Raw genomic sequence first — 57,671 nt, 5'->3', positions numbered from 1 at the left:
GAACCCATTCCTTGGTTTCCGTGCTTTGCGTATCTCTATCTCTGAAACTGGCGATGCTATGTTCCGTACACAAATCCGCGCTCTCTTGCGTGCTTCTGTACATGGACAATTGCGCATCATGTTCCCAATGGTAGCCCTTCTGACAGAATTCCGCAAAGCTAAAGCGGTTTATGACGAAGAGAAAGCTAAGCTGCAAGCTGAAGGCGTTGCAGTAGCAGACAATATCCAAGTGGGTATCATGATTGAAATCCCAGCAGCAGCTATGCTGGCGGATCAATTTGCCAAGGAAGTAGATTTCTTCTCAATTGGTACCAACGACTTGATCCAATACACTATGGCAGCTGACCGGATGAATGAGCAAGTCTCTTACCTCTATCAACCTTACAACCCATCTATCCTTCGCTTGATTAACAATGTTATCAAGGCAGCTCATGCTGAAGGCAAGTGGGCAGGTATGTGTGGAGAAATGGCCGGTGACCAAACAGCGGTGCCATTGCTCGTAGGTATGGGCTTGGATGAATTCTCTATGAGTGCGACTTCAGTTCTTCGGACTCGTAGCCTCATGAAGAAGCTGGATACGAAGAAGATGGAAGAACTGGCTCAGCGTGCACTGACTGAATGTGCAACAATGGAAGAAGTTCTTGAACTTGAAAAAGAATATCTAGACTTCGATTAATCTGAAAAATTAAGATCAGGGAGATTTTCCTGGTCTTTTTTAGTTTTCTTCAAGGGAATAGTGAAGTTTGTGAAGAAAGTTGAAATCAAAGAAAACAGAAAATAAGCAGATCTAATATGAACAAACTTAGATAATCTATCTTAATTGTGAAAAAATTCTTTAAATTTATAACTTTTGGTTGAAATTTTCAGAAAATTTGGTAAAATAATATTTAATAACATTTTGGAGGGGACAAGTGACACAATATAAAAACTATATAAATGGAGAGTGGAAAGTTTCTGAAAATGAAATTACCATCTCATCTCCTATCAACAATGAGATTTTAGGAACTGTGCCTGCCATGACTCAGGCAGAGGTTGACTATGCGATGGAGAGCGCTCGTGCGGCTTTGCCAGCTTGGCGAGCTCTTTCAGCAGTTGAGCGTGCAGCTTATTTGCATAAGGTTGCGGATATTTTGGAGCGCGATCAGGAGAAGATTGGCGAAATTCTTGCAAAAGAAGTTGCCAAGGGGATCAAAGCGGCAGTCGGAGAGGTAGTCCGGACAGCAGACTTGATTCGCTATGCGGCTGAAGAGGGCATTCGTATTCACGGTCAGGTTATGGAAGGCGGCGGCTTTGAAGCTGCCAGCAAGAAAAAATTGGCTGTGGTTCGTCGTGAGCCTGTAGGAGTTGTACTAGCCATTGCGCCATTTAACTACCCAGTCAACTTGTCTGGTTCTAAGATTGCTCCTGCCCTTATCGGCGGAAACGTCGTGATGTTTAAGCCACCTACTCAAGGTTCAATCTCTGGTCTGCTCTTGGCTCAGGCTTTTGCTGAGGCTGGTCTGCCTGCTGGTGTTTTCAATACCATCACTGGTCGCGGTTCAGAAATCGGGGATTACATCATTGAGCATAAGGAAGTAAACTACATTAACTTTACTGGCTCTACTCCAATCGGTGAACGCATCGGTAAGTTGGCTGGTATGCGTCCAATTATGCTAGAATTGGGTGGTAAGGATGCTGCAGTTGTACTGGAAGATGCTGACTTGGAGCATGCAGCTAAGCAAATTGTTGGCGGGGCATACAGTTATTCCGGTCAGCGCTGTACGGCTATTAAACGTGTCATTGTCATGGAGAGCGTAGCAGATAAATTAGCGGCGCTGATTAAGGCAGAGGTAGAGAAACTGACGGTTGGTGATCCCTTTGATAATGCGGATATCACACCAGTCATTGATAATGCATCAGCAGATTTCATCTGGGGCTTGATTGAAGATGCTCAAGAAAAAGGAGCGTCAGCCTTGACAGAAATCAAACGTGAAGCAAATCTCATCTGGCCTGCCTTGTTTGACCATGTGACACTGGATATGAAATTAGCTTGGGAAGAGCCATTTGGTCCTGTTCTTCCGATTATTCGTGTGACTTCCGTTGAAGAGGCTATTCAGATCTGTAACCAGTCAGAGTTTGGTCTTCAATCTTCAGTCTTTACAAATGATTTCCCTAAAGCATTTGAAATTGCTGAGAAACTGGAAGTGGGTACTGTACACATCAATAATAAGACCCAACGTGGTCCAGATAACTTCCCATTCCTTGGTGTTAAGGGATCTGGAGCAGGAGTGCAAGGGATTCGTTACAGTATCGAAGCGATGACACAAGTGAAATCCATCGTGTTTGATGTGAAATAATGAGAAAGGCGGCTTTGTGCGGTCTTTTTTCTTACCTTGATGAACTTGTAAATCTAATAAGATTACATCATGATTTTAAAAGAATTAATCATTTATATGTTTAATTGCTTATTATTTTAAAATGTAAATTTACATATTGGTCTATATCTTTATGAAAATTTTCATCTTTTTCTTGTTTTGGATAGCTCCTATATTTAGTGAAAAAGGAATTAAAACATATCGAGAGACACAAAATGCAGTGTTTTCTCTCTCATTTATTACTAATTTCAGCTAATGTTCGGTTTTAGTAATTTTCCGTAAGGATATTTGAAATTTACTTGAAAAAGAGATAAAAATAATGTAGAATAGTATTATAGAAAACGCTTACAAATAGAAAGGTGATTGCATGGATAAGAACGAAGCATTAAGAACCTTTACAACAGGTGAAAACTTTCATTTACAGCATTATCTAGGGGCGCATCAGGATGAAGTGGACGGCAAGTCTGGCTATTCTTTCCGAGTTTGGGCGCCTAATGCTCAGAGTGTCCATTTGATTGGAGATTTCACCAATTGGTATGAAGAGCAGATCCCTATGGTCCGAAATGAAGCGGGCGTTTGGGAAGTCTTCACAGAACTGCCTAAGGAAGGAGATATTTACAAGTACAATATCAAGCGTAGCAGTGGTCAGGAAATTTTGAAAATTGATCCGTTGGCTATCTATCTGGAAGAGCGTCCGGGCACGGGAGCAGTCATTCGCACTATTCCTGAAAAGAAGTGGAAAGATGGTCTTTGGCTGGCACGCCGGAAGCGCTGGGGCTTCTTCTCTCGGCCGGTCAATATCTATGAAGTGCATGCCGGATCTTGGAAACGTAATGAAGACGGCAGTCCTTATAGCTTTGCCCAGTTAAAAGAAGACTTGATTCCTTATCTGGTGGAGATGAACTACACACATGTGGAATTCATGCCGCTTATGGCTCATCCGCTAGGACTTAGCTGGGGCTATCAGCTTATGGGCTACTTCGCCTTCGAGCACACCTATGGGACGCCTGAGCAATTTCAGGACTTTGTCGAAGAATGTCACTTGAACAATATTGGTGTCATTGTGGACTGGGTACCAGGTCACTTTACTATTAATGATGATGCTCTGGCCTACTATGACGGGACACCGACTTTCGAGTATCAGGATCACGATCGGGCTCATAACTATGGCTGGGGTGCTCTCAACTTTGATTTAGGTAAAAATCAAGTTCAGTCTTTCTTGATTTCCAGCATTAAATTCTGGATTGATTTTTACCATCTGGATGGGATTCGGGTTGATGCTGTCAGCAATATGCTCTATCTAGACTATGACAGCGGTCCATGGCAGCCAAATAAAGATGGAGGCAATCGCAACTATGAAGGCTATTACTTCCTGCAGCGCCTCAATACGGTTATCAAATTAGCTCATCCTGATGTCATGATGATTGCAGAGGAAAGCTCCTCAGAAACCAAGATTACTGGCATGAGAGAGCTGGGTGGCCTTGGATTTGACTACAAGTGGAATATGGGCTGGATGAATGATATCCTTCGCTTCTACGAGGAAGATCCGATTTATCGTAAGTACGATTTTAATCTAGTGACCTTCAGCTTTATGTACGTATTCTCTGAAAACTTCCTCCTGCCATTCTCGCATGATGAAGTAGTTCACGGCAAGAAGAGTCTTATGCACAAGATGTGGGGTGACCGTTACAATCAATTCGCAGGGCTCCGCAACTTGCTGACCTATCAGATCTGTCATCCGGGCAAGAAATTACTCTTTATGGGTTCAGAGTTCGGTCAGTTCCTAGAATGGAAGTCGGAAGAGCAGCTAGAATGGTCTAATCTGGATGATCAGATGAACAAGAAGATGCAGGGCTTCACTGCTGCACTTAATGCCTTCTATAAAGACAATCGTCCGCTTTGGGAAATTGATCTGAGCTATGATGGTATCGAAATCATTGATGCAGATAATACTGATCAAAGTGTCCTCTCTTTCATCCGTAAGACAGAAAAAGGAGATATGTTAGTTTGTGTATTCAATATGGCGCCGGTAGAGCGGAAGAACTTTACCATTGGTGTTCCAGTGGAAGCCATTTATGAAGAGGTATGGAACACTGAATTAGAAGAATGGGGAGGTGTTTGGAAGGAATATAACGAAACAGTTCAGTCTCAAGAAGGACTTTGGAAAGATTATCCACAGACCTTGACCTTTACACTGCCGGCTCTTGGAGCCAGTATCTGGAAGATCAAGCGTCGGATTGCTCGCAAAAATGTTAAAAAAGATTCCACAAAGGAGTAGTAGTCTATGAAGAATGAAATGCTAGCTTTGATTCTTGCCGGTGGGCAAGGAACTCGTCTTGGAAAGCTCACACAGAGTATCGCAAAACCAGCGGTACAGTTTGGCGGCCGCTATCGTATTATTGACTTCGCCTTGTCTAATTGTGCCAACTCCGGTATTCACAATGTCGGTGTCATTACTCAATACCAGCCATTAGCTCTGAACAGTCATATCGGAAATGGTTCTAGCTGGGGGCTCGATGGTATTAACTCAGGCGTGTCCATTCTTCAGCCTTATTCTGCGAGCGAAGGAAATCGTTGGTTTGAAGGTACCAGCCATGCGATTTATCAAAATATCGACTATATCGACAGCATCAATCCTGAGTATGTCCTGATTTTGTCTGGGGACCATATCTATAAGATGGACTATGATGACATGCTTCAGTCTCACAAGGACAACAATGCCAGCTTGACAGTTGCCGTTCTGGATGTGCCTCTCAAAGAAGCTAGCCGTTTTGGTATCATGAATACAGATGCTAATAATCGGATTGTTGAATTTGAAGAAAAACCAGAAAATCCTAAGTCCACCAAGGCTTCTATGGGGATTTATATCTTTGACTGGCAGCGTCTGCGCAATATGCTGGTAGCTGCTGAGAAGAGCAATGTGGATATGTCTGACTTTGGTAAGAATGTTATCCCTAACTACCTTGAATCTGGCGAAAGCGTTTATGCTTATGATTTTGAAGGCTATTGGAAAGACGTTGGTACAGTAGAGTCTCTCTGGGAAGCCAACATGGAATACATCAGCCCAGAAAATGCTCTAGACAGCCGCAATCGTCGCTGGAAGATTTATTCTCGCAACTTGATTTCTCCGCCAAACTTCATCAGTGAAAATTCCCATGTAGAAGATTCGCTGGTCGTTGATGGCTGTTTCGTTGACGGTACAGTAAAACACTCTATTCTTTCTACTGGTGCTCAGGTCAAAAAGGGCGCAGTCATTGAAGACTCTGTCATCATGAGTGGAGCTGTTATTGGCAAAGACGCTAAGATCAAGCGGGCCATTATCGGCGAAGGTGCTATCATCTCTGATGGTGTAGAGATTGATGGTACAGAGGAAGTATATGTTGTCGGATACAACGAGAAAGTGGGGGTACCAAAAGATGAAGATTGATAAATACTCAGCAATTTTAGGAAACACAGTCGGCTTCCATGATATGTCAACTCTGACAAATCATCGTCCAGTAGCCAGTTTGCCATTCGGTGGGAAATACCGCTTGATTGACTTCCCGCTTTCAAGTCTTGCCAATGCTGGTATCCGCAGTGTCTTTGGTATCTTCCAGCAGGACAATATTAGCTCTGTCTTTGACCATATTCGTTCTGGTCGTGAGTGGGGTCTGTCTACCTTGCTCAGCCACTATTACTTGGGAATCTACAATACCCGTGTAGAAAGTTCTACAGTCGGTGAGGAATACTATGATCAGCTATTGACCTACCTGAAACGTTCTGGTTCCAACCAAACTGTTGCACTTAACTGTGATATCTTGGTTAATATTGACCTCAATCAAGTTTTCCATTTGCACAATACAACAGAACAGCCGATTACAGTTGTCTACAAGAAATTGCACAAGGAAAATATTTCGGATGTGAATGCTGTCCTAGATATTGACGAAACTGACCATGTCAGAGGGCATAAACTCTTTGATGGCCGAGAAGATGCTGAGCTCTTTAATATGTCTACAGACATCTTTGTGGTGGATACTCCATGGCTGATTGAAAAGTTGGAAGAAGAAGCTAAGAAAGAGCATCCGCAAAAACTGCGCTATGTCTTGCGTGATTTAGCAACTCAGGAAGGGGCATTTGCCTACGAATATACAGGCTATCTGGCGAATATCTATTCTGTAGAGACCTACTACAGATCCAATATCGATATGCTTGAAAGTAAGAAATTCTACTCTCTCTTCAGTCCGAACCAAAAGATTTACACCAAGGTTAAGAACGAAGAGCCAACTTACTATGCTGAGTCTTCAAAAGTATCTCGCTCCCAGTTTGCGTCAGGAAGTATTGTGGAAGGTGAGGTCATCAATTCTGTGATTTCACGGAATACCAAGATTAAGACTGGAAGCAGTGTCAAACACAGTGTTCTCTTCCCTCGAGTGAAAGTTGGAGAAAATGCAACTGTCGAGTACGCGATTGTGGACAAGGGTGTTGAAATTGGCGAAGGAGTGGTGATTCGCGGAACTGCAGAAGATCCAATCGTAGTCAAGAAGAGCCAAAAAGTTACAGAGGACATAATTCGATGAAGATTTTATTTGCAGCAGCAGAAGGAGCCCCATTTTCTAAGACAGGTGGTTTGGGAGACGTTATCGGCGCTCTCCCCAAATCTCTGGTCAAGGCTGGCCATGAAGTTGGTGTCATTCTGCCATACTATGACATGACCCATGCCAAATTTGGCGATAAGGTGGAAGACCTTTTCTACTTTGAAGTCAGTGTTGGCTGGCGTCGCCAATACGTTGGGGTCAAGCGACTGGTCTTGAACGGTGTGTCCTTCTATTTTATTGACAATCAGCATTATTTCTTCCGCGGCCATGTTTACGGGGATTTTGATGATGGTGAGCGGTTTGCTTACTTCCAGTTAGCAGCGGTTGAGCTGATGGAGCGGATTGATTTTATTCCGGATGTTTTGCATGTTCACGATTATCATACAGCTATGATTCCTTTCTTGGTTAAGGAAAAATACCATTGGATTCAAGCATATCAGAATATCAAGACTGTCTTGACCATCCATAATCTGGAGTTCCAAGGTCAATTCCCGGACAGCATGCTTTGGGAACTATTTGGAGTGGGCTATGAGCGCTATGCAGACGGAACCCTGCGTTGGAATGACTGTCTCAACTGGATGAAGTCTGGTATTCTCTATGCGGATCGAGTGACGACTGTATCACCAAGCTATGCAGGTGAAATCCGTACACCAGAATTTGGTTGCAATTTGGATCAAATCCTGCGGATGGAGTCCGGTAAGCTGGTCGGAATTGTCAACGGTATTGATACGGATATCTATAATCCAGAAACGGATCCGCTCTTAGCTCATCACTTTGACAAATCAGACTTATCTGGTAAACTAGAAAATAAGCGAGCTTTGCAAGAGCGAGTTGGTCTGCCTGTGCGTGATGATGTGCCGGTTGTTGGGATTGTTTCCCGCCTGACACGTCAGAAAGGCTTTGATCTGGTAGTGGAAGAGTTGCACAATCTCCTCCAGGAAGATGTGCAGATTATCCTCTTGGGAACAGGCGATCCAGCTTTTGAGCAGGCTTTCGCTTGGTTTGGTCATGCCTATCCTAATAAGCTTTCAGCCAACATCCTCTTTGATGTGACCTTGGCTCAGGAGATTTACGCTGCCAGCGATATTTTCCTCATGCCAAGCCGTTTCGAGCCTTGTGGCCTGTCACAAATGATGGCTATGCGCTATGGAACCTTGCCTTTGGTGCATGAAGTGGGCGGTCTGCGTGATACCGTAGAGCCTTACAATGTCTATACAGGACAGGGAACTGGCTTTAGCTTCAATAACTTTTCTGGCTACTGGCTGACTTGGACCTTCAAGGAAGCACTCAAGCTTTATGCCGATGACAAGGAAGCTTGGAAATCTCTGCAAGAGCAGGCCATGGAGAGAGACTTCTCTTGGGATACAGCCAGCAAGGCATACAGTGATTTATATCAATCACTCCTATAACATTTACTTTGGAATCAGTATAAGCAAATCCTCTCTTGTCCATGGGACAAGGGAGGATTTCCGTGAGAATTACATTTTTATATATTATCATACTGTTTTGGAGCCCTGTTTTCAGCTTTTGGCTGAAGCGAATGCTTCCCATCTTGATTGAAAAAAAGTATTCCTGCGTTTAAAAACTGTTTCCCGCTATTAAGAAAGGGAGATAACCATCCACTATGGAACTGACAAAAGAACGTTTTATTCGAGATTTTAAGGATATTCTACATGAAAGACAGCTGATTAAGGTTGCTGATGCGACTTCAGTGGAGCTTTTTCAGGCTCTGGCCAGCACTGTCCGTAAGTATATCACGCCCCTGTGGCTGGAGCGCCGTAATCAGTTGATTGAGCAGCAGCAAAAGACAGCTTATTACTTTTCTATCGAGTTTCTTCCAGGACGCATGCTGGAAACCAATCTGCTCAACCTGGGTATCCTCGATACGGTTAAGGAAGGCTTTGCCGAGTTGGGCGTTGACTTTGAGGATGTTAAGAATGCTGAGTATGATATGGCCTTGGGCAATGGCGGTCTGGGCCGCTTGGCGGCTGCCTTCATGGACTCGCTGGCAACCACTGGCTATCCAGGATTTGGAAATGGGATTCGCTATCGCTATGGACTCTTTAAACAAAGAATCGTAGATGGCTATCAGGTAGAAATTCCTGATGCTTGGTTTGGCAGTCTGGGCAATGTCTGGGAAACCCGTAAGGACCATGATATTGTTGATGTTAAAATCTTCGGAAATGTTTCCCTCCATGCCAATGAAAAGGGCCGGATTGTGCCTCTTTATGAGAATTCCAAAACCTTGCGGGCCGTTCCTTACGATGTGCCGCAGATTGGCTTTGGCAATGACAATGTCAACAATCTCCGGCTTTGGGATGTTGAAATTCCAGAGGAGTATGAACTGGACTATCCGACCATTGAAGCTCGTCGCCGGGTGCAAGACATCACTGCGATTCTCTATCCAGACGACTCTAGCTATGAAGGAAAAGAGCTGCGCTTGATCCAGGAATACTTTATGACCAGCGCAGGTCTGCAGACTATTATCAAATCCTACCTCAAGCAAGGTCGTCCGCTCAAGGATATTCATGAGAAGGTCTCTGTCCATATCAACGATACCCACCCAGCTGTCGCACCGGCTGAGTTTATGCGTCTCTTGGTGGATGAGTACGACCTGGAATGGGCAGATGCTTGGAATGCTACGGTTAAAACCATGAGCTATACCAACCATACCATTCTGTCTGAAGCCTTGGAAAAATGGGATGCAGAGCTTTTTAAGAATGTCCTGCCGCGGGTTTATCAGATTATCCTAGAGATTGACAACCGCTATGTAGCTGAAATGGCTGGGCGTGGCCTTGATCCGCAAGTCATCGAAAACACTCGGATTGTCAAAGATAATCAAATCCACATGGCTCACTTGGCTATCATTGGTGGTCATTCAATCAATGGTGTTGCCAAACTCCACACCGAACTGCTCAAAGAAGACACCTTGCGTGATTTTTACAGCATTTACCCAGAGAAGTTTAACAACAAGACCAATGGCATTATCCAGCGTCGCTGGCTGCAAATTGCGGATGAACCTTTATCGGCTGAGATTGATAAGCTGATTGGTAAGGGCTGGAGAAGTGATATCCATGAGTTGCGTAAGCTTCTGGAATTCAAGGATGACAAGCAAGTGCTGGGCGATTTCTATCGGGTTAAGCAAGAAGCCAAGGCTCGTCTGGCTGACTTCATCAAGGAATCAACAGGAGTAAAAGTTTCTACAGAAGCCATCTTTGATGTGCAGGTGAAACGCCTCCACGCCTACAAGCGTCAGCTGCTCAACCTGCTTCATATCATCAAGCTTTACTGGGACCTCAAGGACAATCCTGATAAGGACATGGTACCGCGCGTCTTTATCTTTGGTGCCAAGGCTGCTCCGGGCTATCACTTTGCCAAGTCGGTCATCAAGCTGATCAATGAAGTAGCCAATCTAGTCAACAAGGATGAAAGCCTGCAAGGCAAACTCAAGGTTGTTTTCCTAGAAAACTACCGGGTCAGCCTGGCTGAGCTCATCATTCCAGCGGCAGATGTATCCGAGCAGATTTCTCTGGCTTCCAAGGAGGCTTCTGGCACTTCCAACATGAAGTTCATGATGACAGGTGCCATTACCCTAGCCACTCTGGACGGAGCCAATATCGAAATCAAGGACGAAGTCGGTGACGACAACATTGTCATCTTTGGGATGGACAAGAACCAAGTTTACGAGCATTATGCCCGCCATGATTACTACTCTCGTGGTGTTTATGAAAGCAATCCAGACATTCGCCGAGTGGTCGATACCTTTGTCAACGGCACCATTCCAAACGTTCGTGAAGAAGGCTCAGAAATCTACGAAGCCCTCATCACCCACAATGACGAATACTTCCTCTTGGAAGACTTCCATGCTTATGTAGAAGCTCAAGAGAAGATTGATACTCTCTATCGTGACAAAGAAAAATGGGCTCGAATGAGCTTGGTTAATATCGCTACATCCGACAAGTTTACCTCAGACGATACCATTGAGCAATATGCCAAGGAAATTTGGAACTTGGAGAAATAATACTCTTCAGAAAACATGAACAATAAGAGATTGGGGCCTGGATCTCAGTCTCTTTTGCTATCCATCTACCATCTTGTCTAGAAATGTGCTATAGTAGAGAAAGCATGAGAGTCCAACTTTTAGAAAAGCAGGGTAAGCAAGCATGAAAGACTACACCATTTTTTATCAACAATTAACGGCTCCCTTTCGCAGTCGCCCTCAGTGGCTGAAAGGACTGGTTTACTTCAATCGGGGAATGACCCTCTTCATACCTCTGGTTTACAGCTTGGTCCTGCTCTCTGCTTTTCTGACAGAGGGGTGGAAAGGGCTGCTTGCTTTTTTCTTCCTGCCAGCTATCGGATTTGGTCTGTTATCGGCTATTCGCAAACGGCTGAATCAGGCACGCCCTTACGAAAAATGGGCTATTCAACCCTTGCTGGCCAAGGATACATCAGGAAAGTCCATGCCCAGCCGCCATGTCTTTTCAGCGACTGTTATTTCCATGTGCCTACTCTACTTTTTCTGGTTGCCGGGACTTATATGCCTCTTGCTTTCAGCAGGGCTGGCCGTAGTGCGCGTGATTGGCGGAGTGCACTATCCAAAGGATGTGCTGGTAGGCTATCTTTGCGGCATTTGCTGGGGAGCTTTACTCTTTTTACTATAAAAGGCTTGATTTCAGCAGAGAGTAGACAAAGGACTTCCAGCTATATTATAATAGAAGCAGTAACAACCGTTTCGACACCAAGGGCTATTCCTTGCTGGATGCGAAAAAAATTTAAGGAGAAAACTATGTCAGAACCATTATTTCTACAGTCTGTGATGCAGGAGAAGATTTGGGGCGGCACCAAGCTGCGCGATGTCTTTGGCTATGAGATTCCCAGCGAACATGTAGGGGAGTACTGGGCTATCTCGGCTCATCCTAATGGTGTCTCAACCGTCAAGAACGGACGATTTGCCGGCCAGAAGTTAGATGCGCTTTATGCCGAGCACCGTGAGCTCTTTGGCAATCGCCCGGAACCTGTCTTTCCGCTTTTGACGAAGATTTTAGATGCTAATGACTGGCTCAGTGTTCAGGTCCATCCTGATGATGCCTATGGACTGGAGCACGAAAGGGAGCTTGGTAAGACAGAATGCTGGTATGTCATTGCTGCAGACGAAGGAGCAGAGATTATTTATGGTCACAATGCCAAGAGCAAGGAAGAGCTGCGCCGGCAGATTGAGAGCAAGGACTGGGACTGTCTCCTGACTAAAATTCCAGTTAAAGCTGGTGATTTCTTCTATGTACCAAGTGGCACCATGCATGCCATTGGCTCGGGGATTCTGATTTTAGAGACTCAGCAGTCCAGTGACACAACCTATCGTGTCTATGACTTTGATCGTAAGGACGATGCTGGCAATCTTCGTGAGCTGCATTTGGAGCAGTCGATTGACGTTCTGACTATCGGTGAGCCTGCTAATAGCTGTCCTGTTACCATTCAGGCAGATAGTCTGACTTCTACTCTTTTGGTGGCCAATGACTTTTTTGCTGTTTACAAGTGGGATATCGCTGGTTCGGTTAATTTTAAAAAGACAGCAGACTATAGCTTGGTCAGTGTCTTGGAAGGAGTCGGTGAGCTAGAAGTTGATGGAGCTGTCTACCAAATCGAAAAAGGAGATCATTTCATCCTGCCTAGTGATGTTACAGAATGGACCTTGTCTGGGGATTTGCAACTGATTGTCAGCCATCCATAACTATAGAAAAATCAAGAGCAAATAATCACTTTGCTCTTTTTTCTTTTTAAAATATAGGAAATAAGTAAAATTTTAGACAGTTTCTTCTTATTTATATAGCATAATAGTTTGTATATCAAGAATAATTCAATTGTTTTGACAGGAAAATTTAGAAATCAAAAGAATGAAACAAAAAACGCTTACAATGGTGGCAAAAGATTGACTATTCGATATTTTAGGAGTAAACTAAGGAAGTAAATTTTAAAATATAAAGGAGAAGTCATCATGAATTTAACATATTTAGGACTTTGTTTGGCCTGCTTGGGCGTATCAATTGCTGAAGGTATGATTATGAGTAATCTATTTAAGGCAGCAGCTCGTCAGCCAGAAATTATCGGTCAATTGCGAAGCCTCCTAATCTTGGGAGTAGCCTTTGTTGAAGGTACTTTCTTTGTAACGCTGGCTATGTCCTTTGTTATCAAATAAGAAAGGATTCTCTTTAGAAAAGGGGGTGTCATCTGTTGGAAGAAAGTATCAATCCAACTATCAATATAGGTCCTGTGACCTTTGATTTGACCCTGCTGGCCATGACTCTGCTGACGGTCCTTGTAACTTTTGGACTTGTTTATTGGGCAAGTCGAAAGATGACGATTAAGCCGTCAAGAAAGCAGAATGCTTTGGAATATATCTATGACTTTGTCATTGATTTTACCAAGGGAAACGTTGGCGAGCATTATATGAAGAATTACTCGCTTTTTCTATTCTCCCTCTTTCTTTTCGTAGCTGTGGCGAATAACTTGGGATTAATGGCTAAGGTTCAGACAACCAATGGTTTCAATCTCTGGACATCACCGACAGCAAATCTCGCTTTTGACCTAGGCTTCTCTCTTTTAGTGACGGTATTCTGTCATGTAGAAGGAATCCGTCGTCAAGGTATAAAAGGATATCTAAAAGGTTTTGTGACTCCAGGTATCATGACACCCATGAATATCTTGGAAGAATTTACCAATTTTGCTTCGCTAGCCTTGCGGATTTATGGGAATATTTTTGCAGGTGAAGTATTGGCTGGTTTGCTCTTGACTTGGGCACATCAAGCAGCGTATTGGTATCCGATTGCCTTTATTATGAACATGGTTTGGACTGGTTTTTCCATCTTTATTTCCTGTATCCAAGCCTATGTTTTTACCATGCTAACATCTATGTATCTTGGTAAAAAGATTAATGGTGAGGTAGAATAAAAAGAAAGGATAGAGAAAATGAATATAACCGTAGGTGAAATTATTGGCAACTTTATCTTGATTGCCGGCTCCTTTCTTCTTTTAGTATTTCTCATTAAGAAGTTTGCTTGGGGCAATATTATCGGGATTTTAGATCAGCGTGCTCAAAAGATTTCAGACGATATTGACGGTGCGGAAGCGGCCCGTAAGAAAGCTGAAGACTTGGCGCAAAAGCGTGAGGAAGCTCTGGCAGGCAGTCGGGTCGAAGCAGTTTCTATCGTTGAGACTGCTAAGGAGACAGCTGAGAAGAATAAGGCTGGAATCCTAGCTAATGCAGCAGAAGAAGCAGGGCGCTTGAAGGCTAAAGCCAATCAGGAAATTGCCCAAAACAAGGCAGAGGCTATGAGCAGCATCAAAGGAGAAGTAGCTGATTTGACTGTGACTCTGGCCAGTAAGATTCTGAGCCAGGAGCTGGATAAGGAAGCTCAAAGCGAGCTCATTGACCGCTATATCAAACAGTTAGGAGATGCCTGATGGATAAGAAGCAATATGCAATCATTGAGAAATATGCTTTGCCTTTTGTTCAGACGGTCTTTGAAAAAGGTCAGCAAGAAGATGTTTTTGAAAAACTGAGTCAGATTAAGGCTGTTTTCGCGGAGACCGGCCTTGCTGACTTTTTGTCACATATCGGCATCAGTGACCACGAGAAAGAAAAGAGTCTGCGGCTCTTTCAAAACTCAGGCTCGCAGCTGCTTGATAATCTGATTGAAATTGTCATTCTCAATCATCGTGAGGACCTCTTTTATGAGATTGTGCTGGAGAGTCAGCACCAGCTTGAAAAGATCAGCAATGAGTTTGAGGTGACGTTGCGCTCTGTTCAGCCTTTGACAGCCAGTCAGAAGGAGAAGATTCGGCCGATTATTGAGCAGAAAATGGGACTAAAGGTTCGCTCGCTCAAGGAAGAATTGGACAGCAGCTTGATTGGCGGCTTTGTCATTTCTGCCAATAACAAAACAATTGATGCAAGCATAAAACGTCAATTGCAAGTCGTTAAAGAAAAATTGAAATAGAAAGTGGTGTGAATTTTGGCGATTAACGCACAAGAAATCAGCGCTTTAATTAAGCAACAAATTGAAAATTTCCAGCCAAATTTTGACGTCACAGAAACAGGGGTCGTCACTTATATTGGTGATGGAATCGCGCGCGCTCATGGTCTGGATAAGGCTATGAGCGGAGAGCTGTTAATCTTTGAAAATGGCTCTTATGGTATGGCGCAAAATCTAGAGTCAACCGATGTTGGGATTATCATCTTGGGAGACTTTACAGACATTCGTGAGGGAGATACCATTCGCCGGACTGGTAAAATCATGGAAGTTCCTGTGGGCGAGACCTTGATTGGACGGGTTGTTGATCCGCTGGGTCGTCCTGTTGATGGACTTGGTGACATTGTCACGGATAAGACACGCCCGGTTGAAACACCAGCTCCGGGTGTCATGCAGCGTAAGTCAGTATCTGAGCCTTTGCAGACAGGTCTCAAGGCTATTGATGCCTTGGTTCCAATTGGCCGCGGCCAGCGGGAGCTAATTATCGGGGACCGTCAGACTGGGAAGACGACCATTGCCATTGATGCCATCCTGAACCAGAAAGGTCAGGATATGATTTGTATCTATGTGGCGATTGGTCAGAAAGAATCTACCGTTCGTACGCAGGTAGAAACGCTGCGTCAGTATGGTGCTTTGGACTATACGATTGTCGTGACAGCCTCTGCTTCACAGCCGTCGCCTTTGCTTTTCCTAGCGCCTTATGCTGGTGTAGCGATGGCAGAAGAGTTCATGTACAATGGCAAACATGTTTTGATTGTCTATGATGACTTGTCCAAGCAGGCTGTGGCTTACCGTGAACTGTCTCTCCTGCTCCGTCGTCCGCCAGGCCGTGAGGCCTTTCCTGGAGATGTTTTCTATCTGCATAGCCGTCTCTTGGAGCGTTCAGCTAAGGTTTCTGATGAGCTGGGCGGTGGTTCGATTACAGCTCTGCCATTTATTGAAACGCAGGCAGGAGATATTTCAGCCTATATCGCGACCAACGTGATTTCAATCACTGATGGACAAATTTTCCTCAGCGACAGCCTGTTCAATGCTGGGGTACGTCCAGCCATTGATGCAGGTTCTTCTGTATCACGGGTTGGGGGCTCTGCCCAAATCAAAGCTATGAAGAAAGTAGCTGGAACCCTGCGTATCGACCTGGCTTCTTATCGGGAGCTTGAGGCCTTTACTAAGTTTGGTAGTGATTTGGATGCGGCAACTCAGGCCAAGCTCAATCGTGGCCGCAGGACTGTAGAAGTCTTGAAGCAGCCGATTCATGAGCCGCTGCCGGTTGAGAAGCAGGTCGTGATTCTCTATGCTTTGACCCATGGTTTTTTGGACAGTGTGCCAGTAGATGATATTCTGCGCTTTGAGTCAGAATTATTTGCCTACTTTGATGCACATCAAGAAAGCATTTATGAAACCATTCGGACAACGAAAGACCTTCCAAGTGAGGAAGTCTTGGATGCTGCCATTACTGAGTTTATTGACCAGTCTAGCTTCAAATAAGAATAGAGGTGTCAGATGGCAGTTTCATTAAATGATATTAAAAATAAAATTGCATCCACGAAAAACACCAGTCAAATCACCAATGCCATGCAGATGGTTTCTGCTGCTAAGCTGGGAAAGTCTGAGGAAGCAGCCAAGAACTTTCAGGTCTATGCCCAGAAAGTGCGTAAGTTAGTTACGGATATGCTGCATGGCCACGAGGCTGAAAATGCCCGTCATCACTCGATGTTAATTAGTCGGCCAGTTAAGAAATCAGCCTATATCGTCATCACTTCTGACCGTGGTCTAGTAGGTGGCTATAATGCTACAATCCTTAAGGCTTTGATGGAGCTGAAAGCTGAGTACCATCCGACAGGAGAGGACTTTGAAGTCATCTGTATCGGAAGTGTCGGTGCTGATTTCTTCCGAGCTCGGGGCATTCAGCCAGTTTATGAGCTGCGTGGTCTAGCCGACCAGCCTAGCTTCGATGAGGTCCGTAAAATCATTAGCAAAACCATTGAGATGTATCAGAATGAACTCTTTGATGAGCTCTATGTCTGCTATAACCACCATGTCAACAGTCTGACCAGTCAGATGCGGGTGGAGCAGATGCTGCCAATCATTGACTTGGATCCCAATGAAGCTGATGAAGATTATACGCTGAATCTGGAACTGGAATCCAGTCGGGATTCTATCTTGGATCAACTGCTGCCCCAGTTTGCAGAGAGCATGATTTACGGTGCCATTATTGATGCCAAGACGGCTGAGAATGCTGCTGGCATGACTGCTATGCAGACAGCGACAGACAATGCTAAAAAGGTCATCAGTGATTTGACTATTCAGTACAACCGCGCTCGGCAAGCTGCCATTACGCAGGAAATTACTGAAATCGTGGCGGGTGCAAGTGCCCTAGAATAAGGCCACAAATGAATTAGAAATTAAACGAGGGAAAAAACATGAGCTCAGGCAAAATTGCTCAGGTTATCGGGCCGGTCGTAGACGTTGCGTTTGCTGCCGGAGACAAACTACCTGAGATAAATAATGCACTTGTAGTCTATAAAAATGATGAGAAAAAATCAAAAATCGTCCTTGAAGTAGCTCTTGAGCTTGGTGACGGTGTGGTGCGGACCATTGCCATGGAGTCGACCGATGGTTTGACGCGTGGTTTGGAGGTCTTGGATACTGGTCGTCCGATTTCTGTGCCAGTTGGCAAGGAAACTCTGGGGCGGGTGTTCAATGTCCTAGGAGACACTATTGACTTGGATGCGCCTTTTGCAGAGGATGCAGAGCGCCAGCCGATTCATAAGAAGGCACCGACCTTTGATGAACTATCGACTTCATCAGAAATTCTGGAAACAGGGATTAAGGTTATCGACCTTCTAGCTCCTTATCTGAAAGGTGGGAAAGTCGGTCTCTTTGGTGGTGCCGGAGTAGGGAAAACAGTCCTGATTCAGGAATTGATTCACAACATTGCCCAAGAACATGGTGGAATTTCTGTCTTCACAGGTGTTGGTGAGCGGACGCGTGAGGGGAATGACCTCTACTGGGAAATGAAAGAGTCTGGCGTTATCGAAAAGACCGCCATGGTCTTCGGTCAGATGAATGAACCGCCAGGAGCTCGGATGCGGGTTGCTCTTACAGGACTGACTATCGCGGAATATTTCCGTGATGTGGAAGGTCAGGACGTGCTGCTCTTTATTGACAACATCTTTCGCTTTACGCAGGCTGGTTCGGAAGTATCTGCCCTCTTGGGCCGCATGCCTTCTGCCGTTGGTTACCAACCAACACTTGCGACAGAAATGGGACAGTTACAAGAACGGATTACCTCAACCAAGAAAGGTTCCGTTACTTCCATCCAGGCTATTTATGTGCCAGCGGATGACTATACTGACCCAGCACCAGCGACAGCTTTTGCTCACTTGGACTCTACAACCAACCTAGAACGGAAATTGGTTCAGCTGGGGATTTATCCAGCCGTGGATCCATTGGCTTCCAGCTCGCGTGCCCTTTCACCAGAGATTGTCGGAGAAGAGCACTATGCAGTGGCAGCAGAGGTGAAGCGGGTCTTGCAACGTTATCATGAGTTGCAGGATATCATTGCTATCCTTGGTATGGACGAGTTGTCTGACGATGAGAAGACTTTGGTTGCACGTGCGCGGCGGATTCAGTTCTTCCTGTCACAGAACTTCAATGTGGCGGAGCAATTTACCGGTCAGCCAGGTTCTTATGTACCAGTAGCAGAAACGGTTCGTGGTTTCAAAGAAATCCTTGAAGGTAAGCACGATAAGCTGCCGGAAGATGCCTTCCGTGGTGTGGGCTCCATCGAGGATGTATTGGCCAAGGCTGAGAAAATGGGATTCTAAGAGGTGAATGATGGCTCAAATGACAGTACAAATCGTGACACCGGATGGTCTTATTTATGATCACCATGCTGCATTTGTTTCCGTAAAGACCATTGATGGTGAGCTGGGGATTTTGCCCCGCCACATCAATACCATCGCTGTTTTAGAAGTGGATCAGGTTAAGGTGCGCCGGATTGATGATGACAAGCATATCGACTGGATTGCGGTTAATGGCGGAATCATTGAAATTGCAGATAATGTCATTACTATTGTGGCGGACTCAGCTGAGCGTGAGCGAGATATCGACATTAGTCGGGCTGAGCGGGCTAAGCTCCGAGCTGAGCAAGAAATCGAAGAAGCACATGATAAGCATTTGATTGACCAAGAACGCCGGGCTAAGATTGCCCTGCAACGGGCAATCAACCGGATCAATGTCGGAACAAGATTATAAGAAGCTATTTCGCCTAGATTGATGGAAGCCATTCATCGTCTGGTAAGATGCTTTCATGAATACAAAATGAATACGCAAAACTGAGGCAGGTCTGTCTCAGTTTTCTTTTCCAAAGAAAAAGGACAGGACTGTTTAGTTCGTCCCTAACTGGAGTCTTGTGGTATAATAAAAGTTATGGTAGAAGTTATTTTTAAATTATGCAGTCATTTGCTCTTTATTTTCTTTGCCTTTCATCTGCTGTCAACGGTTGTTGAGTGGGAGAGGTTTTTCAAGGTTAATGCCGATAATGCGATGAAGATTCGCTTTTTGATTCTCTTGTTCAGTATTGCCTTGGGCTATTTAGTCAGCCTTTTCTTCATTGGTATTTACGATATGAGCCGGGCGATTTTTAACGGTACTTTATAAGGTCATATTTTTGATTTTATGGTATGATAGTATGGATAATTTTAAAAATTTAGAGTAAGGAATCGGTATGGAAAAAATTATTATTCAAGGTGGAGATAATCGCTTGGTCGGAAAGGTCAAGATTGAAGGAGCAAAAAATGCGGTGCTGCCTCTCTTGGCAGCAACAGTCTTGGCTAGCGAGGGCCAGTCTGTTTTGAAAAATGTTCCGGTCTTGTCTGATGTCTTTACCATGAACAATGTGGTCCGCGGTTTAAACACTCAGGTGGATTTTAATCAGGAAGAAAATACAGTTGTTGTGGATGCCACCCAGCCCTTGTCTGAGGAGGCACCTTACAAATACGTCAGCAAAATGCGGGCGTCTATCGTTGTTTTGGGGCCAGTCCTGGCTCGTAATGGTCATGCTAAGGTTTCCATGCCCGGCGGCTGTACGATTGGCAGTCGGCCTATTGACTTGCACCTAAAAGGTCTTGAAGCCATGGGAGCTCAGATTACTCAAACAGCGGGTTACATCGAAGCTAAAGCCGATCGGCTCAAAGGTGCTCACATTTACATGGACTTTCCCAGTGTAGGAGCAACACAAAACATCATGATGGCTGCGACGCTGGCTCAAGGTACGACAGTGATTGAAAATGCTGCTCGGGAGCCTGAAATCGTTGACCTAGCTCTCTTTTTGAATGAAATGGGAGCCAAGGTCAGAGGAGCAGGTACTGAGACTCTGACTATTGTCGGAGTGGATCAGCTGCGAGGGGCCAAGCATAATGTGGTTCAAGACCGTATCGAAGCAGGAACTTTTATGGTTGCTGCAGCTATGACCAGCGGTGACTTGCTGATTGAGGATGCCATTTGGGAGCACAATCGTCCCCTGCTTTCCAAAATGCAGGAAATGGGAGTGGAAGTGACAGAGGAAGATGAAGGGATTCGGGTTCGTTCCGATGTTTCGAAGCTCAGACCAGTTTCGGTCAAGACCCTTCCTTATCCGGGCTTCCCTACTGACATGCAGGCTCAGTTTACGGCGCTGATGGCCATGGCCAAGGGCGAGTCTACGATGATTGAGACTGTATTTGAGAATCGCTTCCAGCATCTGGAGGAAATGCGTCGGATGGGGTTGCACTCTGATATCATGCGTGACACAGCTCGTATCTGGGGTGGCGGCAGTCTTCAGGGAGCTGAAGTCATGTCAACAGACCTTCGGGCCAGTGCGACTTTGATTCTGATGGGCTTGATTGCCGAAGGCGAGACTAAGGTCAGCAAGCTGGTACACTTAGACCGAGGCTACTATAAATTCCATGAGAAATTGGCAGCCTTGGGAGCCAAAGTGAAGCGTGTAAAGGAAGAAGACGATGAGTGAAAATCTTAAATATTTAGGCCGGCAGATTGGCCTTGTTTTACTGGTTCTCCTGGTAGCTGTGATTCTCTTTTTCGTGGCTCTGATGATTGGCTATAATGTTATCGGAAATGGTAAGGGCTCTATCTGGTCACCAGAAACCTGGCAAGAATTAATCGGGAAGTTTACTGGAAACTAGCTCCTAGTCGAAAAGACTAGCTGAAATGAATCCAGTTTGCTAAGTTGAAAGAAAGAAGATGAAAAGAAAGACTAGTCAGAAAAGGAATTCTAAGAGTCTGCAAGGCTGGGCTGGGCTGACTCTGGCCTTGATTTTGGCTCTGGCTGGCTATTTCTGGGGACAGGATGGTCAGCAGCCACTTCAGAGTCCAAATTCCGAAATCAGGGTTGGGCAAGTTCAAGATCAGGGTACTCCTAGTCAGGAACTGGCTGAGAGTGTTCTGACGGATACTGTGCGAGCTCAGCTCAAAGGCAGCATTGAATGGAACGGAGCTGGCGCCTTTATCGTGAATGGAAATAAGACAGACTTGGATGCGGGGATTTCTAGTAAGCCCTACGCTGACAATAAGACCAAGCTTGTTCAAGCGCAAACCCTTCCGACAGTGGCGAATGCCTTTTTATCCAAGTCAACCCGCCAGTACAAAAAACGGGAAGAAACTGGAAATGCCAACACTTCATGGGTACCGGCAGGCTGGCATCAACTCAAGAACCTCCCTGGTGAGTACAATCATGCTGTGGACCGAGGACATCTCTTGGCCTATTCGCTGATTGGTGGTTTGAAGGGCTTTGATGCCTCTACTAGCAATCCTGCCAATATCGCTGTGCAGACCGCTTGGTCCAACCAAGCCAATGAAGCGGACTCGACAGGGCAGAATTACTACGAGACAAAGATCCGGAAGGCCCTGGATAAGAACAAGCGGGTGCGCTACCGGGTAACCTTGATTTATGCTACGGAGACGGATTTAGTGCCGGTTGGTTCTCACCTAGAGGCCAAGTCCAGCGATGGTAGTCTGGAATTCAATGTCTTTATCCCGAATGTGCAAAAAGGGATTCGCTTGGACTATAATAGTGGCAGGGTCAGTCTGGATAGAGGTTCTTAATTTTATACTCAAAAATGGATTTGCAAAGAGTATTCAATAGTATGAAAAGAAATGGTTGCAGATTTGTAGTCATTTTCTTTTATGCTAATAGATGAGAAGAAGGCTAATTTTTCAGTCTTCTTTAAGAAAGCGGTGGTAAAATCAACGTTCTCTTACAATCTAGTAAAGGAGGTTGCGATGGGACTTATTTTTAAAAGTATCCGGTTCCTCATGCGTCTGATTGGGCGCGTGGTTTGGGGACTTACCTGGTCCTTTGTCCTGAGCTTTATGGTTATTGTCGGAATTTTCTATTTTACCACTTCGACAAAACCGGGTACAGAGGGACTGACGCAGGCTGTTCAGACGGCTGTTGGCAGAGTGGATCAATTTTTAAATCACCAAGGCATTTCCACAGGGCTTCACAGCAGTGAGGAGACGCAGACGGATCAGCTGACAGATGAGCATGAAACAACAGGGGCTCGTTGGGATCAGCCAAGCGCCACGATTTATATCGATACAAATAATGAAACCTTCCGTTCAGCCTATAAGGAGGCCATTGATTCTTGGAATCAAACAGGTGCCTTCACCTTTCAAATCATCAATGACAAAGACAAGGCGGACATTGTTGCGACGGAGATGAACGATGGCAACATCAGTGCAGCTGGTGAAGCTGAGTCGCAAACCAATCTCCTAACCAAGCGGTTTACCCATGTTACAGTTCGCCTTAATAGTTACTACCTGCTGGACAGTCGCTATGCTTACTCTCATGAGCGGATTGTCAATACAGCAGCGCACGAATTGGGCCATGCTATCGGATTAGACCATAATGAGGAGGAATCAGTGATGCAGTCAGCAGGCTCATTTTACAGTATCCAGCCGACAGATATCCAGGCTGTAAAAGACTTGTATCAATCGTAAGCCTATGTTAAAATCTATTTTTTACTTGATTCGACACTTTCCAGAGCAAGTTTTTCTCTTTGTTTTTAACTCAGGAATCTTTGTCTGGCTATGGAAAAGCGGCAATGAGATTGCCAACCAGCTAGGAGTGACAGCGGCTTGGGAAAATCATGTTCCGGCGCCCATTCAGGTCTTCTTCGGCCAGAATATTGAAGCAGTTCAGGGATTTTTTCACAATTCCGCCTTTATGTGGCTAGTCGGATCCATGATTATCCTTCTGGTTATTCGTCTAATCAAGGGAATGATTAAATTTGTTGTCTTTGCGATTCTGATTTTGCTGGGAATTTATCTGATTTTGCAGAATCAATCTATTCTCAATAGTTTTATGTAAGGCGGTCAGATATGGCTGTCTTTTTTCTTTTGGGGAGCTGAGTTCGCTTTCTCTCGAATTCTGATAGCTGTGCTTCTGGAAATCTGCTATAATGGTCTTATGATTATTTTACAAGCAAGCAAGATTGAACGCTCTTTTGCAGGGGAGCTTCTTTTTGACAATATTAACCTGCAGGTGGATGAGGGTGATCGGATTGCCCTCGTCGGTAAAAATGGAGCTGGGAAGTCAACCCTGCTCAAGATTTTGGTGGGCGAGGAAGAGCCTACGTCTGGTCAGATCAATAAAAAACGAGACTTGTCCCTGTCCTATCTGGCTCAGGACAGCCGCTTTGAGTCGGAGAATACTATCTACGACGAGATGCTGCTGGTCTTTGATAGTCTGCGTCAGCAAGAGAAGCGCTTGCGGCAGATGGAGCTGCAAATGGGAGAATTGTCAGGGGAAAATCTGACTGCTCTAATGACCCAGTACGATCAGCTGTCAGAGGACTTTCGCCAGAAGGGTGGTTTTACCTACGAGGCCGATATTCGAGCGATTCTGAATGGTTTCAAGTTTGACCAGTCCATGTGGCAGATGAAGATTTCTGAGCTTTCGGGCGGGCAGAATACCCGTCTGGCTCTGGCTAAGATGCTTTTGGAAAAGCCAGAGCTGCTGGTACTGGACGAGCCGACCAACCACTTGGATATCGAGACCATTGCCTGGCTGGAGACTTACTTAGTCAACTACAGCGGTGCCCTGATCATCGTCAGCCACGACCGCTATTTCCTAGACAAGGTTGCGACCATCACGCTGGACTTGACCAAGCATTCCTTGGATCGCTATGTGGGCAATTACTCTAGCTTTGTGGTCCAAAAGGAGCAGAAGTTAGCCACTGAAGCTAAGAACTATGAAAAGCAACAGAAAGAAATCGCTGCGCTGGAGGACTTTGTCAATCGTAATCTGGTTCGGGCTTCCACAACCAAGCGGGCTCAGTCCCGTCGTAAGCAGCTGGAAAAGATGGAGCGTTTGGACAGGCCGGAGACCGGCAGTCGTTCGGCTAATATGACCTTCAAATCCGATAAGGTTTCTGGAAATGTTGTTCTGACCTTGGAAGATGCGGCTATTGGCTATGGCGAGGAAGTCCTGTCGGAGCCAATTAACCTTGATATTCGCAAGTTTAATGCGGTAGCTATCGTCGGACCAAATGGGATTGGAAAGACGACCTTGATTAAATCACTAATCGGTCAAGTGCCCTTCATCAGAGGCAAGGAGCAGCTAGGGGCTAATGTGGAAGTGGGCTACTATGACCAGACCCAGAGCAAACTGACTGCCAGCAATACGGTACTTGACGAGCTATGGAATGACTTCAAGCTGACGTCAGAGGTCGAGATTCGGAATCGCTTAGGCGCTTTCCTCTTCTCGGGAGACGATGTCAAGAAGTCTGTCGGCATGCTATCAGGTGGAGAGCGGGCGCGGCTGCTTCTAGCCAAGCTGTCTATGGAAAACAACAACTTCCTCATCCTAGACGAGCCGACCAACCACCTGGACATTGACAGCAAGGAAGTGCTGGAAAATGCTCTGATTGACTTTGACGGCACCCTGCTCTTTGTCAGCCATGACCGTTACTTTATCAATCGCGTGGCCACCCAGATCATCGAGCTTTCTGAAACAGGCTCCACCCTTTATCTAGGTGATTATGACTACTATCTGGAGAAAAAGGCAGAGCAGGAGGCCTTGCGTGAGGAGACGGAGCAGGCCAGTCCTGACAAGCCTGTCCCTGCCAATGACTATCAGCTCCAAAAGGAAAACCAGAAAGAACAGCGCCGGCTGGCTCGTCGCCTAGAGCAATTGGAAGCGCAAATAGAGGACTTGGACAGCCAGATCAGTCGGCTTCAGGAAGCCATGCAGGCTACCAACGACGCCGCCGAACTCATGGAGAGCCAGCAGCAAATCGACCAGCTGACCGTTGCCCAAGAAGAAGCCATGCTAGAATGGGAAGAACTAGCGGAGAAGGAGTAGTATTTTTAGCGGCAGTCAGTCCGCCCGCTTTGAAAGGAGCTACTGATGACGACAGAAAACGATTGGTTTATGCGGCAGATCAAGGGAGCGGCCAATATGCTTGGTTCGGCTCTGCGCCTGACAATCGAGCATTTGGATCTGGGGCAGTTTGAAGATGAGCAAGGCCGGCAGCTTGATGGAGCTGATTATTTGCAAGAGCTGCTGGAAAGCGAGCATTTTGCAGAGGCAGCTGATTTCGTTCAGGCCCAGATGAAGCGCCTGCCTTTCCATCAATATGAGATACTGGCGGACCAGTTCTTGCTTTATCTGGCCAGTCTGGAAGCCCCAGTAAAAGACCGGAATGGCTTGGATGAAGCCTATTTACAGGATTTGGAAAAGCAACTGAAAGAATTTAAGTGGTAAACAAATGGAAAATTTAGGCAAAGTTTTTCGCGATTTTCGTTTAAATGGACATTATTCTTTGAAGGAAGCAGCTGGTCAGGTTTGCTCGACCTCTCAGCTGTCTCGTTTTGAACTGGGTGAGTCGGACATGACCCTCTCGAAATTTTTAGATCTTTTGGATAATATTCATGTGACCCTTGAAAATTTTATGGACAAGGCCCGGAATTTCCAGCAGCATGAGCATGTGGCCATGATGGGTAAGATTATCCCTCTTTACTACTCAAATGACATCAAGGAATTTCAGGACTTGCAAGCGGAGCAGTTGGAAAAGGCCAAGGCCAGTAGTGCGCCTCTTTACTATGAATTGAATTGGATTTTGATGCAGGGCTTGATTTGTCAGCGAGATAGTCAGTTTCGCATGAGGCAAGAAGATTTAGATAAGGTTGCCGATTATCTCTTCCAAGTAGAAGATTGGACTATGTATGAGCTGATCCTATTTGGCAATCTCTATAGCTTCTATGATGTGGACTACGTCTACCGTCTGGGCAAGGAAGTCATGGAGCGGGAGGACTACTACAAAGAAATTGGTCGCCATAAGAAATTAGTCTTGATTATAGCGCTCAATTGTTATCAGCATTGTTTGGAAAGTTGTTCTTTTGACAAGGCTAGCTATTTTGAGGCTTACGTAGAGAAAATCATTGGCAAGGGCATCAAACTCTATGAACGCAATGTATTCCTCTATCTCAAGGGTTTTGCGGCTTATCAGAAGGGACAGAAGAAGCAGGGAATCAAGCAAATGCAGGAAGCTATGCACATCTTTGAAGTGCTGGATTTACCTGAGCAAGTCGCCTATTATCAAGAGCATTTCGATAAGTTTGTAAAAGCATAATTTCCCAAATATGGGAAAAATAAAGGACCTCCCTCTATTCCTGTTACAATAGTTCCAGAAATGGAAGGAGGTATTTTTATGAATCGACAGGCAGCACAGCTGATTACACGGGCTGCTATTAATAAAATTGGGAATATGCTCTATGACTATGGGAATAGCATCTGGCTTACTTCTTTGGGAGCTCTGGGACAGACGGTCTTGGGCATTTATCAGATATCGGAGCTAGTCACTTCCATCTTATTCAATCCTTTGGGGGGAGCTATTACGGACCGCTTTTCCAGACGTAAGGTGCTGATGGTAGCGGACTTGATTTGTGCTGGTCTTTGTCTGCTGATTTCTTTTATTTCTAGTGACCAGCTCATGATTGGAGCGCTGATTTTTGCTAATGTGGTTCAGGCTATAGCCTTTGCTTTTTCTCGGCCAGCTAATAAGTCTTATATTACCGAAATTGTAGACAAGGAAGACATTGTAATCTACAATTCTCATCTGGAATTAGCCTTGCAGGTTATCAGTGTCTCAGCTCCAGTTTTGTCTTTTATCGTAATGCAGTATGCAAATTTGCGCATCACTCTTCAGCTGGATGCCCTTAGCTTTTTTCTGGCTTTTGCCTTGGTTTACTTTCTGCCCAATCATGAGCCGAGTAAGCAGAAGTCTCCCATCAATCTTGGAAATATCCTGAGAGATATCAAGGAAGGTTTAGTTTATATCCGTCAGCAAAAAGAAATTTTCTTTCTGCTTTTGGTAGCTTCTGCAGTCAATTTTTTCTTTGCGGCTTTTAATTATCTATTGCCTTTTACCAATCTGCTCTACGGCAAGACCGGCTCTTATGCAACTATTTTGAGTTTGGGAGCTGTAGGCTCAATCGTTGGAGCTATTCTAGCTAGCAAGGTTAAGGCCAGTATGGAAAATCTTCTTGTAGCTCTGCTATTGACTGGTGTTGTAGTCCTGGTCATGGGCGTCTCTGCCTTGCTACCGGTTCATCCATATTTCTCCTATTCTGGTAATCTTATCTGCGAGCTTTTTATGACTGTGTTCAACATTCATTTCTTCAGCCAGGTTCAGACCAAGGTGGACAAGCAGTATCTAGGCCGCGTTTTCTCAACGATCTACACGCTGGCAATTCTTTTCATGCCTCCTGCGACTTTTCTGATGACTCTTCTGCCGAGTGTCCACACCCTTTCCTTTCTTCTGATTGGTTTCGGAGTGATGGGATTGGCTTTGATTTCCTACCTTTATCAAAAGAGAATACAAAAAGACTAGGCTGGAGTGATTTCCAACCTAGTTTTCTGTATGGGAATTTTTAAGTGCTTCTTTGGTTTTCTTAAGCTCTTTTTTCAGTGAGAAATTTTTCAACATGCTGATGAGAAAGGTCGTGACAGAGCCTAGGAGCACTGAGACCAAAATCAATATGATTAAGGGAAGTTTGAAGCTAAATAGGATAAAGCTAACATTGACGCTCTGCATATTGGCCAAGGAAATACTGGCCACCAATAGAATGGTAATTAAAAGCAGGATATAATGCAATTTTTCTTTCATAGTGATTCTCCTGTTTATTTATTCAAACTCAGCCTTGCTCTTGATATCTCCGTATTCTTCTGGGATTTCTTGGGCTAGGATTTCTTCATAAGCAGCCAGTTCAATATCAGAGCCATACTTGTTTTTCAGAGCAGTGGTCACCAGACGGTAGGCCAAGTTCGCATTGCGTGACAAGATAGGGCCGTGAAAGTAGGAGCCAAAGACATTTTTATAATGAACACCCTCGCAACCATCCTCTTGATTGTTGCCATTTCCATAGACGACTTTGCCCAGAGGTTTTTCATCGTCCGAGAGGAAAGTTCGTCCTTGGTGATTTTCAAAGCCGTAGTATGTTTCATCGAATTCATCATTATGAATCTTAATGTCACCGATATAGCGGTTTTTGGTCTGGTTGAGGGTGTAGTGACCCATGATGCCCAGACCTTCGATTCGACGGCCAGAAGCCTCGATATAGTATTGACCTAAGAGTTGGAAGCCGCCGCAGATAGCTAGTACAACGCCATTTTCATTGATAAAGCTTTCCAAAGCTTCTTTTTTAGCTGGCAAGTCACGGGCCACGATCGTTTGCTCATAGTCTTGACCTCCGCCAAAGAAGACGATGTCGTAGTTGTCCTTGTCAAAGTCATCTTCTAGAGAGACGATATCGACTTCAACTCTAGCGCCTAGCTTTTCAGCTACATACTTGAGCATGAGGACATTGCCGTTATCGCCGTAGGTATTCATGAGATTGCCATAGAGGTGGGCAATCTTTATATCGTAGCGATAGTCCTGGTTTTCAGGAGAAGTGAGGGATCTGTATACCATTAATTCATCTCCTTTCTGACCACTTGTCGTTCTGCCAGTAGCTCGCGGAATTCCAGCATGGCAGTATAAGTTGCTAAGATATAGGCATGCTTGGTTTCTTGCTGTTCAATGGTCTTAAAAACTGCTTCCAAATCTTTGACTTCGGTAATCTGATCTGCTGGATAGCCCGTTACCCGCAGTCGACGAGCAATCTCAGAGTGGCGCACACCACCTGCAATGACATGAGGAATCTCCATCTCTAGAATCTTCTCAAAGTCAGCATCCCAGATCCAGCTGGTATCAATGCCGTCCGCATAGTTGGCATTGAGCAGGACGGACAAGCTAAAGTCAAAGGGCGCAAGTCCAATCATATCCAAAGCTTGGGTCGCACCGACCGGATTTTTAATCAAGACTAAGGTACATTCCTTATCGCCGATTTTGAAAGTTTCCTGACGGCCAAAGACAGCTCGGCTCTTGTCAAAGCCGGCCTTGATAGTAGCCGGCTCGACACCAAAGAACTGAGCTACTGACACTGCTGCTAGAGCGTTATAGATATTGTAGAGACCGCCGATATTGATTTGATAGTCTTGTCCATCAATGGTAAAGGCAGAGCGGTTATGCTCAAGTGTTTTGAGAGCGGTCAGGCTGTAGTCAAGCTTAGGACGCTTGAAGCCGCAGTCCTCACAGATATAAGCCCCCAGATTTGCATAGGTGTTGAGCTCATACTTGAGGATATGCTCGCACTTAGGACAGAGGATGCCCTCTGTATTGTAGTGAGCCAACTGAGCCTGGCCTTTCTCAGTATCAAATCCATAGTAGCGAACAGGATTCTTCAGGCTGACCGAGTTAAAGAGGGGGCTGTCACCATTCATCAGTACAGTCGCTTCAGGCACTTTAGCTGCAGCATCCAGAATCATCTGGTAGGTCGTGTAGATCTCACCATAGCGGTCCATCTGGTCTCGGAAAATATTGGTAAAGACGAAGAGGCTAGGCTTGATATAATCACAAATCCGAGATAGGCTGGCTTCATCGATTTCTAGCACAGCGATATTCTTGCCAGATTTGCCTTTCTTAGCGGTCAGGAAGGTTGTGGTAATCCCGGTAATCATATTGGCACCGCTGGGATTGGTCACCACTTGTCCGAAGGCTTCCTTGAGAATGCCTACCGTCAGAGCTGTAGTCAGAGTTTTACCATTGGTTCCGGTAACAACAACGACCTCATAGTTCTTTGCTAGGTTTTGTAAAATGTTTTTGTCAAATGTCAGGGCAACTTTCCCTGGCAGAGTTGAGCCACGTCCCATTTTGCTGAGAACAAAGTAGGAGGACTTGCCTGCCAAGAGGCCCAATGCTGTATTTATCTTCATAAGAAATATTTTATCATAAAAAAGTAAAGAAGGTTACAGAAAAATATTGACAAACGTGATATAATGGGTTGGTAAGTCTTTAAGCATTAAGACCCACTGTAAAATAAAAAGAGAGAAGTTAATTGAGTGAACTCTAATTACAAGGTGAAATCAGGCTGTTACTAGGTTTAATAAGTTCGATTTGTTGCTACAGCTGCTTGATTTTGCTTGTAGAGGAGTAGGAAGTCTAAGTATGAATTTTCAACAACTAACCAATCTCCAATATTGGGCCAGTTTGTTTTCTGACCCTTGGAGGATTGTAATTAATATTATTGACGTCGCTATCGTCGCATGGATTTTATATTATCTAATCAAGGCCATTGCCGGTACCAAGATTATGATTTTGGTCCGCGGGGTGCTCTTCTTTATCTTGGCACAGTTTTTTGCCAATATCATCGGCTTGACCACCATTTCTTGGTTGATTAATCAGGTCATCACTTACGGGGTCATTGCGGCCGTGGTGATTTTCTCGCCTGAGATTCGGGCAGGATTGGAAAAGCTGGGCCGAGCAACGGATATTTTTTCTACGACGCCCATCAGTAACGAAGAAAAAATGGTTCAGGCCTTTGTCAAGTCTGTTGCCTATATGAGTCCGCGGAAAATCGGGGCTTTGGTGGCCATTCAGGGAACCCGCACCTTGCAGGAGTACATTGCAACAGGGATTCCCTTGGATGCAGATGTGTCCGGAGAGCTACTAATCAATATTTTCATCCCCAATACGCCATTGCATGATGGAGCTGTCATTATAAAAAACAATAAAATTGCGGCTTCCTGTGCCTACCTGCCTCTGACAGAAAGCAGCGGCATCTCTAAGGAGTTTGGAACCCGGCACCGTGCAGCTATTGGCCTGTCTGAAGTATCAGATGCGTTTACTTTTGTCGTTTCAGAAGAAACCGGCGGTATTTCCACCACGCACAATGGAATTTTCAAGCATGATTTGACTTTGGATGAGTTTGAGATAGAGCTGAGAAAGGTCTTCTTATCAGAGCAGGACAAGCCAGCAGGTTTGAAAAAACGCTTCATGGGAGGATGGAAGAAATGAAAAAACGTAAAAAAATTCTTTATATAATTTCTTCGTTTTTCTTTGCCCTAGTGCTTTTTGTCTATGCAACCTCTAGCAGTTATCAAAACAATACTGGAGTTCGACAGGTCACATCTGAAACTTATACCAATACGGTTTCCAATGTGCCAATTGACATCAAATATGACAGCGAGAATTACTTTATCAGCGGCTTTACTTCTGAAGTTTCCGTTGCCCTGACAGGCTCCAACCGAGTCAATCTAGCCAGTGAAATGCAGGAAAGTACTCGGAAGTTTCGAGTCGTAGCTGATCTTTCCAAGGCTACAGAAGGCACAGTAGAGATTCCTCTGAAAGTGGAAAACCTACCGAGCGGTCTGACTGCTACAGTCACTCCACAGAAGATTTCTGTTAAGATTGGTAAAAAGGCCAGCAAGAAGGTTGAGGTCCGCTACCTCATCACAGACAGCCAGGTGGCTGAAAATGTGACGATCAGTGGTGTGACCTTGGAAAATAAGGAAGCTACAGTTACCAGTGACGAGGAGACCCTGTCTAAGATTGAATATGTCGTAGCTATTCTCCCGACCAATGTCATTATCACTGGTAACTATAGCGGGACAGCGCCGCTACAGGCTGTTGATGGACAGGGGAATGTCATGCCAAGCGTGGTGACACCATTTGAAACGACTATGCGTGTCAACACTAAAACAGCAGACAGCTCAGACTCGTCCTCCTCTAACAGTAACTCAAATACGAGCTCATCAAATAAAAACTAAATAAAATTTTGAAAATAAACTTGGATTAAAGCGGTCTGCCTTGCTTGCAGCCTAAACCTTTACATCCAGGTCTTATGAAAGGAAACTATTTATAATGGGTAAATACTTTGGAACCGATGGTGTTCGCGGAGAAGCAAATGTGGAATTAACGCCGGAATTGGCCTTTAAACTCGGCCGCTTTGGTGGTTATGTTCTGAGCCAGCATGAAAGTGAAGTTCCTCGGGTCTTTGTTGGCCGTGATACTCGAATTTCAGGAGAAATGCTGGAAAGCGCCTTGGTTGCAGGACTTTTGTCCGTTGGGATTCATGTCTATAAATTGGGTGTCATTGCAACGCCTGGTGTGGCTTATCTGGTCAAGTCAGAGAAAGCTAGCGCCGGAGTCATGATTTCTGCCAGCCACAATCCAGCATTGGATAATGGTATCAAATTCTTTGGTGGTGACGGCTATAAACTGGATGATGAGCGTGAGTTGGAAATCGAGGCTTTGTTGGATGCAGCAGAAGATACCTTGCCACGTCCAAGTGCCGAAGGTTTAGGTGACCTGGTGGACTATCCAGAAGGGCTGCGCAAGTACCAACAATACTTGGTTTCAACTGGTTTGGAACTAGAAGGAATGCATGTGGCCTTAGATACGGCCAACGGTGCGGCTTCTACCAGCGCCCGTCAGATTTTTGCGGATCTCGGCGCACAGTTGACGATTATCGGAGAAAATCCAGACGGCCTCAATATCAATCTGAATGTCGGGTCTACACATCCAGAAGCTTTGCAGGAAGTTGTTTGTGAGTCTGGTGCAGCGATTGGTCTGGCCTTTGATGGAGATAGCGATCGCTTGATTGCAGTGGATGAAAATGGTGAGCTAGTAGATGGTGACAAGATTATGTTCATCATCGGCAAGTACCTGTCTGAGAAAGGCGAGCTGGCACAGAATACCATTGTTACGACCGTCATGTCCAACCTAGGCTTCCATAAGGCTTTGGATCGAGAAGGTATTCAAAAGGCTGTGACAGCAGTTGGTGACCGCTATGTCGTAGAGGAAATGCGTAAGAATGGCTATAATCTTGGTGGTGAGCAGTCTGGACATGTTATCATCATGGACTACAATACGACAGGTGACGGTCAGCTTTCAGCTGTGCAATTGACCAAGGTCATGCAGGAAACAGGTAAGAAACTATCCGAATTGGCCGCTGAAGTAACCATCTATCCGCAGAAACTAGTCAATATCCGCGTGGAAAACAGCATGAAAGATAAGGCGATGGAAGTTCCAGCTATCAAGACGGTGATTGAGAGAATGGAAGCCGAAATGGCTGGCAATGGCCGGATTTTGGTTCGTCCGAGTGGAACTGAGCCTCTGCTGAGGGTCATGGCTGAAGCACCAACTGACGAAGAAGTAAATTATTATGTAGATACCATTGCCAATGTTGTTCGAGATGAAATTGGAATAGACTAATAAATGTAAAGAAACTGAGACATAACGTCTTGGTTTTTTTACATTTGTGTGAATATTTAAACACTTTGATACAAAATGTTGATAAATTGCAATACTCTTGGTATAATAAGCTATGAAAGGAGAAAAAGATGAAAAATAAAAATACAATTATTTTTAAAATTCTTATCTTATTAACAGCTATTGTTACAGGTTTAGGTTTTGCTGCTCGAACTCAGGCTTCTGAAGTAACTGAATACAGTCAGCAAACCAGCATTACTAAGGATGGTGAGCCATTAACAAGTGACTCAACTGTTAAGACTAATGAAACCTTGTCTGTAACAACCAACTTCACATTTCCAGCGGCTCAAACGATCGCTGAAGGGGATACCCTGACTTTTAAACTTCCGGAAGAATTAAGTCTGATTACTGCCTTAAACTTCGATGTCTATGATGTTGTTAATCATACGGGAGAGTTAGTCGGTACAGCTCAAACTGATCCAGCGACCCATTCGGTTACAGTAACCTTCAGTAACTACTTCACAAACTATACACAAAAGAAAGAGCTTTCTCTGACTTTTAATGTACGAATGAATAACGAAAAAGTTAAAGAATCAGGTCCTGTTTCCTTCAAATTTGGCCAGACAGACTTTTCTTTCCAATACCAAAAGGAAGATGGAACTGCTGGTGAATATGAAATGAAATATGGCTACCAAGACAGTAGCGATCCAAGCATTGTCAAGTGGCGTATTATCCTGAATGCAAGACAGGACATGCTTCGTAACATGGTAATTTCAGACAACTTTGGTGATGGTCTGACACTGGTACCGGGTACTCTGCGTGCAGTTCGTTATGCTCCTGTAGAAGGCGGTATCCGCAATGAAGCGCACTTGCTGACTCTGCCTGTTTTGGATAACTTTACTAACAAGGCAGTTCTAACCCAAAACGCCAATGGCGATGCTAACGGTTTTACCATCAACTTTGGTGATAACTACAACTGGCCAATGTACATCGAGTACTCTACTCGCGTACCAGAAGGTACAAAAGTGGGTGATGTGGTTAACAACAAGTTATCATGGACAGCTAAAGGATTCCCAGAGCGTACTATTACTAAGTCAGTCCGCTTGGAAGACGGTTCTGGTAAAGGAAGCGCAGTTTTAGCAAAAGATGTGAAGATTCAGGCTCAGAAAAAGCTTGTTAACAAAGAATTAGAAAAGGGTCAGTTTACCTTTGGTCTCTTTGATGAAAACGGTAATTTGCTTCAAACAGTGACCAATGAAGCGGATGGATCTATCAACTTCAAAGCCTTGAACTATAATGCAGCTGGTGACTACCGCTACAGCATTAAGGAAATTCCGGGCAATGATGCTAACTACATCTATGATGACAAGGAAGCTCAGCTGACAGTTACTGTTAAAGATGTGAATGGTGAGTTTTTGGGATCTGTTAAATATGATTTGGATCCAGTCTTTACAAATACCTATAGAGGTAATGATCCAGGCAAGGCAGTTCAGCCACCTAACCCTGGAAATAACAACAATCCAAACAATCCAAATAACAACCCTAACAATAACCCAAATAATAATCCAAACAACAACCCAAATAATACCCCAGACAATGGTAACAATACCCCTGGTAACAGTTCCGACAATCCAAAGGGCGGAACAGACAATCCAGGTAATGGAAATAACAATTCAAACAATGGTACCAATGATCCAGGTGCTGCAGGAGGCAACAAAAAAGTTCTGCCTAAGACTGGTCAAGAAACGACGCTTTGGCTGTCAGTTGCAGGTTTGGCAATCTTAGTTGGCTTTGGAAGCTATGTCTTTCTTCAAAAGAAGACTAGATAAGATTCAAAGGTTTTAAGAGTTTTCTCTTAAAGCCTTTTTGCATACTTTTCCATTTGAAAAAACGGAGCAATCATGTTAGAATAGAACTAGTAATTTTTAAAGGATAGAGGTGTTATCGTGGCTTTTGGAGATAACGGACAACGCAAAAAAACAGGATTTGAAAAATTGACGATGCTGGTCGTGATTATCATGCTCATCGTGACAGTTGGAGCTATCTTTGCTTCCGCTCTCAGCGCAATCTTTTAATCCAGACGCTTCAGGGCGTTTTTTTAGACTAGAAAAAGAGAATAGAAAAAATGAGTATGTTTTTAGATACGGCCAAGATTCAAGTTAAGGCTGGCAATGGTGGCGATGGCATGGTGGCCTTTCGCCGTGAAAAATATGTTCCTAATGGCGGTCCTTGGGGCGGCGATGGCGGTCGTGGTGGCAATGTTGTTTTTGTCGTAGACGAGGGTCTTCGTACCCTGATGGATTTTCGCTACAATCGCCATTTCAAGGCTCAGTCTGGTGAAAAGGGCATGACTAAGGGCATGCATGGCCGAGGGGCTGAGGACTTGATTGTTCGAGTGCCGCAGGGGACGACGGTTCGTGATGCTGAGACTGGCAAGGTGCTGACGGACTTGGTAGAAAATGGTCAAGAATTTATCGTAGCGCGTGGTGGCCGAGGCGGTCGTGGAAATATCCGCTTTGCGACGCCTAAAAATCCTGCTCCAGAGATTTCTGAGAATGGAGAACCAGGTCAAGAACGGGAGCTTCTGCTGGAGCTCAAGGTTCTAGCAGACGTTGGTCTGGTCGGCTTTCCTTCTGTCGGGAAATCCACTTTGCTCAGTGTCATTACAGCGGCTAAACCTAAGATTGGTGCTTATCATTTTACGACAATCGTGCCTAATCTAGGCATGGTTCGCACTCACTCTGGAGAGTCCTTTGCAGTAGCAGATCTACCAGGTTTGATTGAGGGGGCCAGCCAAGGGGTTGGACTGGGAACCCAGTTTCTCCGTCATATTGAGCGGACACGGGTCATTCTGCATGTCATCGATATGTCAGCAAGTGAGGGACGTGACCCTTATGAGGACTATCTAGCTATCAATAAAGAGTTGGAATCCTACAATCTTCGTCTCATGGAGCGCCCGCAGATTATTGTTGCCAACAAGATGGATATGCCGGAAAGTGCTGAAAATCTCAAGGAATTCAAAGAGAAATTATCAGCTAATTATGATGAGTTTGCGGAATTACCGCAAATCTTCCCGATTTCCAGTCTGACCAAGCAGGGACTTGCGACCCTCTTGGATGCGACCGCAGAATTACTGGATAAGACACCAGAGTTCTTGCTATATGATGAGTCTGAAATGGAAGAAGAAGCTTACTATGGCTTTGACGAGGAAGCACCAGCCTTTGAAATTTCTCGTGATGATGATGCGACTTGGGTGCTGTCAGGTGACAAGCTGGAGAAACTCTTTAATATGACCAACTTTGACCGCGATGAAGCAGTCATGAAATTTGCCCGTCAGCTGCGTGGTATGGGAGTTGATGAAGCCCTTCGCGCTCGTGGAGCCAAGGATGGTGATCTGGTCCGCATCGGCAAGTTTGAGTTTGAATTCGTTGACTAAGGAGGCTTGCAATGGGTGATAAACCAATATCCTTCCGAGATGAAAATGGAAACTTTGTCTCTGCAGCCGATGTCTGGAATGCAGAAAAGCTAGAAGAGCTCTTTAATAAACTCAACCCCAAACGCAAGCTGCGTTTAGAAAGAGAAGCGTTAGCGAAAGCAGAAGAGGAATAAGATAAAAAGCAGCTGAGCAGCAAATAATCCTACTCAGCTGCTTTTTTTGCGCCAAAGATGTATTCGTTAAGGTAATTAACCTTTGTTTTAAGCAAAGATTTTAGGACTGACTGCTTTTATTCGAGGGAGAGCAGCTAGGCAGACACCTAGAACGATAAGCTTGTCTGCATAATCAGTCAGTATTTGGACGAGGACGATACTAAGGACGGGGTTGACTCCCATTCCCCGCAGGGCTTGGACGATGAGGCTGGATCCGCTGGATGTTATGCCTCCGAAAAGCAGGACAGTGATTGCAGAGGCTACTAGGGTACCCGGAAGGGCTACCAATAGGGTTTTCCAGAGAAGACTGAGCTTTAAGCTTCCTTTTTCTTTAAAAAACCAAGCGGCTGAAAGAGCAATGATGATAGCGACTGGCGAGTAGTAGAGAGAAAAGATATCGGTTGTCATCCAGCCAATGAGGGCGCTGAGAAAGGCAACGCCAGCCCCAGCAAGAGGCCCTAAGGTCAAGCTAGCTAGAATCGTTCCAAAGGTATCTAGATAGATAGGCAATTTCAGAAATAGTGCAATATTAGCTCCCACGTAGTTGAGAGCGATACAGATAGACAAGAAGCTTAGGATAAGGGGTGTCGATTTTTTCATGATAAAATTTTCCTCATAAAAGTGATGATAGGTCTCGAGCAATCGTCTCCTTAGGTTGATTCAGGAGGATAGCTAAGAAGTCTTGGAAGAAGAGTGAGGGACTGACTTGAGTTGCAATATAGGCATTGGCTGGTTGATGATAGAAGTCATAAGCATCAACCACAGTCTGTCCTAGAGCAATGCCTTCGGTTACGACTTCGACATAGGAGTCGAAGCCCGTACAAAGGTCTTCATGCAGAAAATGAGCAATAGCCAGCGGATCATTGATAACACAGCCGATGATATGCTCGTATTCCCAGTGGAAGTCCCAGTAGAAACGCGTGATACGGCTGACAAACTCAGCTACTTCTGGCTGTAGGAAACGCATGTACTCTAATAGATTGGGGGTGAGGACAATGGCGCGTGTGACATCCAGTCCAACCATCTCGATTTTTCAGCCTAACCTTTGATAGACAAATTGAGCGGCGTGTGGGTCACACCAGTAGTTATATTCGGCAACAGGTGAGCAGTTGCCATGAGATTTGTAGCTGCCGCCCATGCTGACAAAGCGTTTGATATGTTTTCCAATTTGGGGATTTTGCTTTATTGCCATTGCTAGATTAGTCAATGGTCCCAAGGCGATAAGGGAAGTGTCCTGAGGCTTCTGGAAATAGGTAGCCAGAAATTCAGAAGCTTTCTGAGGCTGGGGCTGACAATTGCTTGTTCGATTGATTCTGCTCTCGCCTAAACCATCCATACCGTGGGTATCTTGAGCTGAGACGAAGTCACGGACTAGAGGCTTGTCTGCACCTGCATAGACTGGGATATCTAACCGATTCAGTCTTTCTAATATTTTAAAGGCATTTTCAACACCAAGGTCTACTGGGACATTTCCAGCAACGATGGTTAGTGCTACTACTTCTAGATCGGGATGTTGAATGGCATAGATTAGGGCTAGACTATCATCTATACCAGGGTCGCAGTCGATAATGACTTTTCTTTTCATGAGTTCTCCTTTGCCTATATAAAAATGAGGTTGAGACAATCGGTCCCAACCTCTTAACTGTCAGCCTAATCGAGGAGACAGAAAAAAACTATGCGCAAGACATTTTATATACAATATAAAGGCACTTAGTTTTTTATTCTGGGAAGTTTTCGAACCAGTCCAAAACCTAGGTTTTGATTTCTCTGTTTTTCTATCATAAATAAAAATAAGGAAAAAGTCAATGGGAGTAAGACTAACATGGCCACCCCCATCTTTTTATGGTATAATGAAAAAAATAAGTAGGAGAAGTGATAATTATGGCAAAAACGATTCATACAGATAAAGCACCAGCAGCGATTGGACCTTATGTTCAAGGAAAAATTGTGGGCAATCTTTTATTTGCGAGCGGGCAGATTCCTCTGTCTCCTGAAACAGGAGAAATCATTGGGACAACTATTGAAGAGCAGACTCAGCAGGTACTGAAAAATGTTTCAGCCATTTTGGAAGCCGCTGGAACAGACTTTGACCACGTAGTCAAGGCTACTTGCTTCTTGAGCGATATCAATGATTTTGTGGCTTTTAATGAAGTTTACAAAACAGCCTTTACAGAAGCATTTCCAGCTCGTTCAGCAGTAGAAGTGGCTCGCTTGCCTAAGGATGTGAAGATTGAGATCGAGGTTATTGCCGAGATTCTCTAAAAAAGAGCTGGAGAAAACAGCTCTTTGACGGATTCTATCTGATGAAAGGATTATAATGTCTGAGAAGAAAATTCAGCTTGTCATTGTGACTGGAATGAGCGGGGCGGGGAAAACCGTAGCCATCCAGTCTTTTGAAGACTTAGGTTATTTTACCATTGATAATATGCCGCCAACTCTGGTGCCAAAGTTTTTGCAGCTGGTCGAAGGGACTACGGATAATGACAAGCTAGCTATGGTTGTCGATATGCGGAGCCGTTCCTTCTTTTTGCAAATCCAGAACGTTTTGGATGAATTAGAGCAGAATGAGAACATTGATTTCAAGATTCTTTTCCTAGACGCGGCTGATAAGGAGTTAGTGGCTCGTTATAAGGAAACGCGACGCAGCCACCCGTTAGCAGCTGATGGACGGATTTTAGATGGGATTAAACTGGAGCGCGAACTTTTAGCCCCTCTGAAGAATCTCAGCCAAAATGTTGTAGATACAACTGATTTGACACCACGGGAGCTCAGAAAGACCATCTCTGAGCAATTTTCAAATCAGGCTGACATGCTCAGTTTCCGCATTGAGGTCATGAGTTTTGGTTTCAAATATGGTCTGCCTTTGGATGCAGACTTGGTCTTTGATGTGCGTTTTCTGCCCAATCCCTACTATAAACCTGAGCTGCGCAATCAGACGGGCTTGGACAAGGATGTCTTTGATTATGTCATGAACCATGCGGAGTCAGAAGAATTTTACCAGAACCTGCTTGGCTTGATTGAGCCAATTTTGCCAGGCTATCAGAAGGAAGGGAAGTCAATCCTGACCATTGCAGTGGGCTGTACGGGTGGTCAGCACCGCAGTGTAGCCTTTGCTCAGCGCTTAGCAGATGATTTGGCTAAAAATTGGCCGGTCAATGCCAGTCACCGCGACAAAAATCGTCGGAAAGAAACGGTGAACCGCTCATGAGAAAGCCACGAATTACAGTCATCGGCGGTGGTACAGGAATTTCTGTTATTTTAGACAGCCTGCGTAAAAAGGATGTAGAAATTACAGCCATTGTCACTGTAGCAGATGATGGCGGCAGTTCTGGTGAGCTGCGTAAAAACATCCAGCAGCTGACTCCGCCGGGTGATTTGCGAAATGTCTTAGTAGCCATGTCCGACATGCCAAAGTTCTATGAGAAGGTCTTTCAGTATCGCTTTGCGGAAGGAGATGGTGTTCTAGCGGGACATCCCTTGGGCAATCTGATTATTGCAGGTATTTCTGAAATGCAGGGCTCAACCTATAATGCCATGCAGCTTTTGACCAAGTTTTTCCATACGACAGGAAAAATCTACCCTTCTAGTGACACCCCTCTGACTCTGCATGCTGTGTTTACAGATGGGACAGAAGTTGTCGGTGAAAGCAATCTGACCAGTAAGAGCGGAATGATTGAGCGGGTCTATGTGACCAATACCTATGATGACAAGAAGCCTGCTGCCAGTAAAAAGGTGGTTGAGAGCATCTTAGAAAGCGATATGGTGGTCCTAGGACCGGGTTCTCTATTTACCTCTATCTTGCCTAACCTCGTTATTGAGGAAATTGGCCAAGCTCTTCTAGACACCAAGGCAGAAGTGGCCTATGTCTGCAATATCATGACCCAGCGAGGCGAAACAGAGCATTTTTCAGACAGCGATCACGTCCAAGTTCTGCACCGTCATTTAGTCAGGAAGTTTGTAGATACAGTCTTGGTCAATATCGAACCTGTCCCTCATGAGTACATGGACAGTAACCAGTTTGACGAATATCTGGTACAGGTGGAGCATGATTTTCAAGGGTTACAAGAGCAGGTTCCGCGCGTTATTTCTTCGAACTTTCTGCGTTTGGAAAATGGCGGAGCGTTCCATGATGGCGAGCTGGTCGTTGACGAATTGATGCAGATTATACAGGTACGCAAATGAGCTTTACAATAAAAGTAAAAGAAGAATTGTTGAGCCTGGCAAGCAGAGATAAAAATGAGCTGTCAGCCATGATCAAAATGTCTGGCAGTCTGGGCTTAGCTAGCAGTGGTTTGACCCTATCTGTCACAACAGAAAATGCCAAGATTGCTCGCCATCTCTATGAGTTGCTGTCGGACCTTTACCAGGTCAAGTCAGAAATTCGTCACCATCAGAAGACCAATCTGCGCAAGAACCGTGTATACACAGTATTTCTGGATCAGAAAGTAGAAGAAATCCTTTCTGATCTGCACTTGGCTGACTCCTTTTTTGGTATCGAGGCAGGGACTGACCAGGCCATTTTGTCAGATGACGAAGCCAGTCGAGCCTACCTGCGGGGGGCCTTTCTCTCAAATGGCAGCATGCGGGAGCCAGACTCAGGCAAGTACCAGCTGGAAATCCTGTCCGTTTATCTGGATCATGCTGAGGATTTAGCTTCCTTGATGCGGCGTTTTCTGCTGGATGCCAAGACCATTGAGCGCAAGAAGGGGGCTGTTACTTATCTGCAGCGGGCTGAGGATATCATGGATTTTCTCATTGTCATCGGTGCTATGGAAGCCATGGCTGAGTTCGAGTCTCTTAAGCTCATGCGGGAAGCGCGCAATGACCTCAATCGCGCTAATAATGCGGAGACAGCGAACATCGCCCGTACGGTCACAGCCAGTATGAAAACCATCAACAATATTGCCAAAATCAGCGACAATATTGGTATCGAGAGTTTACCTGTAGACCTGCAGGAGGTAGCCCAGCTTCGTATCCAGCATCCGGACTACTCCATCCAGCAGCTAGCTGATAGTCTGAGCCAGCCACTGACTAAGAGCGGTGTCAATCATCGCTTGAGAAAAATCAATAAAATCGCAGATGAATTATAAAAGCTGCCGAGCTTGAGCTCGGCAGCTGTTTTTTATAGGCTTGTAGAATGTTTGGGTTGGACTTTTTGCTCAGGATAGATATGGTTAATGGCATTGTTGACAGCAGTAGGTGCCTCACCTAGCCCAGTCGCAATCAAATCAATCTTACCCTCGTAGCTGCAGCAGTCTCCGGCTGCATAGATACCTGGCACAGAAGTTTCTTGCTTGCTGTTTACCAAAATCTTGTGACGATTGAGCTCCAAGCCCCAATCTTTGAGATTGCCGACAGAGGATTTAAAACCGTAGTTGACAAAGAGGTGATCCAGAGGCAGAAGCTGACTTTCCTCTCCCTTGACTTGGCTGATTTCCAAGTGAGTTATCTTGCCATTTTCGCCGACCAATCGACTCGGAACAAAAGGTGTCTTAATCTCAACGCTAGAAGCCTTGAGTTCTTCTACGCTATGCTCCAAAGCTCGGAAGTTGTCCCGACGATGAACAAGACTGGTGTCTGCAATTTTTTCAAAAGCTAGCGCCCAGTCAACAGCCGAGTCGCCACCGCCAAGAACAACGACCTTTTTGCCAGCGTACTGGCTGATGTTTGAAACGTGATAGTGAAGGTTGCTGTAGCTTTCAGCATCGTCTAGCTCCAAAGCTCTCGGTTTGAAAGCGCCGCCTCCCATGGCGATGATAATGGTTTTGGTCTGATGCTGGGCTTGAGAAGTCGTAATAGTGAAGCCAGTATCAGATTTGACGATATCCAGCACCGTTTCATTGAGGCAAATCTCAGTCTGGAAAGTTTCCAGCTGCTCAATCAGACGCTGAGTCAACTCTTCGCCACTTAGATTGGTAAAGCCTGGTACATCCAGAATCTTCTTCTCTGGATAGAGAATGGCCGGCTGACCACCCAGCTGAGGCAGGGAATCAATGATTTTAACCTTGGCTTGGCGCAAATGAGCGTAAAAAGCTGCGAATAGGCCAACTGGACCGCCGCCGACAATCGTAATATCATACAGTTCAGACATAAATTTCCTCAATCTTTTTTAAAATAAACTAGCATTATTGTACCACAAAAAGGGGTTGAAATGTAAGCAAATGTTTTGAAGACATCCTAAAAGCCCCATCAGGGGCTTAAAATTAGATAGCAAATAAATCGTTGAGGTTTTCAGCCAATGTTGGGTGGGTGAAGATTTGCTTGCTCAAGTAGGTGTAAGGAATCTTATTATCCATGGCTACAGTCAGGATATTGATAATTTCCTGAGCCCCTGCTGAGAAGATTGTTGCCCCAACGATTTCCTTGGTCTCTGTATTGACAACAGCCTTGAAGGCGCCGCGTAAGTCAGCGTTGACATGTCCACGAGGCATTGCTGCGACTGGAATCTCTTTAACTGCAATCGGCAGTCCTTGATCTTGGGCTTCCTTTTCAGTCAATCCGATTTGAGCCAATGGCGGTGTGATGAACATGCTGGTAGGGACGTTTTTACGGTCTTCCAGTGTGTAGCTGCCATCGCCAGCCAGATAGCTATAAAGGATACGGAAGTCATCCAGTGAGATATAAGTGAACTGCAGACCGCCATTGACATCGCCCGCTGCAAAAACGCCAGGTACAGATGTTTCCAAGTGCTTATCGACCTTGATAGCTCCGCGCTCTGTCAGCTCAATGTCAGTATTTTCCAACTGCAGTGGTTCAACATTCGGCTTGCGGCCGGTAGCATAGAGCAGGGCATCAAAGCGGAATTCTCCATCCTCTGTCACAACGACAACTTCAGCACCATCATTTTTAATCTGCTTGGTTTGCACATTTTGCAGGAGCTGGATTCCGTCTTCTTCCATGTATTGCTTAGCTAGAGCAGCGATAGAAGGTTCTACTCGAGGGAGAAATACAGGAGCAGCATCCAGTACAGTCACCTGACTGCCCAATTTATTGTAGAGTCCAGCAAATTCTAAGCCGATGTTACCGCCACCCAGAACTCCTAAACGTTTAGGAAGTTCTTTCAGATTTTGGATGCCAGTTGAGTCATAGACATGCTCGGTTTCAGTCAGTCCTGGAATTGGCAGAACATTGGAAACAGCACCAGTATTGATGACAATGGTCTCAGCAGTCAGTTTCTCTTTCTCATCGCCAACTGTGATTTCGATGACTTTATTGGAAAGGAAATGAGCTTCCGCATCGATGATGTCAACACCAGCACCACTGATTGCTGCGTAGTTCTTCCCGTTGAGACGGCTGGTTACAGCATTCTTTTCAGCCATGACTTGATCGAAAGCCAGGCCTTTTTCAGCTGCGACGAGCAGGGTCTTGGTTGGGATGCAGGCGATATTGATACAGGTTCCCCCGTACATAGCCTTGCTTCGCTCAATCAAAGCAACTTTTTTCCTTTGGGCCGCCATTTTGGCTGCCAATGTTTTACCGGCCTTACCAAAGCCGATGACAATTAAATCATAGGTTAACATAATTTACCTCCATTTTTCAAAAAAGATTGTATCACATCTAGTCAGAAATTGCTGATTTCTGCTACGCTTTTTTTCTTCAGTATTTTTAGTCACACTTTTTATACAAACTGTCCATTTTTGAGCAAGATTTTCGCAGTTCCAGTCAGTCTGTGTTATACTGATTTTCATTATTTATTTTAGGGGGATAAAATGTCTATTATTACTCTGATTTTGGCAAGCTTGGTTGCCTTGGAATTTTTCTACATCCTGTACTTGGAGACCATTGCGACGACTTCTGCAGCAACAGCTCGGGTTTTCGGTATGTCGCAAGAGGAGTTGGAGCGGCAGTCGGTCAATACACTTTTCAAAAACCAAGGAGTTTACAACGGATTGATAGCTGTTTTAGTGCTGATTGCGGCCTTTGTGCAGTCTAGTCCGGTTTGGCTGGGAATTTTTATGGTTTATATCATCTTGGTGGCAGCATACGGTGCAGTGACCAGTGACCCGAAAATCCTGTTCAAGCAGGGAGGGCTAGCTATACTGACCCTGCTTAGTTTATTTTTCTAAAATAGAGTGAGGAAGTAATTTCCCGCTCTTTTTTTATATAATGATTGACTTTTTTGTTAGACAAGTGTAGAATAAAGATAGAAATAGCATTATTTAGAAAGCTCGTGGGAACGATGAAAAGATCTATTAAACGTTTGCCAGATGGGGAATTTACTATTTTAAAAGTAATTTGGCAGCTGCCTACCCCGACGACCTCTGCCCGTATCATGGAAAAGCTGGGACCAGACAATCACTGGAAGCCCCAGACTTTGCTGACAGTCTTGGCTCGCTTGACTGAAAAGGGCTTTTTAGACAGTGTCCGCAAGGGGCGTGAAAGGCAATATACAGCCTTGATCTCAGAAGAAGAGTATCTGGAAGTTGAAGCTTCGGATTTTTTGAAGCGTCACAGCGGCCATTCAATGGGCGGTTTTGTCAAAACACTCTTTTCTTCTAACTCCTTTTCGGAAAATGAACTGGATGAGCTGCGTAGTTTGCTCAACCAAGGAAAGTAGGATGGAGGGATAAGCATGAAACAGTTCCTTCTTTCTTTTCTTCTGACCAGTTTGTCAACATCCATTTTGGTGCTTTTGCTTAGTCTGCTTTTTACGGCCTTTAAGACTAAGATTTCGGTCAGAGTGAAGTATTTTATTTGGTTTCTGATATTGCTGAGTTTTCTGTTTCCGTTCCGTCCTCAGTTTGGCTCAGGCCTGATTCGGCTGAATACAGGATCGGTAGTTCAGACAGCAGTGACTGCCACCCAGACAGGTGGTGCTCAGGGCGCTTCTCCAGCAGTTGAAAAAGCTGCCCAGCCAAAACTGTGGGAGGCTTTTCTCGGTCTGCCTTGGTTTGAGATTTTCTTTGCCATCTGGCTGATTGGCTTTTTCTTTAGTGTAGGAAGATACGCTTATTCTTATATTCGCTTCAGAAAGATGCTGAAGCGCTGGGGCACGGAGTTTCAGGACGAAGAAGCGATGGCTCAGTTGCGGGCTGTTCAGCAGGAGATGGGAGTTAAGGGCCAGATTCGTCTGCTCCACTATCCTATGTCCCAAAGTCCTATGCTGCTAGGTTTCAGAGATATTTTAATCGTGCTTCCAGAACTTGACTACACGGAAGAAGAGCTGCAGCTGATTTTCAAGCATGAGCTGACCCACTATAAGCACCGCGATGTTTTAATCAATCTCTTAGGGATTTTTGCCAAGAGTCTGCACTGGTTTAATCCGGTTGTCCGCTTTGCCTGCCGTGAAACCCAGGAAGCAGGAGAAATGTACTGTGACTACGATGTTTTGAGCTGTAGAGATACAGAGTATCGGACTTTCTACGGTGAAACGATTTTGACCATGATAGACCGCAGTAAGAAGACCCCAATTGCTCTGACAACCTGCTTTTACTCTGACAAGTTTAATCTCAAGCGGCGGATTGTCGGCATTATGGATAATCGGCTGCCTAAGAGGTTTCTGTCTGCTGCCTTTGTAGTGGCAGTTCCTCTCCTTTTGCTCTTGACTAGCTCGGTCTTTGCTCTAGAAAGCCCAGCTGCTCAACAAAGCAGACCTGTTGCAGGGCAAAAACAGTCTCAAGGGCTCAGTCAACGTCAGGCTCTAGCGTCCGTCTTAAAAGAGCTGTCTCTTTCTGAAAAGGATATTAAAGACCTCCAGATTGCGCGTGAGAAAGACACCTATAAAATTCGCTTCTCGCACGGGCAAACAGCTCATGAAACCATTGTCAATGCTAAGGATGGAAAACTAATCCAATCCAAGCAGCATACCATTGTCGAAAAGACGGTAACAGTCGAAAAAGAAGTCAGCCCATCCTCGTCAGCTGCATCAACTCCAGCTGACAGCGCTACTGCAGGCGCAGGGAATACGGGAGCAGCGGGCTCGACAGGAGCCACTACTGGCGCTGGCACATCAACAGTTCAAACTCCGTCTCAGAACAGTTCCTCTCATACGACAGACACTGATGATTCGGACGATGATGATGACCATGATGACGATTAAATAGAGGATTCTGCCAGTTTAAGTTTCTTAAAAGCTTAGACTGGTAGAATTTTATTATCTTCTCGAAGGGGGATTTGGTAATCCTCCAAGAGCAGTTAGTCATCAGTTTATCTTTTATTTTAGGTCGATTTTGCTTACAGTTTGCACTTCGTTTCCTAATACCAAAAACAAACTGAAAGATTATTTATCTTTTTTCTTGACATTTATAAACGACAATTGTAGAATATGCTTATAAACTATGTTTGTAGAATGTTTTTGAAAAATACTGCTTGGAAAGGAGAAGAAAGCAAAGCTTATCCAGACGCTTGTAGGTGCAGAGCGGAAGCTCTATTTCTTTTAAAAACAAAAACTACATTTGTAGAATTAAAGGAGAATCCAAATGAAACAAAAGCAAATCCAAACAAACTTCCAACGGATCGAAACTAAGTATATTCTTGACCGAGTAATGCTAGCTCGTCTTGAAGCTGACATGAGGCCTGACCTTACCGCAGATGATTATGCGACATCAACCATTTCCAATGTGTATTTTGATAATGATGAGTTCCAGATGATTCAGGATTCCATTGCCAGAAAAGGTGGTCGCGAAAAGATGCGGATGCGCACTTATGCTGAGCAGCCAAATGATGATAGTCAAGTTTTCTTGGAAATCAAGAAGAAACGCGATGAAGTAGGCTTCAAATATCGTTTAGTTTCCAATCCTCTCTCTGTGACCAACTATATTGTGAATGGTGTGGCAGACCATACTATTTCTGATGACCGGGTCAAGGCAGAAGTAGAACAGTTACAGGAGCGCTATATAGACTTGAAGCCAAAAATGGTGATTAGCTATGACCGCTACTCTATGAGAGGCTTGGAAGATAAAAAGGTACGTGTGACAGTTGATTCCAACATCCGCTATCGAGATTATGATGTAGATTTGGCTTCAGGTCGCTATGGACTGCCCTTGCTGGAAGACGACAAGGTGATTATGGAAATCAAGGTTCCTGGTCAGTATCCTCAGTGGCTGGCTGATATTCTCAATAAATATGGATTAGAAGACCAGTCCTTCTCAAAATACGGCAAAGCCTACCTGAAAACTAAAGAAAGGCTGACTCAAACAGTCAAGGCCTAAGGAGGTAGTCTATGCTCGATCAGTTATTTAACAGTATTTACTCCTCCACGGAAGTCAAGATTAATCCTTTAGCATTGATTTTTTCACTAGCAACTAGTGTGGTTTTAGGAATTGTCTTGGCCAAGGTCTATAAGCGCCAAACGATTTATACCAAGGAATTTGTCGTCACCCTCTCCCTTTTGCCAGCCATTATTTCCATTATCATCTTCTTGGTTAATGGAAATTTGGGTACCAGTGTCGCCGTAGCGGGAACTTTCAGTTTGATTCGCTTCCGGTCGGCTGCAGGTGGCTCCAAGGAGCTTCTAGCCATCTTTATGGCGACGGCTATCGGGATTACAACGGGGATGGGCTTTGTAGCGCTGGGAATTGTCTTTACTCTAGCTATTTCAGGTATCTGGATGCTCTTTGAAAAGATGAGCTTTACTTCAGTCAGTCCCACCAGACGTTATGTTCAGGTTCAGGTTCCAGCTGACTTTGACTATGAAGTACTCTTTGATGCTATTTTTGAAACGACTTGTAAATCAGCTGAACTGACCTCTCTCAAGTCGGCTGAAAAGAAGTCTATCAAGTTGGACTATGTTGTTGACTTGAATCCTGACATGAGCGACAGAGAGCTCATTCAGCAGTTCCTGTTCTATGATAAGGTGCAGGACATTTCCCTTTCCAAAGCTGCTAAGAAGCGTAAAACCCTCTAAGCAAAAGAAGAACAGCTGCAGCCATAGCAGTTGGTCTTCTTGTTTGTATCATAAAAAGGGGATACATCATAATTACAGAAAATACTTGACACTCTTTTCTATATGTGGTATGATTATATAGATTTTGGACTTGAAGGGAGTGAAAAAAATGTCAAAAACAGTAGTACGCAAGAATGAATCACTTGATGATGCACTTCGTCGTTTCAAACGTGCGGTTACTAAAGCTGGTACTCTTCAAGAAACACGCAAACGTGAATTCTATGAAAAACCTTCTGTAAAACGCAAACGCAAATCAGAAGCAGCTCGTAAACGTAAAAAATTCTAATTGAACAAAAAAGCAGACTCCGGTCTGTTTTTTGTTTTCACTCTTTGGAGAGAAGGGGATGATTGTGAGCAATAGGCAAGAAAAAAACACTGATTTTCATCAGTGAATTCTCTCTATTTTTTCTCAGCTAACAAAGCTTTGATTTCTTGCAGGACTTCCAATTCAGTTGGTCCAGCTGGCGCTTCTTCAGCTTCTTCCTTCTTCTTAGCAAGGCTTTGTGCTTTTTCAGCAGACTTGACGATGAAGAAGAGAACAGTACCAATTACCAAGAAGTTAATTACAGCGCTCAAGAAGTTACCATAGGCAATCCCGTTCCATTTCAATTGAGAAATTTGCTCCAAGTTTGCAGCTTTCAAAATTGGGTTGAGGAAGAGGGGAGTGATTACGTCAGTAATCAATGAAGTGACGATTGCTCCAAAAGCGTTGGCGATGATCACACCGACTGCCAAATCAATCACGTTCCCACGCAGCAAGAATTCTTTAAGATCCTTTAACATTCTTTCTTTCCTTTCAAGAATTTATTAATGAGATTATATTATAGCTTATTTATATGACATCTACAAGATATTTGTTTGTCAAATATTTTACATTTGCTTCATTTTAGTATAAAATATAGAATGATATTCTATGATAAATTGGAGGTATTGTCTCTTGATTGATAAAGAAATCATTTCTGAAATTAAAAACAGCGTCAATATCGTCGATGTCATAGGAGAAACGGTGGCCTTGACCAAGGCTGGGCGGAATTTCCTGGGACTCTGTCCCTTTCATGGCGAAAAGACGCCCTCTTTTAACGTTGTAGAGGACAAGCAGTTTTATCACTGTTTTGGCTGCGGCAAGTCGGGCGATGTCTTCAAATTCATTGAGGATTATCGAGGCGTTTCCTTTATGGATGCTGTGCAGATTGTAGCAGATCGGGCAGGGATTCCCTTGGCTGTAGAGACAGCGGGCAATGACCGACTGAGACAAAGCCATCCGCACCAGGCTCTCTACGATATCCATACCGAGGCAGCCAAGTTTTATCATGCGGTTCTGATGACGACCAAGATGGGAGAGGAAGCGCGGGCTTATCTCTACCAGCGGGGTCTGACAGATGATGTTCTTAAGCATTTTCAAATCGGGCTGGCTCCTAATGAGGGGAATTATCTTCATAAGAGTATGGCTGGCAAGTTTGATGAGAATACCATCATGAACTCGGGACTCTTTAATCTGGCGGAGAATAATCTGGTCTATGATGCCTTTCAGAATCGGATTATGTTTCCCCTGACCAATGACAGTGGGCAGGTTGTGGCTTTTTCCGGACGGATTTGGCAGGCAGCGGCTTCAGACGGGCATCAGGCCAAGTATAAAAACAGTCGCAGCACCGCTATTTTCAATAAAAGCTACGAGCTCTATCATCTGGATAAGGCCAAGCCGGTTATCAAGAAGAACCATGAGGTTTATCTAATGGAAGGCTTCATGGATGTGATTGCGGCTTATCGGGCTGGGATTGAAAATGCGGTTGCCTCTATGGGAACAGCTCTGACACCTGAGCATGTCCAGCATCTGAGTAAGTATTGCAAGAAGATTATCCTGTCTTACGATGGAGATAGGGCTGGGCAGGCAGCGACTGCTAAGGCTTTGGATGAGCTGGGAGATATGACGGTGGAAATTGTTCGGATTCCGGATAATTTGGACCCTGATGAATTTCTCGCTAAAAATTCTGAGGAAGATTTGCAGCATTTGCTGAGTAAAACGCGAATAAGTAATGTGGAGTTTCTGCTGCATCATCTGAAACCAGATAATATTGAAAATCTGCAGGCTCAGATTGAGTTTGTAGAGAAGATGGCACCGATTATTGCGAAGACCAAGTCCATCACAGCTCAGAACTCCTATATTTACATGCTGGCTGAGTTGCTGCCAGACTTTGACTATCAGCAGGTGGAGCAGACGGTGAATAACAGCCGGCTGGCTGAGCGTTCTAGTCGCAGTCAGGAGGCTCCGATTCATCAGTCTCAACCAGTCGTCATGCAGTTTTCGCCTTCGAACCGGCTGAGTCGTCTCATGAGGGCGGAAAATCATATCTTCCACCGCATGATACATCATCCTTTGATTTTGAACCAATACCGGCTGAGAGAAGACTTTGCCTTTGACTCGGAAGAATTGCAGGCCTTGTATGAGATTTTGCTGGCAAATGGCGAGATGACACCGCAGGACTTGTCCCAGCTGCCGGATCATGTCCAGCAGGCTTGGTACCGCGTCTTGGAAGAAGACTTGCCTGATGAGGTTTTGGAAGATGAATTGAAAGAAGTGGAAGAAACCAGAGAGCGGGAGATTTTGCGCAAGCATAATCAGTTTATTAGTAAGAAGATTCGAGAAGCTTCTCACAGCGGAGATACGGATACAGCCCTATCCGAGCTGGAGCGCTTGATTGAGCAAAAAAGAAGAATGGAGTAGGAATGGCTACAAAACAAAAAGAAGTAACAACATTAGACGTTCAAATTGCAGAATTTATCCGCAACCACAAGCAGAAAGGGATTGCGACAGATGATGAAATCAATGACCAGCTGGTTATTCCTTTCACTTTGGACGCTGATGGGATTGAGGATTTGCTTCAGCGCATTCAGGATGCTGGCATCTCAATTACAGATAAAGAAGGAAATCCCAGCGCGCGTGTCTTGAATACTGAAGAGGAAGAAGCAGAATTGACGGATGAAGAGCTCTTGGGCAGCAATTCAGCCAAGGTTAATGACCCAGTCCGCATGTATCTGAAAGAAATTGGGGTTGTGCCTCTTCTCAGCAATGAAGAAGAGCAGGAGCTGGCTATCTTGGTAGAACAGGGAGACTTGGAAGCCAAGCAGCGTCTGGCTGAGGCCAATCTTCGTCTGGTTGTTTCCATTGCTAAGCGCTATGTCGGCCGTGGTATGCAGTTCCTTGATTTGATTCAAGAAGGAAATATGGGGCTGATGAAGGCCGTTGATAAGTTTGACTACACTAAAGGATTTAAGTTTTCAACTTATGCGACTTGGTGGATTCGTCAAGCCATTACCCGTGCGATTGCTGACCAAGCTCGGACTATTCGGATTCCGGTCCATATGGTGGAGACCATTAACAAGCTGGTCCGCGAGCAACGCAATCTCTTGCAGGAATTGGGTCAAGACCCAACACCAGAGCAAATCGCTGAGCGCATGGATATGACACCTGACAAGGTTCGTGAGATTCTCAAGATTGCTCAGGAGCCGGTTTCTCTGGAAACCCCTATCGGTGAGGAAGATGACAGTCATCTGGGAGACTTTATCGAAGATGAAGTGATTGAAAATCCAGTCGACTATACAACTCGTGTCGTACTTCGTGAGCAGCTGGATGAGGTCTTGGATACGCTGACAGACCGCGAGGAAAACGTCTTGCGTCTGCGCTTTGGTCTGGACGATGGAAAAATGCGGACACTGGAAGATGTCGGCAAGGTCTTCAATGTCACTCGCGAGCGGATTCGCCAAATTGAAGCCAAGGCCCTGCGTAAACTCCGCCATCCAAGCCGCAGCAAACCACTCAGAGATTTTATTGAAGATTAAGAACTGAAGAGCGCAAGAAGGGACAGAAATTTTTCATTAGGAAGCGTTAAGTCGGCAATTCTAGCTGAAAAACAAAAGCCCTCTCAAGCTAACTTGAAATTTTTGCTCTATCTATAAGGAGGATATTGCATGTCAGAACAAAAATACAGCCCTGAAGAAGTTGAAAAGATTAAAACGCGTATTTTAGAGAGCTTGGAGCAGGTCATTGACCCAGAGTTGGGTATTGATATTGTCAATCTAGGCTTGATCTATGAAATCCGTTTTGACGAGACCAATGGGGAAACGGAAATCGATATGACCCTGACAACCATGGGATGCCCTCTGGCAGATCTTCTGACTGACCAGATCTATGATGCCATGTCAGATGTTCCAGAGGTTACCAAGACTGATGTTAAGTTGGTTTGGTACCCAGCTTGGACGGTGGAAAAGATGAGCCGTTATGCTCGAATTGCTTTGGGGATTCGCTAAGAACTGATAGTAAGTGCTGGCCTGCCGCGTGCAGGCTTTTGCTTTTTTTAGCAGATTCTGTTATAATGTTCCTATTGTCTTGCTATTGTTTTGGGGTCGTTACGGATTCGACAGGCATTATGAGGCATATTTTGCAACCCATCTAGCGGATGTAAAACGCCAGTTAAATATAACTGCAAAAAATAACAATTCTTACGCTGTAGCTGCCTAAAAACCAGCCAGCGTGACCCGATTCGGATTGCTTGTGTCTGATGACAGGTCTTATTATAAGCAAGCTACGGCAAAATCTGGTCTAGGGATTTTGCAAGAGATTGATAGACTCGCTTGACTTGGGCTTGAGCTATGTGTCAAAGTGAAGTTAAATCAATACATAGCCTATGGTTGTAGACAAATGTGTTAGCAGGTGTTTGGACGTGGGTTCGACTCCCACCGGCTCCATTATTTTAAAATCTTTCTAAAACGTTGAGAAATCAGCGTTTTTTGCTTATGCAATGTTCAGGAAATCTTGATTTCTGTCTGAAAAAGTAATACAATGATGTTAGTGATGACAAAGGAAATATTTGTATTTCTAGTAGGTTGGTTTCATAAGTATTAAGGGAAGTTTGATATGAGTTTTTTTAAGAATCTGTTTGGTAAGAAGCGAGAGCAAGAGAAAGTGGAAAAGGTAGAAGAAGCAGTGCTTGATGTGCCTGCTGAGGATCCTTTTCCGAGTGAGTGGGGATCTTTCTCAACCTATATTGATGACAAGTTGGCTAGCATCCGTCTGAATTTAGCTCTTGCTGATGAGGCACCCTATCCTCTCTATGCCTATGCTATGAGGCTCAAGGTAACGCTCCTCCAGTACGATGGGGAGACAGGTTTTCCATCTAGTGATGAGTTTAAGGAGCTGAATGTGATTGAGGATAGGCTTTCTGAGGCTTTGGGCCAGGTCGGCGGCATTCATGTCGGTGTGATTACAACAGATGGAAATATTGAGTTTTACTACTATTTGCAAGACAAGAAAAGCCATCTGGAGCCAATTGCGAACGTGATGCGCGACTTTCCAGATCGACGCTATGATTCGGCAACTCTAGAAGACGAGGAATGGAATCAGTACTTTGACTTTCTCTATCCTAATGAATACGAGTATCAGACTATTCTCAACCAGCGAGTCTGGTACCAGCTGGAGCAGGACGGCGATGACCATAGTCAAGAGCGCGAGATTGACCATTGGGCCTATTTTGCATCTGAGGAAGACCGAGATGGTTTCCTAAAAGAAGTCGAAGCGTTGGGCTATAGCCTCGTATCTGCTGAAAAGATAGAAGATGCGGACAAACCATATCAGCTGCATGTGATTCGTATGGATACGACCGAAATCTTTGATTTGAACCAGAATGTTTGGACTTTGGTTGAATTTGTGAAAAAATTTAACGGAAACTATGGCGGTTGGGGCTGTAATGTGGTATAATGGTTAAAGTTTTGAGAAAGCTGGGCTTTCTCTTTTGTGGAAGATTACTCAAGAGGCTTAAGAGGCTGTGTTGGAAACGCAGTAGGCGTGTAAAAGCGTGCGTGGGTTCGAATCCCATGTCTTCCGTTATAAGATGTAAGAAACGCTTTTCAGCGTTTTTTTATTTGTAAAAGGAGATGAAAGTTGCTTTAATATGAATATTTTTTGGAAATGCTTGAAAACAATTTCAGCAAAAAAAATAAGTAATTTATTGTTCATTTTATATAATAGTGTGGTAAAATAGGATTAATGGATTTTTAAAAAGGATATAAATTAAAGGGAGAATTATGTTTTTTAAACGTCAAAAAGGTAAGTACCACGAAGTAGAGCGTGTGACTCGTTTTAAGCTGATTAAATCGGGTAAGCATTGGCTGCGTGCTGCGACATCACAGTTCGGCCTTTTTAGATCAATGAGAGGGGGAGGCCTTTCATCGATCGAGCTCAAGGTAACGGAAGAACAAGTTACCGATAAGAAGAGCGGCATAGACTTTTTGAGGGGCATTGTCGCCACGGGAGCCGTGCTGGGCGGAGCTCTTGTGACAAGCACAACTGTCCATGCGGAAGAAGAGCAGGCTCTGGAAAAAGTCATTGACACGACAGACGTTTTAGCGACACGTGGTGAAACAGTTTTAGGAGAAGAAAGCAGTGCTGCTGAAGCAGTGACCGCAACGGCAAGCTCACATACTGAGTCAGAGTCTGTATCAGATACATCCTCAGCCAGTGCCAGTGCTTCTGTCAGTGCGTCTATCTCTGCCAGCATTTCAGCTTCAGAGTCAATGTCACAGTCTAGCTCTGCTTCTATCAGTGCCAGCACATCTCAGTCAGTCTCAGATTCCTTAAGTGTATCTGAGTCTCTTTCAGTGTCTTTAAGTACATCTGATTCAATGAGTGCAAGCACTAGTGCGTCCGCTAGTGCATCAGAGTCAGTCTCAGCCAGTCAAACGTCTACTACCTCTACATCAGAGAGTGCTAGATCCGAAAGCAGCCAGCAGTCGACAGAAGCTTCTAACCAGACAGGGCGGAGAAGGGGTCGCCGCGCGGTGACACAGCCCAATTTCAATGAGACTAACCGTGATAGAGTCAACGGTGATATGATTGACAATATCACCACAAGCTTTGATGATCAGACTCGTCTGCTGACTTGGACTATTACCTTGTCACCTAACAAAGCACAGACTGGCAATATTGGTGCGCTTGTATCTATCGGAGAAGGTCAGGAAACTACAAGCGTTACTTTCAATGGTCAAGAAGCTACTAATTCTGGGACTGTTCAGTCATCTGGAGCTTGGAACCTCTATACTGGTCGTTCAGCAGCGACTACAACTCTGAGAATTGTCACCAGAGTGGCAGCGACTACAGGTAATCCAGCTATTGCCCTGCGATTGGCAACAAGCGCTCGAACGATTACCGCTGACAATTTCCCTCATGAACATGCCGATGTTGCGAGCAGAACGGCAGGAAGTTGGGATAAGGTAGATCTGGATACCAATGTACCTTTTAGGGATGAGGAAGCTCCTCAAGTTAAAACAGGAGATTATGTAGTATATAGAGGCGAATCTTTTGAATTTTATGCAGAAACTACAGATAATAGCGGTCAAGTTAATGCTGTTATCATCCGTAATGTTGAAAGAAATAAGCAGGGTCAGTTTTATCTTTCACCTGACTGGTTACAATATTCTACAGATAATCTTGGACAATCGGGCAATGCTACAGCTCAGAATCCTCTTCGAACTAGAATATTTGGTACCGTTCCACTAAATAACCCTATTGGTATTTATACTCGTTATATGCTTGGAACAGATCCTAGTGGCAATGAAACCAAAATAAATCCTATTGATAGCCGAAATGGTTTTGAAAGATTTATCCTCACTGTAAAAACTCAAAATGAAAAGTATGATCCTGCAGATCCGACAATAACGTATGTAAATAATCTTTCTAACTTATCTACAAATGAGAGAAATGCTGTAGCTGCTGCGGTTAGAGCAGCAAATCCTAATATACCTGCTACAGCTACGATTACTGTTGCTGCAAACGGAAAGGTTACCATTACTTATCCTGACAAATCTACAGATACTATTCCTGCGGATAGAGTAGTAAAAGATCTTGCATCAAGTCGTTCAGCTTTGACGTCAGCATCGACATCCGCTTCGACCAGTGCTTCGGTGTCTGCTAGTACCTCTGCGTCTCTTAGTGCATCGACCTCTGCGAGCCAGTCTATTGTTGATAGTAAATCTGCTTCTGTAAGTGCATCAACATCTGCAAGTACGTCCGCGTCAACTAGCGCGTCAGTCAGCGCAAGTACGTCCGCGTCAACCAGTGCATCAGTAAGTGCAAGTACGTCCGCTTCAACAAGTGCCTCAGTGAGCGCCAGCACGTCTGCATCAACCAGTGCATCTGTGTCAGCAAGCACATCTGCTTCAACCAGCGCCTCCGTAAGTGCAAGTACCTCAGCATCGACCAGTGCATCTGTATCAGCAAGCACGTCAGCCTCAACTAGCGCATCTGTAAGTGCCAGCACGTCTGCATCGACGAGTGCGTCAGTGAGCGCAAGTATGTCTGCTTCAACTAGCGCATCCGTAAGTGCAAGTACGTCCGCTTCAACGAGCGCATCGGTAAGTGCCAGCACGTCCGCGTCAACAAGTGCATCAGTTAGCGCAAGTACCTCAGCTTCAACTAGTGCTTCAGTGAGCGCAAGTACATCAGCTTCAACTAGCGCGTCCGTAAGTGCAAGTACGTCAGCGTCCACAAGCGCGTCAGTAAGTGCAAGCACGTCCGCGTCCACAAGTGCGTC

Annotated in this window: 56 protein-coding genes, 1 tRNA gene, 1 other RNA gene, 1 pseudogene and 1 riboswitch (1 of these 60 running past the window's edge); of the genes and pseudogenes, 51 read left to right on the top strand and 8 right to left on the bottom strand. The window is 44.8% G+C overall.

Annotated features, from left to right (window positions below):
• From ptsP to RP262_RS07325, 27 genes are all read left to right on the top strand, one after another.
• Positions 1-676, top strand: the final stretch of a protein-coding gene (ptsP, locus tag RP262_RS07455; RefSeq protein WP_311154749.1) for a phosphoenolpyruvate--protein phosphotransferase. The gene continues 1,058 nt to the left of window position 1, outside the view; 676 of the gene's 1,734 nt are visible here — the last part of the coding sequence; the start codon falls outside the window, past its left edge; the stop codon is at positions 674-676.
• 235 nt (positions 677-911) lie between these two features.
• Positions 912-2,336, top strand: a complete 1,425-nt coding sequence (locus tag RP262_RS07450; protein WP_048771677.1) for an NADP-dependent glyceraldehyde-3-phosphate dehydrogenase — start codon at positions 912-914, stop codon at positions 2,334-2,336.
• Positions 2,337-2,721: 385 nt separating this feature from the next.
• Positions 2,722-4,632 (top strand): 1,4-alpha-glucan branching protein GlgB, encoded by a 1,911-nt coding sequence (glgB, locus tag RP262_RS07445; RefSeq protein WP_311154748.1) that lies wholly within the window; start codon positions 2,722-2,724, stop codon positions 4,630-4,632.
• 6 nt (positions 4,633-4,638) lie between these two features.
• A complete protein-coding gene (locus RP262_RS07440; protein ID WP_004187682.1) occupies positions 4,639-5,781 on the top strand; it encodes a glucose-1-phosphate adenylyltransferase in 1,143 nt (380 codons plus the stop codon).
• A complete protein-coding gene (gene glgD, locus RP262_RS07435) occupies positions 5,771-6,910 on the top strand; it encodes a glucose-1-phosphate adenylyltransferase subunit GlgD (RefSeq protein WP_268682111.1) in 1,140 nt (379 codons plus the stop codon). Before RP262_RS07440 ends, glgD begins: the two co-directional genes overlap by 11 nt.
• On the top strand, positions 6,907-8,337 hold the full coding sequence (gene glgA, locus RP262_RS07430; protein ID WP_125401434.1) for a glycogen synthase GlgA: 1,431 nt from the start codon (positions 6,907-6,909) through the stop codon (positions 8,335-8,337). The genes glgD and glgA overlap by 4 nt, the downstream gene beginning before the upstream one ends.
• 215 nt (positions 8,338-8,552) lie before the next feature.
• Positions 8,553-10,949 carry a glycogen/starch/alpha-glucan phosphorylase gene (locus RP262_RS07425; RefSeq protein WP_125401435.1) on the top strand — a complete coding sequence of 799 codons (2,397 nt, stop codon included), beginning with the start codon at positions 8,553-8,555 and terminating at the stop codon, positions 10,947-10,949.
• Positions 10,950-11,091: 142 nt separating this feature from the next.
• Positions 11,092-11,592, top strand: a complete 501-nt coding sequence (locus tag RP262_RS07420; protein ID WP_125401436.1) for a phosphatase PAP2 family protein — start codon at positions 11,092-11,094, stop codon at positions 11,590-11,592.
• 125 nt (positions 11,593-11,717) lie between these two features.
• Entirely contained in the window at positions 11,718-12,659 is a 942-nt protein-coding gene (gene manA, locus RP262_RS07415; RefSeq protein WP_125401437.1) for a mannose-6-phosphate isomerase, class I, read from the top strand.
• A gap of 264 nt (positions 12,660-12,923) precedes the next feature.
• Positions 12,924-13,124, top strand: a complete 201-nt coding sequence (locus RP262_RS07410) for a F0F1 ATP synthase subunit C (RefSeq protein WP_002896005.1) — start codon at positions 12,924-12,926, stop codon at positions 13,122-13,124.
• 35 nt (positions 13,125-13,159) lie between these two features.
• Positions 13,160-13,876, top strand: a complete 717-nt coding sequence (atpB, locus tag RP262_RS07405; protein ID WP_149566400.1) for a F0F1 ATP synthase subunit A — start codon at positions 13,160-13,162, stop codon at positions 13,874-13,876.
• An 18-nt stretch (positions 13,877-13,894) separates the two neighbouring features.
• A complete protein-coding gene (atpF, locus tag RP262_RS07400) occupies positions 13,895-14,389 on the top strand; it encodes a F0F1 ATP synthase subunit B (RefSeq protein ID WP_002906932.1) in 495 nt (164 codons plus the stop codon).
• A complete protein-coding gene (locus RP262_RS07395; protein ID WP_002904151.1) occupies positions 14,389-14,925 on the top strand; it encodes a F0F1 ATP synthase subunit delta in 537 nt (178 codons plus the stop codon). The genes atpF and RP262_RS07395 overlap by 1 nt, the downstream gene beginning before the upstream one ends.
• Before the next feature lie 15 nt (positions 14,926-14,940).
• Positions 14,941-16,446 (top strand): F0F1 ATP synthase subunit alpha, encoded by a 1,506-nt coding sequence (atpA, locus tag RP262_RS07390; protein WP_311154747.1) that lies wholly within the window; start codon positions 14,941-14,943, stop codon positions 16,444-16,446.
• Positions 16,447-16,461: 15 nt separating this feature from the next.
• Entirely contained in the window at positions 16,462-17,343 is an 882-nt protein-coding gene (locus RP262_RS07385) for a F0F1 ATP synthase subunit gamma (RefSeq protein ID WP_002895995.1), read from the top strand.
• Positions 17,344-17,381: 38 nt separating this feature from the next.
• Positions 17,382-18,788, top strand: coding sequence for a F0F1 ATP synthase subunit beta (gene atpD / locus RP262_RS07380; protein ID WP_002895993.1), 1,407 nt, complete (start codon positions 17,382-17,384; stop codon positions 18,786-18,788).
• Positions 18,789-18,795: 7 nt separating this feature from the next.
• Positions 18,796-19,218, top strand: coding sequence for a F0F1 ATP synthase subunit epsilon (locus RP262_RS07375; protein WP_002900740.1), 423 nt, complete (start codon positions 18,796-18,798; stop codon positions 19,216-19,218).
• A 174-nt stretch (positions 19,219-19,392) separates the two neighbouring features.
• Complete coding sequence (locus RP262_RS07370; protein WP_002897901.1) at positions 19,393-19,623, top strand: DUF1146 family protein; 231 nt, start codon at positions 19,393-19,395, stop codon at positions 19,621-19,623.
• 67 nt (positions 19,624-19,690) lie between these two features.
• Positions 19,691-20,971 carry a UDP-N-acetylglucosamine 1-carboxyvinyltransferase gene (gene murA / locus RP262_RS07365; RefSeq protein WP_223337572.1) on the top strand — a complete coding sequence of 427 codons (1,281 nt, stop codon included), beginning with the start codon at positions 19,691-19,693 and terminating at the stop codon, positions 20,969-20,971.
• Positions 20,964-21,146: a DNA-directed RNA polymerase subunit beta gene (locus RP262_RS07360; RefSeq protein WP_002917490.1), complete on the top strand. Its 183-nt coding sequence runs from the start codon at positions 20,964-20,966 to the stop codon at positions 21,144-21,146. The genes murA and RP262_RS07360 overlap by 8 nt, the downstream gene beginning before the upstream one ends.
• A 58-nt stretch (positions 21,147-21,204) precedes the next feature.
• A complete protein-coding gene (locus RP262_RS07355) occupies positions 21,205-22,065 on the top strand; it encodes a DNA/RNA non-specific endonuclease (protein ID WP_311154746.1) in 861 nt (286 codons plus the stop codon).
• Between the two features lie 177 nt (positions 22,066-22,242).
• Positions 22,243-22,962: a matrixin family metalloprotease gene (locus tag RP262_RS07350; RefSeq protein WP_311154745.1), complete on the top strand. Its 720-nt coding sequence runs from the start codon at positions 22,243-22,245 to the stop codon at positions 22,960-22,962.
• A 4-nt stretch (positions 22,963-22,966) separates the two neighbouring features.
• Positions 22,967-23,332: a hypothetical protein gene (locus tag RP262_RS07345; RefSeq protein WP_311154744.1), complete on the top strand. Its 366-nt coding sequence runs from the start codon at positions 22,967-22,969 to the stop codon at positions 23,330-23,332.
• A gap of 99 nt (positions 23,333-23,431) precedes the next feature.
• Entirely contained in the window at positions 23,432-25,327 is a 1,896-nt protein-coding gene (locus RP262_RS07340) for an ABC-F family ATP-binding cassette domain-containing protein (RefSeq protein ID WP_311154743.1), read from the top strand.
• 45 nt (positions 25,328-25,372) lie between these two features.
• Complete coding sequence (locus tag RP262_RS07335) at positions 25,373-25,729, top strand: hypothetical protein (RefSeq protein WP_048768472.1); 357 nt, start codon at positions 25,373-25,375, stop codon at positions 25,727-25,729.
• 4 nt (positions 25,730-25,733) lie between these two features.
• Positions 25,734-26,597: a MutR family transcriptional regulator gene (locus RP262_RS07330; protein WP_311154742.1), complete on the top strand. Its 864-nt coding sequence runs from the start codon at positions 25,734-25,736 to the stop codon at positions 26,595-26,597.
• 78 nt (positions 26,598-26,675) lie between these two features.
• Positions 26,676-27,857, top strand: coding sequence for an MFS transporter (locus tag RP262_RS07325; protein ID WP_311154741.1), 1,182 nt, complete (start codon positions 26,676-26,678; stop codon positions 27,855-27,857).
• A gap of 18 nt (positions 27,858-27,875) precedes the next feature.
• On the opposite strand, the gene RP262_RS07320 is transcribed toward RP262_RS07325, so the two are convergent.
• The 3 genes from RP262_RS07320 to murT are packed head-to-tail and all read right to left on the bottom strand — an operon-like array spanning position 27,876 to position 30,280.
• Positions 27,876-28,133: a LapA family protein gene (locus tag RP262_RS07320; RefSeq protein WP_006267878.1), complete on the bottom strand. Its 258-nt coding sequence runs from the start codon at positions 28,131-28,133 to the stop codon at positions 27,876-27,878.
• 18 nt (positions 28,134-28,151) lie between these two features.
• Complete coding sequence (gene gatD / locus RP262_RS07315) at positions 28,152-28,937, bottom strand: lipid II isoglutaminyl synthase subunit GatD (protein WP_311154740.1); 786 nt, start codon at positions 28,935-28,937, stop codon at positions 28,152-28,154.
• Positions 28,937-30,280, bottom strand: coding sequence for a lipid II isoglutaminyl synthase subunit MurT (gene murT, locus RP262_RS07310; protein ID WP_311154739.1), 1,344 nt, complete (start codon positions 30,278-30,280; stop codon positions 28,937-28,939). Before murT ends, gatD begins: the two co-directional genes overlap by 1 nt.
• Before the next feature lie 232 nt (positions 30,281-30,512).
• On the opposite strand from murT, the gene cdaA reads away from it, so the two are divergent.
• The 7 genes from cdaA (at position 30,513) to RP262_RS07275 (ending at position 37,166) form a co-directional block, all read left to right on the top strand.
• Positions 30,513-31,361, top strand: a complete 849-nt coding sequence (cdaA, locus tag RP262_RS07305; protein ID WP_002912101.1) for a diadenylate cyclase CdaA — start codon at positions 30,513-30,515, stop codon at positions 31,359-31,361.
• On the top strand, positions 31,349-32,113 hold the full coding sequence (locus RP262_RS07300; RefSeq protein WP_311154738.1) for a CdaR family protein: 765 nt from the start codon (positions 31,349-31,351) through the stop codon (positions 32,111-32,113). The genes cdaA and RP262_RS07300 overlap by 13 nt, the downstream gene beginning before the upstream one ends.
• 94 nt (positions 32,114-32,207) lie before the next feature.
• Positions 32,208-33,560, top strand: a complete 1,353-nt coding sequence (gene glmM, locus RP262_RS07295; RefSeq protein WP_101771191.1) for a phosphoglucosamine mutase — start codon at positions 32,208-32,210, stop codon at positions 33,558-33,560.
• 128 nt (positions 33,561-33,688) lie between these two features.
• On the top strand, positions 33,689-35,386 hold the full coding sequence (locus tag RP262_RS07290) for an Ig-like domain-containing protein (protein WP_311154737.1): 1,698 nt from the start codon (positions 33,689-33,691) through the stop codon (positions 35,384-35,386).
• 117 nt (positions 35,387-35,503) lie between these two features.
• Entirely contained in the window at positions 35,504-35,632 is a 129-nt protein-coding gene (locus RP262_RS07285; protein ID WP_002895969.1) for a DUF4044 domain-containing protein, read from the top strand.
• Positions 35,633-35,682: 50 nt separating this feature from the next.
• A complete protein-coding gene (gene obgE / locus RP262_RS07280; RefSeq protein ID WP_311154736.1) occupies positions 35,683-36,993 on the top strand; it encodes a GTPase ObgE in 1,311 nt (436 codons plus the stop codon).
• Positions 36,994-37,004: 11 nt separating this feature from the next.
• Positions 37,005-37,166: a hypothetical protein gene (locus RP262_RS07275; protein ID WP_002895966.1), complete on the top strand. Its 162-nt coding sequence runs from the start codon at positions 37,005-37,007 to the stop codon at positions 37,164-37,166.
• A gap of 87 nt (positions 37,167-37,253) precedes the next feature.
• Here the strand turns inward: RP262_RS07275 and RP262_RS07270 are convergent, their stop codons facing one another.
• Together RP262_RS07270 and RP262_RS07265 are read right to left on the bottom strand one after the other, a co-directional pair.
• The gene (locus RP262_RS07270; RefSeq protein ID WP_311154735.1) at positions 37,254-37,805 is read right to left on the bottom strand and encodes an ECF transporter S component; all 552 of its coding nucleotides are present in this window, start codon (positions 37,803-37,805) and stop codon (positions 37,254-37,256) included.
• Between the two features lie 13 nt (positions 37,806-37,818).
• Positions 37,819-38,790 (bottom strand): annotated as a pseudogene (locus RP262_RS07265) (nucleoside hydrolase).
• Positions 38,791-38,909: 119 nt separating this feature from the next.
• Positions 38,910-38,954: riboswitch (PreQ1 riboswitch) on the bottom strand.
• A 132-nt stretch (positions 38,955-39,086) separates the two neighbouring features.
• Here RP262_RS07265 and RP262_RS07260 point away from each other — a divergent pair.
• Genes RP262_RS07260 through whiA form a run of 4 tightly spaced genes read left to right on the top strand, consistent with a single transcriptional unit; the run spans position 39,087 to position 42,295 of the window.
• The gene (locus RP262_RS07260) at positions 39,087-39,467 is read left to right on the top strand and encodes a RidA family protein (protein ID WP_002895964.1); all 381 of its coding nucleotides are present in this window, start codon (positions 39,087-39,089) and stop codon (positions 39,465-39,467) included.
• Positions 39,468-39,522: 55 nt separating this feature from the next.
• Positions 39,523-40,413: an RNase adapter RapZ gene (rapZ, locus tag RP262_RS07255; protein WP_311154734.1), complete on the top strand. Its 891-nt coding sequence runs from the start codon at positions 39,523-39,525 to the stop codon at positions 40,411-40,413.
• Positions 40,410-41,387: a YvcK family protein gene (locus RP262_RS07250; protein WP_311154733.1), complete on the top strand. Its 978-nt coding sequence runs from the start codon at positions 40,410-40,412 to the stop codon at positions 41,385-41,387. Before rapZ ends, RP262_RS07250 begins: the two co-directional genes overlap by 4 nt.
• Complete coding sequence (whiA, locus tag RP262_RS07245; RefSeq protein WP_311154732.1) at positions 41,384-42,295, top strand: DNA-binding protein WhiA; 912 nt, start codon at positions 41,384-41,386, stop codon at positions 42,293-42,295. Before RP262_RS07250 ends, whiA begins: the two co-directional genes overlap by 4 nt.
• A 32-nt stretch (positions 42,296-42,327) precedes the next feature.
• On the opposite strand, the gene RP262_RS07240 is transcribed toward whiA, so the two are convergent.
• Complete coding sequence (locus RP262_RS07240) at positions 42,328-43,296, bottom strand: NAD(P)/FAD-dependent oxidoreductase (protein ID WP_311154731.1); 969 nt, start codon at positions 43,294-43,296, stop codon at positions 42,328-42,330.
• 112 nt (positions 43,297-43,408) lie between these two features.
• The gene (locus tag RP262_RS07235; protein ID WP_311154730.1) at positions 43,409-44,725 is read right to left on the bottom strand and encodes an FAD-containing oxidoreductase; all 1,317 of its coding nucleotides are present in this window, start codon (positions 44,723-44,725) and stop codon (positions 43,409-43,411) included.
• 189 nt (positions 44,726-44,914) lie between these two features.
• Between RP262_RS07235 and RP262_RS07230 the strand changes: the two genes are divergently transcribed.
• From RP262_RS07230 to rpsU, 6 genes are all read left to right on the top strand, one after another.
• A complete protein-coding gene (locus RP262_RS07230; protein WP_268697719.1) occupies positions 44,915-45,271 on the top strand; it encodes a DUF1304 domain-containing protein in 357 nt (118 codons plus the stop codon).
• A gap of 113 nt (positions 45,272-45,384) precedes the next feature.
• Positions 45,385-45,762 (top strand): BlaI/MecI/CopY family transcriptional regulator, encoded by a 378-nt coding sequence (locus RP262_RS07225; RefSeq protein WP_175859334.1) that lies wholly within the window; start codon positions 45,385-45,387, stop codon positions 45,760-45,762.
• Between the two features lie 15 nt (positions 45,763-45,777).
• On the top strand, positions 45,778-47,244 hold the full coding sequence (locus RP262_RS07220) for a M56 family metallopeptidase (protein ID WP_311154729.1): 1,467 nt from the start codon (positions 45,778-45,780) through the stop codon (positions 47,242-47,244).
• A gap of 379 nt (positions 47,245-47,623) precedes the next feature.
• Positions 47,624-48,355 (top strand): polyphosphate polymerase domain-containing protein, encoded by a 732-nt coding sequence (locus RP262_RS07215; protein ID WP_311154728.1) that lies wholly within the window; start codon positions 47,624-47,626, stop codon positions 48,353-48,355.
• Between the two features lie 11 nt (positions 48,356-48,366).
• Complete coding sequence (locus tag RP262_RS07210) at positions 48,367-49,050, top strand: DUF4956 domain-containing protein (RefSeq protein WP_311154727.1); 684 nt, start codon at positions 48,367-48,369, stop codon at positions 49,048-49,050.
• A gap of 148 nt (positions 49,051-49,198) precedes the next feature.
• Complete coding sequence (gene rpsU / locus RP262_RS07205) at positions 49,199-49,375, top strand: 30S ribosomal protein S21 (protein ID WP_000048054.1); 177 nt, start codon at positions 49,199-49,201, stop codon at positions 49,373-49,375.
• A gap of 113 nt (positions 49,376-49,488) precedes the next feature.
• On the opposite strand, the gene mscL is transcribed toward rpsU, so the two are convergent.
• Entirely contained in the window at positions 49,489-49,872 is a 384-nt protein-coding gene (mscL, locus tag RP262_RS07200; RefSeq protein WP_002895947.1) for a large conductance mechanosensitive channel protein MscL, read from the bottom strand.
• A 154-nt stretch (positions 49,873-50,026) separates the two neighbouring features.
• Here mscL and dnaG point away from each other — a divergent pair, with 154 nt between their 5' ends.
• The 7 genes from dnaG to RP262_RS07165 form a co-directional block, all read left to right on the top strand.
• Complete coding sequence (gene dnaG, locus RP262_RS07195; protein ID WP_311154726.1) at positions 50,027-51,811, top strand: DNA primase; 1,785 nt, start codon at positions 50,027-50,029, stop codon at positions 51,809-51,811.
• A 2-nt stretch (positions 51,812-51,813) separates the two neighbouring features.
• Positions 51,814-52,926 carry an RNA polymerase sigma factor RpoD gene (gene rpoD / locus RP262_RS07190; protein ID WP_311154725.1) on the top strand — a complete coding sequence of 371 codons (1,113 nt, stop codon included), beginning with the start codon at positions 51,814-51,816 and terminating at the stop codon, positions 52,924-52,926.
• 129 nt (positions 52,927-53,055) lie between these two features.
• Positions 53,056-53,394 carry a metal-sulfur cluster assembly factor gene (locus RP262_RS07185; RefSeq protein WP_002897870.1) on the top strand — a complete coding sequence of 113 codons (339 nt, stop codon included), beginning with the start codon at positions 53,056-53,058 and terminating at the stop codon, positions 53,392-53,394.
• A gap of 92 nt (positions 53,395-53,486) precedes the next feature.
• Positions 53,487-53,835: a transfer-messenger RNA gene (gene ssrA / locus RP262_RS07180) on the top strand.
• A 166-nt stretch (positions 53,836-54,001) separates the two neighbouring features.
• A complete protein-coding gene (locus RP262_RS07175) occupies positions 54,002-54,841 on the top strand; it encodes a DUF695 domain-containing protein (RefSeq protein ID WP_311154724.1) in 840 nt (279 codons plus the stop codon).
• 38 nt (positions 54,842-54,879) lie between these two features.
• Positions 54,880-54,967 (top strand) — tRNA-Ser (locus RP262_RS07170).
• Between the two features lie 200 nt (positions 54,968-55,167).
• A partial coding sequence (locus RP262_RS07165) for an accessory Sec-dependent serine-rich glycoprotein adhesin (RefSeq protein ID WP_311154723.1) occupies positions 55,168-57,671 on the top strand: 2,504 nt, incomplete at its 3' end.

The organism is uncultured Streptococcus sp. (assembly GCF_963456385.1).
In the GTDB taxonomy this organism is placed as follows: Bacteria; Bacillota; Bacilli; order Lactobacillales; family Streptococcaceae; genus Streptococcus.
This window is presented reverse-complemented; position numbering and strand designations above follow the sequence as displayed.

Coding starts and splice junctions, on each gene's coding strand:
- RP262_RS07230 (WP_268697719.1), top strand. CDS start 44,915: ATGTCTATTATTACTCTGATTTTGGCAAGCTTGGTTGCCTTGGAATTT.
- RP262_RS07425 (WP_125401435.1), top strand. CDS start 8,553: ATGGAACTGACAAAAGAACGTTTTATTCGAGATTTTAAGGATATTCTA.
- RP262_RS07210 (WP_311154727.1), top strand. CDS start 48,367: ATGCTCGATCAGTTATTTAACAGTATTTACTCCTCCACGGAAGTCAAG.
- glgD (WP_268682111.1), top strand. CDS start 5,771: ATGAAGATTGATAAATACTCAGCAATTTTAGGAAACACAGTCGGCTTC.
- RP262_RS07175 (WP_311154724.1), top strand. CDS start 54,002: ATGAGTTTTTTTAAGAATCTGTTTGGTAAGAAGCGAGAGCAAGAGAAA.
- obgE (WP_311154736.1), top strand. CDS start 35,683: ATGAGTATGTTTTTAGATACGGCCAAGATTCAAGTTAAGGCTGGCAAT.
- RP262_RS07235 (WP_311154730.1), bottom strand. CDS start 44,725: ATGTTAACCTATGATTTAATTGTCATCGGCTTTGGTAAGGCCGGTAAA.
- RP262_RS07440 (WP_004187682.1), top strand. CDS start 4,639: ATGAAGAATGAAATGCTAGCTTTGATTCTTGCCGGTGGGCAAGGAACT.
- RP262_RS07385 (WP_002895995.1), top strand. CDS start 16,462: ATGGCAGTTTCATTAAATGATATTAAAAATAAAATTGCATCCACGAAA.
- RP262_RS07350 (WP_311154745.1), top strand. CDS start 22,243: ATGGGACTTATTTTTAAAAGTATCCGGTTCCTCATGCGTCTGATTGGG.
- atpD (WP_002895993.1), top strand. CDS start 17,382: ATGAGCTCAGGCAAAATTGCTCAGGTTATCGGGCCGGTCGTAGACGTT.
- gatD (WP_311154740.1), bottom strand. CDS start 28,937: ATGGTATACAGATCCCTCACTTCTCCTGAAAACCAGGACTATCGCTAC.
- RP262_RS07290 (WP_311154737.1), top strand. CDS start 33,689: ATGAAAAATAAAAATACAATTATTTTTAAAATTCTTATCTTATTAACA.
- RP262_RS07395 (WP_002904151.1), top strand. CDS start 14,389: ATGGATAAGAAGCAATATGCAATCATTGAGAAATATGCTTTGCCTTTT.
- RP262_RS07410 (WP_002896005.1), top strand. CDS start 12,924: ATGAATTTAACATATTTAGGACTTTGTTTGGCCTGCTTGGGCGTATCA.
- manA (WP_125401437.1), top strand. CDS start 11,718: ATGTCAGAACCATTATTTCTACAGTCTGTGATGCAGGAGAAGATTTGG.
- RP262_RS07250 (WP_311154733.1), top strand. CDS start 40,410: ATGAGAAAGCCACGAATTACAGTCATCGGCGGTGGTACAGGAATTTCT.
- RP262_RS07320 (WP_006267878.1), bottom strand. CDS start 28,133: ATGAAAGAAAAATTGCATTATATCCTGCTTTTAATTACCATTCTATTG.
- RP262_RS07270 (WP_311154735.1), bottom strand. CDS start 37,805: ATGAAAAAATCGACACCCCTTATCCTAAGCTTCTTGTCTATCTGTATC.
- RP262_RS07325 (WP_311154741.1), top strand. CDS start 26,676: ATGAATCGACAGGCAGCACAGCTGATTACACGGGCTGCTATTAATAAA.
- RP262_RS07420 (WP_125401436.1), top strand. CDS start 11,092: ATGAAAGACTACACCATTTTTTATCAACAATTAACGGCTCCCTTTCGC.
- rapZ (WP_311154734.1), top strand. CDS start 39,523: ATGTCTGAGAAGAAAATTCAGCTTGTCATTGTGACTGGAATGAGCGGG.
- RP262_RS07330 (WP_311154742.1), top strand. CDS start 25,734: ATGGAAAATTTAGGCAAAGTTTTTCGCGATTTTCGTTTAAATGGACAT.
- RP262_RS07370 (WP_002897901.1), top strand. CDS start 19,393: ATGGTAGAAGTTATTTTTAAATTATGCAGTCATTTGCTCTTTATTTTC.
- RP262_RS07345 (WP_311154744.1), top strand. CDS start 22,967: ATGTTAAAATCTATTTTTTACTTGATTCGACACTTTCCAGAGCAAGTT.
- rpoD (WP_311154725.1), top strand. CDS start 51,814: ATGGCTACAAAACAAAAAGAAGTAACAACATTAGACGTTCAAATTGCA.
- RP262_RS07375 (WP_002900740.1), top strand. CDS start 18,796: ATGATGGCTCAAATGACAGTACAAATCGTGACACCGGATGGTCTTATT.
- RP262_RS07220 (WP_311154729.1), top strand. CDS start 45,778: ATGAAACAGTTCCTTCTTTCTTTTCTTCTGACCAGTTTGTCAACATCC.
- RP262_RS07260 (WP_002895964.1), top strand. CDS start 39,087: ATGGCAAAAACGATTCATACAGATAAAGCACCAGCAGCGATTGGACCT.
- RP262_RS07340 (WP_311154743.1), top strand. CDS start 23,432: ATGATTATTTTACAAGCAAGCAAGATTGAACGCTCTTTTGCAGGGGAG.
- RP262_RS07355 (WP_311154746.1), top strand. CDS start 21,205: ATGAAAAGAAAGACTAGTCAGAAAAGGAATTCTAAGAGTCTGCAAGGC.
- glmM (WP_101771191.1), top strand. CDS start 32,208: ATGGGTAAATACTTTGGAACCGATGGTGTTCGCGGAGAAGCAAATGTG.
- mscL (WP_002895947.1), bottom strand. CDS start 49,872: ATGTTAAAGGATCTTAAAGAATTCTTGCTGCGTGGGAACGTGATTGAT.
- RP262_RS07300 (WP_311154738.1), top strand. CDS start 31,349: ATGGAAGAAATGAAAAAACGTAAAAAAATTCTTTATATAATTTCTTCG.
- cdaA (WP_002912101.1), top strand. CDS start 30,513: ATGAATTTTCAACAACTAACCAATCTCCAATATTGGGCCAGTTTGTTT.
- glgB (WP_311154748.1), top strand. CDS start 2,722: ATGGATAAGAACGAAGCATTAAGAACCTTTACAACAGGTGAAAACTTT.
- RP262_RS07215 (WP_311154728.1), top strand. CDS start 47,624: ATGAAACAAAAGCAAATCCAAACAAACTTCCAACGGATCGAAACTAAG.
- murT (WP_311154739.1), bottom strand. CDS start 30,280: ATGAAGATAAATACAGCATTGGGCCTCTTGGCAGGCAAGTCCTCCTAC.
- RP262_RS07185 (WP_002897870.1), top strand. CDS start 53,056: ATGTCAGAACAAAAATACAGCCCTGAAGAAGTTGAAAAGATTAAAACG.
- rpsU (WP_000048054.1), top strand. CDS start 49,199: ATGTCAAAAACAGTAGTACGCAAGAATGAATCACTTGATGATGCACTT.
- RP262_RS07335 (WP_048768472.1), top strand. CDS start 25,373: ATGACGACAGAAAACGATTGGTTTATGCGGCAGATCAAGGGAGCGGCC.
- whiA (WP_311154732.1), top strand. CDS start 41,384: ATGAGCTTTACAATAAAAGTAAAAGAAGAATTGTTGAGCCTGGCAAGC.
- RP262_RS07225 (WP_175859334.1), top strand. CDS start 45,385: ATGAAAAGATCTATTAAACGTTTGCCAGATGGGGAATTTACTATTTTA.
- glgA (WP_125401434.1), top strand. CDS start 6,907: ATGAAGATTTTATTTGCAGCAGCAGAAGGAGCCCCATTTTCTAAGACA.
- murA (WP_223337572.1), top strand. CDS start 19,691: ATGGAAAAAATTATTATTCAAGGTGGAGATAATCGCTTGGTCGGAAAG.
- atpF (WP_002906932.1), top strand. CDS start 13,895: ATGAATATAACCGTAGGTGAAATTATTGGCAACTTTATCTTGATTGCC.
- RP262_RS07275 (WP_002895966.1), top strand. CDS start 37,005: ATGGGTGATAAACCAATATCCTTCCGAGATGAAAATGGAAACTTTGTC.
- RP262_RS07240 (WP_311154731.1), bottom strand. CDS start 43,296: ATGTCTGAACTGTATGATATTACGATTGTCGGCGGCGGTCCAGTTGGC.
- RP262_RS07360 (WP_002917490.1), top strand. CDS start 20,964: ATGAGTGAAAATCTTAAATATTTAGGCCGGCAGATTGGCCTTGTTTTA.